51 protein-coding genes and 1 riboswitch are annotated in these 57671 nt (G+C 56.6%); of the genes, 45 read left to right on the top strand and 6 right to left on the bottom strand.

Going from position 1 to position 57671, the window contains the following annotated elements:
- Together ACN080_RS05110 and thiE are read right to left on the bottom strand one after the other, a co-directional pair.
- On the bottom strand, positions 1 to 757 hold a 757-nt coding region (locus ACN080_RS05110), incomplete at its 3' end, for a hypothetical protein (protein ID WP_419113213.1).
- Between the two features lie 47 nt (positions 758 to 804).
- Positions 805 to 1503, bottom strand: a complete 699-nt coding sequence (gene thiE / locus ACN080_RS05115) for a thiamine phosphate synthase (protein WP_419113214.1) — start codon at positions 1501 to 1503, stop codon at positions 805 to 807.
- 58 nt (positions 1504 to 1561) lie between these two features.
- Positions 1562 to 1676, top strand: a riboswitch (TPP riboswitch).
- On the opposite strand from thiE, the gene thiO reads away from it, so the two are divergent.
- The 14 genes from thiO (at position 1669) to ACN080_RS05185 (ending at position 16587) form a co-directional block, all read left to right on the top strand.
- Entirely contained in the window at positions 1669 to 2913 is a 1245-nt protein-coding gene (thiO, locus tag ACN080_RS05120) for a glycine oxidase ThiO (RefSeq protein WP_419113215.1), read from the top strand. Its footprint overlaps the riboswitch before it by 8 nt.
- A 51-nt stretch (positions 2914 to 2964) precedes the next feature.
- A complete protein-coding gene (gene thiS, locus ACN080_RS05125; RefSeq protein ID WP_419104547.1) occupies positions 2965 to 3186 on the top strand; it encodes a sulfur carrier protein ThiS in 222 nt (73 codons plus the stop codon).
- A gap of 4 nt (positions 3187 to 3190) precedes the next feature.
- Positions 3191 to 4006, top strand: a complete 816-nt coding sequence (locus ACN080_RS05130; protein ID WP_419113216.1) for a thiazole synthase — start codon at positions 3191 to 3193, stop codon at positions 4004 to 4006.
- Between the two features lie 9 nt (positions 4007 to 4015).
- Complete coding sequence (locus ACN080_RS05135; protein WP_419113217.1) at positions 4016 to 5197, top strand: ThiF family adenylyltransferase; 1182 nt, start codon at positions 4016 to 4018, stop codon at positions 5195 to 5197.
- A gap of 60 nt (positions 5198 to 5257) precedes the next feature.
- On the top strand, positions 5258 to 6559 hold the full coding sequence (locus ACN080_RS05140) for a MurT ligase domain-containing protein (protein ID WP_419113248.1): 1302 nt from the start codon (positions 5258 to 5260) through the stop codon (positions 6557 to 6559).
- Entirely contained in the window at positions 6556 to 7326 is a 771-nt protein-coding gene (locus ACN080_RS05145) for a type 1 glutamine amidotransferase (protein WP_419113218.1), read from the top strand. The genes ACN080_RS05140 and ACN080_RS05145 overlap by 4 nt, the downstream gene beginning before the upstream one ends.
- 135 nt (positions 7327 to 7461) lie before the next feature.
- A complete protein-coding gene (locus ACN080_RS05150) occupies positions 7462 to 8220 on the top strand; it encodes a YebC/PmpR family DNA-binding transcriptional regulator (RefSeq protein ID WP_419099628.1) in 759 nt (252 codons plus the stop codon).
- Positions 8221 to 8229: 9 nt separating this feature from the next.
- A complete protein-coding gene (gene ruvC / locus ACN080_RS05155) occupies positions 8230 to 8931 on the top strand; it encodes a crossover junction endodeoxyribonuclease RuvC (protein ID WP_419110387.1) in 702 nt (233 codons plus the stop codon).
- A gap of 42 nt (positions 8932 to 8973) precedes the next feature.
- Positions 8974 to 9591, top strand: a complete 618-nt coding sequence (gene ruvA / locus ACN080_RS05160) for a Holliday junction branch migration protein RuvA (RefSeq protein WP_419099630.1) — start codon at positions 8974 to 8976, stop codon at positions 9589 to 9591.
- Between the two features lie 45 nt (positions 9592 to 9636).
- On the top strand, positions 9637 to 10674 hold the full coding sequence (gene ruvB, locus ACN080_RS05165) for a Holliday junction branch migration DNA helicase RuvB (protein ID WP_419099631.1): 1038 nt from the start codon (positions 9637 to 9639) through the stop codon (positions 10672 to 10674).
- 107 nt (positions 10675 to 10781) lie between these two features.
- Positions 10782 to 11132, top strand: coding sequence for a preprotein translocase subunit YajC (locus ACN080_RS05170; protein WP_419099632.1), 351 nt, complete (start codon positions 10782 to 10784; stop codon positions 11130 to 11132).
- 89 nt (positions 11133 to 11221) lie between these two features.
- On the top strand, positions 11222 to 12943 hold the full coding sequence (gene secD, locus ACN080_RS05175) for a protein translocase subunit SecD (RefSeq protein WP_419113219.1): 1722 nt from the start codon (positions 11222 to 11224) through the stop codon (positions 12941 to 12943).
- Complete coding sequence (secF, locus tag ACN080_RS05180) at positions 12936 to 14003, top strand: protein translocase subunit SecF (protein WP_419113220.1); 1068 nt, start codon at positions 12936 to 12938, stop codon at positions 14001 to 14003. The genes secD and secF overlap by 8 nt, the downstream gene beginning before the upstream one ends.
- Before the next feature lie 196 nt (positions 14004 to 14199).
- Complete coding sequence (locus ACN080_RS05185; RefSeq protein ID WP_419113221.1) at positions 14200 to 16587, top strand: RelA/SpoT family protein; 2388 nt, start codon at positions 14200 to 14202, stop codon at positions 16585 to 16587.
- Positions 16588 to 16612: 25 nt separating this feature from the next.
- Here ACN080_RS05185 and ACN080_RS05190 read toward each other — a convergent pair whose 3' ends face one another.
- Together ACN080_RS05190 and ACN080_RS05195 are read right to left on the bottom strand one after the other, a co-directional pair.
- Positions 16613 to 17419, bottom strand: coding sequence for a type IV toxin-antitoxin system AbiEi family antitoxin (locus ACN080_RS05190; RefSeq protein WP_419113222.1), 807 nt, complete (start codon positions 17417 to 17419; stop codon positions 16613 to 16615).
- Between the two features lie 153 nt (positions 17420 to 17572).
- Entirely contained in the window at positions 17573 to 18862 is a 1290-nt protein-coding gene (locus tag ACN080_RS05195; protein WP_419104538.1) for a DUF349 domain-containing protein, read from the bottom strand.
- Positions 18863 to 19201: 339 nt separating this feature from the next.
- Between ACN080_RS05195 and hisS the strand changes: the two genes are divergently transcribed.
- The 29 genes from hisS (at position 19202) to ACN080_RS05340 (ending at position 51942) form a co-directional block, all read left to right on the top strand.
- Positions 19202 to 20560, top strand: a complete 1359-nt coding sequence (gene hisS, locus ACN080_RS05200; protein ID WP_419113223.1) for a histidine--tRNA ligase — start codon at positions 19202 to 19204, stop codon at positions 20558 to 20560.
- Between the two features lie 145 nt (positions 20561 to 20705).
- Positions 20706 to 22478, top strand: a complete 1773-nt coding sequence (gene aspS, locus ACN080_RS05205; protein ID WP_419113224.1) for an aspartate--tRNA ligase — start codon at positions 20706 to 20708, stop codon at positions 22476 to 22478.
- 631 nt (positions 22479 to 23109) lie between these two features.
- A complete protein-coding gene (dtd, locus tag ACN080_RS05210; RefSeq protein WP_419110395.1) occupies positions 23110 to 23544 on the top strand; it encodes a D-aminoacyl-tRNA deacylase in 435 nt (144 codons plus the stop codon).
- A gap of 9 nt (positions 23545 to 23553) precedes the next feature.
- The gene (locus ACN080_RS05215; RefSeq protein WP_419113225.1) at positions 23554 to 24972 is read left to right on the top strand and encodes a replication-associated recombination protein A; all 1419 of its coding nucleotides are present in this window, start codon (positions 23554 to 23556) and stop codon (positions 24970 to 24972) included.
- A 327-nt stretch (positions 24973 to 25299) separates the two neighbouring features.
- Entirely contained in the window at positions 25300 to 25932 is a 633-nt protein-coding gene (gene rpsD, locus ACN080_RS05220) for a 30S ribosomal protein S4 (RefSeq protein WP_419099642.1), read from the top strand.
- A 246-nt stretch (positions 25933 to 26178) separates the two neighbouring features.
- A complete protein-coding gene (locus tag ACN080_RS05225; RefSeq protein WP_419104534.1) occupies positions 26179 to 26586 on the top strand; it encodes a DUF948 domain-containing protein in 408 nt (135 codons plus the stop codon).
- Positions 26583 to 27032 (top strand): peptide chain release factor 4, encoded by a 450-nt coding sequence (locus ACN080_RS05230; RefSeq protein WP_419113226.1) that lies wholly within the window; start codon positions 26583 to 26585, stop codon positions 27030 to 27032. The genes ACN080_RS05225 and ACN080_RS05230 overlap by 4 nt, the downstream gene beginning before the upstream one ends.
- Positions 27033 to 27068: 36 nt before the next feature.
- Entirely contained in the window at positions 27069 to 29756 is a 2688-nt protein-coding gene (gene alaS, locus ACN080_RS05235; RefSeq protein ID WP_419113227.1) for an alanine--tRNA ligase, read from the top strand.
- A gap of 28 nt (positions 29757 to 29784) precedes the next feature.
- The gene (ruvX, locus tag ACN080_RS05240; RefSeq protein ID WP_419112055.1) at positions 29785 to 30303 is read left to right on the top strand and encodes a Holliday junction resolvase RuvX; all 519 of its coding nucleotides are present in this window, start codon (positions 29785 to 29787) and stop codon (positions 30301 to 30303) included.
- Positions 30296 to 31495 (top strand): endolytic transglycosylase MltG, encoded by a 1200-nt coding sequence (gene mltG, locus ACN080_RS05245; RefSeq protein WP_419099646.1) that lies wholly within the window; start codon positions 30296 to 30298, stop codon positions 31493 to 31495. Before ruvX ends, mltG begins: the two co-directional genes overlap by 8 nt.
- Positions 31496 to 32422, top strand: a complete 927-nt coding sequence (locus ACN080_RS05250) for a shikimate dehydrogenase (protein ID WP_419113228.1) — start codon at positions 31496 to 31498, stop codon at positions 32420 to 32422. It abuts the gene before it with no gap.
- Between the two features lie 94 nt (positions 32423 to 32516).
- Complete coding sequence (gene aroC / locus ACN080_RS05255) at positions 32517 to 33731, top strand: chorismate synthase (protein WP_419113229.1); 1215 nt, start codon at positions 32517 to 32519, stop codon at positions 33729 to 33731.
- Positions 33719 to 34354 carry a shikimate kinase gene (locus ACN080_RS05260; protein ID WP_419113230.1) on the top strand — a complete coding sequence of 212 codons (636 nt, stop codon included), beginning with the start codon at positions 33719 to 33721 and terminating at the stop codon, positions 34352 to 34354. The genes aroC and ACN080_RS05260 overlap by 13 nt, the downstream gene beginning before the upstream one ends.
- Positions 34351 to 35445 (top strand): 3-dehydroquinate synthase, encoded by a 1095-nt coding sequence (aroB, locus tag ACN080_RS05265; RefSeq protein ID WP_419113231.1) that lies wholly within the window; start codon positions 34351 to 34353, stop codon positions 35443 to 35445. Before ACN080_RS05260 ends, aroB begins: the two co-directional genes overlap by 4 nt.
- A 131-nt stretch (positions 35446 to 35576) precedes the next feature.
- On the top strand, positions 35577 to 36140 hold the full coding sequence (efp, locus tag ACN080_RS05270; protein ID WP_419099651.1) for an elongation factor P: 564 nt from the start codon (positions 35577 to 35579) through the stop codon (positions 36138 to 36140).
- Positions 36141 to 36145: 5 nt separating this feature from the next.
- Positions 36146 to 36556 (top strand): transcription antitermination factor NusB, encoded by a 411-nt coding sequence (gene nusB, locus ACN080_RS05275; RefSeq protein WP_419099652.1) that lies wholly within the window; start codon positions 36146 to 36148, stop codon positions 36554 to 36556.
- Between the two features lie 197 nt (positions 36557 to 36753).
- Positions 36754 to 37359, top strand: coding sequence for a bifunctional pyr operon transcriptional regulator/uracil phosphoribosyltransferase PyrR (gene pyrR, locus ACN080_RS05280; protein ID WP_419099653.1), 606 nt, complete (start codon positions 36754 to 36756; stop codon positions 37357 to 37359).
- Entirely contained in the window at positions 37356 to 38339 is a 984-nt protein-coding gene (locus tag ACN080_RS05285) for an aspartate carbamoyltransferase catalytic subunit (protein ID WP_419113232.1), read from the top strand. Before pyrR ends, ACN080_RS05285 begins: the two co-directional genes overlap by 4 nt.
- Before the next feature lie 23 nt (positions 38340 to 38362).
- A complete protein-coding gene (locus tag ACN080_RS05290; protein WP_419099655.1) occupies positions 38363 to 39673 on the top strand; it encodes a dihydroorotase in 1311 nt (436 codons plus the stop codon).
- A gap of 31 nt (positions 39674 to 39704) precedes the next feature.
- Positions 39705 to 40247, top strand: a complete 543-nt coding sequence (locus ACN080_RS05295; RefSeq protein ID WP_419113233.1) for a hypothetical protein — start codon at positions 39705 to 39707, stop codon at positions 40245 to 40247.
- Between the two features lie 33 nt (positions 40248 to 40280).
- Positions 40281 to 41450: a glutamine-hydrolyzing carbamoyl-phosphate synthase small subunit gene (carA, locus tag ACN080_RS05300; protein ID WP_419113234.1), complete on the top strand. Its 1170-nt coding sequence runs from the start codon at positions 40281 to 40283 to the stop codon at positions 41448 to 41450.
- A gap of 11 nt (positions 41451 to 41461) precedes the next feature.
- A complete protein-coding gene (gene carB / locus ACN080_RS05305) occupies positions 41462 to 44767 on the top strand; it encodes a carbamoyl-phosphate synthase large subunit (RefSeq protein WP_419113235.1) in 3306 nt (1101 codons plus the stop codon).
- Positions 44764 to 45624, top strand: coding sequence for an orotidine-5'-phosphate decarboxylase (gene pyrF / locus ACN080_RS05310; protein ID WP_419104524.1), 861 nt, complete (start codon positions 44764 to 44766; stop codon positions 45622 to 45624). The genes carB and pyrF overlap by 4 nt, the downstream gene beginning before the upstream one ends.
- 231 nt (positions 45625 to 45855) lie before the next feature.
- Positions 45856 to 46170, top strand: a complete 315-nt coding sequence (gene mihF / locus ACN080_RS05315) for an integration host factor, actinobacterial type (protein WP_419099660.1) — start codon at positions 45856 to 45858, stop codon at positions 46168 to 46170.
- A gap of 10 nt (positions 46171 to 46180) precedes the next feature.
- Positions 46181 to 46753, top strand: a complete 573-nt coding sequence (gene gmk / locus ACN080_RS05320; protein WP_419099661.1) for a guanylate kinase — start codon at positions 46181 to 46183, stop codon at positions 46751 to 46753.
- Positions 46754 to 46905: 152 nt separating this feature from the next.
- The gene (rpoZ, locus tag ACN080_RS05325) at positions 46906 to 47292 is read left to right on the top strand and encodes a DNA-directed RNA polymerase subunit omega (protein WP_419099662.1); all 387 of its coding nucleotides are present in this window, start codon (positions 46906 to 46908) and stop codon (positions 47290 to 47292) included.
- Between the two features lie 13 nt (positions 47293 to 47305).
- Positions 47306 to 48556, top strand: a complete 1251-nt coding sequence (gene coaBC, locus ACN080_RS05330; protein WP_419110691.1) for a bifunctional phosphopantothenoylcysteine decarboxylase/phosphopantothenate--cysteine ligase CoaBC — start codon at positions 47306 to 47308, stop codon at positions 48554 to 48556.
- Between the two features lie 44 nt (positions 48557 to 48600).
- Positions 48601 to 49806, top strand: a complete 1206-nt coding sequence (gene metK, locus ACN080_RS05335) for a methionine adenosyltransferase (protein WP_419099664.1) — start codon at positions 48601 to 48603, stop codon at positions 49804 to 49806.
- A gap of 12 nt (positions 49807 to 49818) precedes the next feature.
- Positions 49819 to 51942, top strand: a complete 2124-nt coding sequence (locus ACN080_RS05340) for a primosomal protein N' (RefSeq protein WP_419113236.1) — start codon at positions 49819 to 49821, stop codon at positions 51940 to 51942.
- On the opposite strand, the gene ACN080_RS05345 is transcribed toward ACN080_RS05340, so the two are convergent.
- Both ACN080_RS05345 and ACN080_RS05350 read right to left on the bottom strand, forming a co-directional pair.
- Positions 51939 to 53063: a glycosyltransferase family 4 protein gene (locus ACN080_RS05345; protein WP_419104520.1), complete on the bottom strand. Its 1125-nt coding sequence runs from the start codon at positions 53061 to 53063 to the stop codon at positions 51939 to 51941. The two genes, ACN080_RS05340 and ACN080_RS05345, sit on opposite strands and share 4 nt — an antisense overlap.
- The gene (locus ACN080_RS05350) at positions 53060 to 53977 is read right to left on the bottom strand and encodes an alpha/beta fold hydrolase (protein ID WP_419113237.1); all 918 of its coding nucleotides are present in this window, start codon (positions 53975 to 53977) and stop codon (positions 53060 to 53062) included. The genes ACN080_RS05345 and ACN080_RS05350 overlap by 4 nt, the downstream gene beginning before the upstream one ends.
- Before the next feature lie 237 nt (positions 53978 to 54214).
- On the opposite strand from ACN080_RS05350, the gene leuS reads away from it, so the two are divergent.
- On the top strand, positions 54215 to 56653 hold the full coding sequence (leuS, locus tag ACN080_RS05355; protein ID WP_419113249.1) for a leucine--tRNA ligase: 2439 nt from the start codon (positions 54215 to 54217) through the stop codon (positions 56651 to 56653).
- Between the two features lie 100 nt (positions 56654 to 56753).
- Positions 56754 to 57662: a DegV family protein gene (locus ACN080_RS05360; protein ID WP_419113238.1), complete on the top strand. Its 909-nt coding sequence runs from the start codon at positions 56754 to 56756 to the stop codon at positions 57660 to 57662.
- The last annotated feature ends 9 nt before the right edge of the window (positions 57663 to 57671 follow it).

Here is a 57671-nt window from a genome sequence, read left to right on the forward strand (position 1 = left end):
GCCCCATAGCCAGTGAAGGCACCCAAGGCTCAGCCAGTGGCTGGAACCCGCTGATAGTGTCAGCGGCATCTTCAAGTGCCCAGGTGGCGGCCTCGACTGCCATATAGTGGGCTGACTTAATCTCTGCGGGGGTCAGCGGGTTCACCCAGGAACGGTACTTGGTGGAGGCGTGTTTAAACTGGCTCAGGTTAGCGTCCCGGGACACGAAATCTTCTAGCTGGCGCACAATGATGCCGGTCTGCGCGCGGGCAATAATCGTGGCTGTAGCGACCGCTTGATCGTCCAGACGGCGCGGATTGGAGTGGAGCGAAGCGGTCCCGACCTTTGAGGTGGCATCGGGAAAGGTCGCAATATAGAGAAAATGCTCTAGGTTAACGTAATCTAACGCTGCCGGGGTCATCTGCGCCCCTAAATGCACCCGGTGAATGGGAGCAAACTCGTCGCGGGCCAGGCAAGTGGGGCACTGCTTACCTTTTGGCACCAGGGCGGAGCTGGGGCAGGGCAGGTGAGTAAAACCGGGTCCATCAGTCTTGGCTTGGGCATAACCGGTGCAGTAGGTTCCCGCAGATTCTTCCCCGGGCTGTAGAACCCGAACCCCTAGGAAGGCACCCGGGGTGATAGGTAGGGTATGAACCTGCCCCGCTGGCTTACCGGCTTGGAGAGGTTCAACTGTCAGAACCGGGGCGCGCTCCCGCCAGGTGATATCTCGCCACACAAAATCGTGCCCCATAAGAACATCATCGAGAAGACCGTACACCGAAAAGCCCCTTTTCCCTTGCCTGCTTGGTGAGTTACCAGGTTATCTTATGCCCCGAGTAGTGGAGGCAGGCCCTGGCGGAGCTGGTGAGCGGCCTTGGAAACATCGGAACTCTGGGTGAGGGCGCGAACCACGACGATCCGGCTGGCTCCTGCCTGTACTACCTGCGGCAGGCTTTCCTGGTTGATAGAGCCAATAGCAAACCAGGGTTTGCGCGGTTGCTGGGCGGCGATGTAGCTGATGTAGTCTAGGCCAGCGGCCGGACGGCCGGGCTTGGTGGGAGTTTCCCAGACCGGGCCGCAGGCGAAGTAGTCAACCTCGGGGTGACTCAAAGCTGCTAGACCCTGGGCCGGTGTGTGCGTTGATAGGCCCAAGAGCACATCGGGGCCTAGCAAACTACGGGCCTGATTGGGTGTCAGATCGGTCTGGCCCATATGGAAAATATCTGCCCCTACCAGTGCGGCAATATCGGCCCGGTCATTGACTGCAAAAAGTTTGCCCGCCCGGTGGGCAATCTCTTTTAGTAGTGCGAGTGCTTCAAGTTCTTCATTGACCGGCAGGGTCTTATCGCGCAGCTGGATAATATCCACGCCCCCGTCAAAAGCCTTGGTCAAAAATTCTGTGAGGTCCCCCTGCTCGGTGCGCGCATCAGTGCACAGGTAGAGCTGAGCCGCGGCCAGTAATTCAAGGCCTTGAGCGCGCGTATATGACGGCTCTGTGACGTTAACAAAATTCTTTTGGGGCATTTTTACCTCCCGAGTCACGTATCTATTTTTTTCAGACACTGTTACTTCCTATACTAGGGGCAGAACATACGGGAGCGCGCGGCACCTGTGCCCAAAGCGCGCTGAGAGGGCGAAAGCCGACCGTCAACTTGATGCGGGTCATGCCGCCGGAAGGATCTGTTCACCATGTCCAGTACCCTGCTCAACTGCCAGAAGGAACCAAGGATAGGTTCTTCGGGGCAAGACCCTGAAGCGACACCACCCAAGCAGGCCGACATCGTCCTTATCGGTGGGGGAGTCATCGGGCTCAGTACAGCCTGGCATTTGCTCCAGGCCGGACGGCAACCCATTGTGTTAGACCCGCACCCGGGTAGCGGTGCCTCCTTTGCCGCCGCCGGAATGCTGGCCTCTATCTCAGAAGTGCAGTACCGCCAAGAGGCCCTGCTCCCGCTGATGCGTACCTCCGCCCAGCTCTACCCCGAATTTGTCGCAAGGTTAGAGGCCACTAGCGGCCAGAGCGTCGGGTGGAGGCCCACCGAAACCCTTGTGCTGGCCTTTGACCGGGCCGATGCCCAGCACCTGACTGAACTTGCCACCTACCAGCAAGAACTGGGGCTCACACCAGAGCCCATCGGAGCCCGAGCTGCTCGCCGCCGCGAACCCGTCCTCAGCCCCTCGCTAGCCGGAGCCGTTGCCATAGCCCAAGACCACCAGATAGACCCACGCCGCCTGATGCGCGCCCTTGACCAAGAGCTTGCGGGAAGGGTTATTCGTGCAAGTGCGCAGGGCATCACCCTAGAAGACGGCACGGTTACCGGTGTGAGCTGGGTTGATGCCGATGGGAACCAAGGGAGCATGGCCAGCACCCAAGTGGTAGTTGCCAACGGGCTTGCCGCAACCCAACTGCACGGCCCGGACTCGCTAGAAAGTCTGCCGCTGAGGCCCGTCCACGGCGATATTCTGCGCCTAACGGTCCCGCCCCACCAACGGCCCTTCCTCACCCGGACCATCCGAGGGGTTGTCCGGGGCAACCCCGTCTACCTGGTTCCGCGCAAGGACAACACCCTGGTCCTAGGAGCCACCATGCGAGAAGACCAGCAAACCGGACTGAGCGCAGGCGGAATCTACCAGCTCCTGCGCGACGCCCACGAACTCGTGCCCGCCCTGAGCGAACTCGAAATACACGAGGCCACAGCGCGCGCCCGACCGGGAACCCCCGATGACATCCCCCTCATCGGCCAGCTCACCCACCGGGGCCAGCCAATCACCGGCGCTCTGCTAGCCACCGGCTTCTTCCGCCACGGAATCCTCCTGGCCCCCTGGGCCGCCCAACTCATCACCCGCCAGCTCACCGGCCAGACCACAGAACAAGACCTGGCAGACCTAGCTACCTGCAACCCCTACAGGTTCGCTCAACCCGATACCCTCTAACCCTGACACTCTGCTAAACCCGCCCCTGCCCTCAAACCGAAAGGCACACCCATGAACATCCTGCTCAACGGCCAACCCACCACCCTCCCCGAAACAGCAACCGTGCTCACCGCCGTCGAACACCTCCACGGCAGCTCACTAGCCCAAGAAGACACCCGCCGAGGAATCGCCATAGCCCGCAACCAAACCGTCATACCCCGAAGCACCTGGCAAGACACACCGCTAGCCGAGGGCGACACACTCGAAGTCATCACCGCAGTCCAAGGAGGCTAGTACCATGACCGGCATCAAGGACCAGCTCATCATCGACGGAGTAAGACTCAACTCCCGGCTCATCATGGGAACAGGCGGAATCACCTCCCTGACCAACCTAGAAGAAGCCCTCACCGCATCGGGCACCGAACTCACCACCGTAGCCCTACGCCGCTACACACCCACCACCAGCGAATCACTCTTCTCCATCATCCAACGCAAGGGCATCAAAATCCTGCCCAACACAGCCGGCTGCTACACCGCCAGAGACGCCACCCTCACCGCAGAACTCGGCAGAGAAGCACTCGAAACCCACTGGGTCAAACTCGAAGTCATAGCCGACGAAACCACCCTGCTCCCTGACACCCTCGAACTACTCGAGGCCACCGAACAGCTCGCCTCACGCGGCTTCACCGTCTTCGCCTACACCAACGATGACCCCATCGTGGCACGCCAACTCGAACGCGCCGGCGCAAGCGCCATCATGCCCCTAGGCGCACCCATCGGCACCGGCCTAGGAATCCTCAACCCCCACAACATCCAAATGATCGCAGAGCAGACCGAGCTACCCGTCATCCTCGATGCCGGAATCGGCACAGCCTCAGAAGCCGCGCTCGCCATGGAACTCGGATGCAGCGCCGTCCTGCTGGCCTCAGCAGTCACCCGCGCCCAAGACCCAGTCGCCATGGCACAGGCCATGCGCCACGCCGTCCAAGCCGGCTACCTGGCCCGGCAGGCCGGCCGCATCCCCAAACGACACCACGCCCAAGCCTCATCACCCATGCAAGGGCGCATCTTACAGGGCACCCCCACCGCCCAGGACCTCACCCACCAGAGCTAAAGGCAGAGCATGAGTCAAGAACTACCACCCCTAGCACCGCTGGTTGAACCCCTCCCGCACCTGAGCGAACTCCAAGCCCGCATCGGTGCACGGCACACCAGCCTGCCCGGCATCGGAGAAACCGGCCAAGGCCGCCTCGCCGCCGCCCGCGTCCTGATCATCGGAGCAGGAGGGCTCGGCTCACCACTGGCCCTCTACCTCGCCGCCGCAGGAATAGGCCACCTGGACATCATCGACGGAGACACCATCGAAGAATCCAACCTCCAACGCCAAATCATCCACCGCTGGCAAAACGCCGGAAAAAACAAAGCCATATCCGCCGTCGAACAAGTCCAAGCCCTCAACCCCTCCATCAAGGCCACAGCCCACCCCTTCTACCTCACACCCCACAACATCGAAAACCTGCTCGCCTCCTACGACCTCATCATCGACGGCTCAGACAACTTCGCCACCCGCTACCTGGTAGCTGACACCTGCGAAATACTCGGCAAACCCCTCATCTGGGGCACCCTCTCCCAATACACAGCCCAAGCCACCGTCTTCTGGTCCGCACCCCGCTACCTCAACAGCCACCCAAGACAAGGCTGGAGCCTGCGCGACCTCTACCCCGACATGCCCCACCCCCAATCCGTCCCCACCTGCGCCGTAGGCGGAGTACTCGGATCCCTCTGCGGAACAGTCGGCTCCATCATGGCCACCGAAGCCATCAAACTCATCACCGGCCTACCCCAACCACTACTGGGCACACTCTGGCTCTTCGACGCACGAACAGCAACCACCAGAACCCTGACCATCACCCCCGACCCCAACCGCCAACCCACCCGAAACCTCAAGACGGCGCTCGCAGAGATTCAGCGCTATTCGAGTGAGCAGGATAGCCAGCAGGTACCCTCCATCAGCTACGAGGACCTGCGGCTGAACCGGGAGCGTTACCAGCTACTTGATGTTCGCAGTCCGGACGAACGCCGGGGCGGCCACTACGAACACGATCAGCATCTGCCTCTTGACCAGCTTCTAGCAGAGCTGAGCAAGGGCAGAACACTGGGCGAACTTATGGAGAACCCCTCAGAGTTGCCGCTTGTGGTTTACTGTGCCGCCGGTAGCCGGTCAGCTCGTGCGGTCCAAGCTATTCTCGCTAGCACCCCGAACCAAAAGATCTACTCACTGACCGGGGGCTGGAAACCTTTCTAAAACCAGCAGGAAAGGCGGTGGGCGTGGGCTTGGCTGGCTAGCGTGGAGCAAACCAGTAAGATAGAGAGCATGTCACGACCTGTAGTACGCCTTGTTGGCCAAGGCATTCGTTATGCAACTAAGTTACGCGGGGGCGGTTCAGCTTTCCCCGGCCTGGTCATGGAAAAGCTCCACCCAAATTTTGTGGCCCAAGAACTCGCTAAACTTCCGCACGGCGTCGTTGTTGTCTCGGGCACCAACGGCAAAACCACCACCACCAAGATGGTGGTCCAACTGCTGGAGTCTCAGGGTCTAAAAGTTTTCACCAACCGGACCGGGTCTAACTTTGTGCGCGGTGTTGCTGCGGCCCTGCTAGGTGAGATGAGCCTGACCGGCAAGCTTGATGCCGACATCGCTGTTCTTGAACTTGATGAGGCTCACGCCGTTCACTTTGTGCGCATGGTCAAGCCCCGCTACTCGCTCTTGCTGAATGTTCTGCGCGACCAGCTTGACCGCTTTGGTGAAATCGATACCACCTGCCGCATGCTGGCCAGCGTTGCGGGCGCTACCACCGGCACTGTAGTTCTCAACCGCGAAGACCCGCGCATCCTCTCCCTAGCAGAGAACCTGCTTGAAGGCACCAAGACCAGCTACTTCGGTCTTTCCGATAAGCTCCGTGTGCTCTTCCCCTCAGATGATCAGATGCGTCTTGGCCCGGACGGTAAGGCTCAGGTGGTTAGCCGGCCTCAAAGGCCCGCAGCCGCGGTCACTCTCAAAGACTTTAAGGGTACCCAGGCAACCTTTGACCTTGACGGTCAGGAAGTGCAGGGCACCATCAACCTCTACGGTGTCTACAACATCTTTAACGCTGCCGCCGCTATAGCGCTGACCCGCGCAGTGATGGGGGAGAAGCTCAAGACCGATCAGCTACTGGCTGAGCTTGAACATATCACCCCTGCCTTTGGTCGCGGTGAAACCCTGACCGTTAAGGGCCAAACCCTCCAGCTTCTACTGGTCAAGAACCCCAGCGGCTTCCGCCTATCACTGGCCTCGGCCGACGCCCGGGACTACTCAACCATGATCACCATTAACGATGCCTACGCCGATGGGCGCGATGTGTCCTGGCTCTGGGACGTCGACTTCCACTCATTGATAAATGGTGGGGTCAGCATGGTTTCAGGCGTGCGAGCCTACGATATGGCCCTGCGCCTTGAACATGATGAGGTTCCTGTAGAAGCTGTTAACGAAGACCTGGAGCAGGCACTGGCTACCTTCATTACTCGGTCCCAGGGCCGCCCCATGCGCATCTTCTGCACTTACACCGCCATGCTTGCGATCCGAAAAGAACTAGCCAAGATTACCGATGTGGAGGCCATTTCATGAGCCAGCTCCAGAACCAGCCCGGCCACGAAGCCTCTGCTGATCTAGCAAGTGAAAAACACCTGAAGATTGTTCAGCTCTACCCGCGTGACATGAACATCTACGGTGACTGGGGTAATACTCTGTCTCTGTCTCGGCGTGCCAAGGCCCACGGTTTCTCCGTTGAAGTTGTGGACTACAATCCCGGTGACCCGTTCCCTAAGGACGGCGACATCTTCCTAGGTGGCGGCGGGCAGGACTCAGGCCAGTCCCGTATCCAGGACGATTTGCTGGCCCGCGCTGAGACTCTGCGCCAGCTCGCGGCTGATGGCACCCCCATGCTGGTCATTTGTGGGCTCTATCAGCTTTTCGGTCAAGACTTTAAAACTGTCAGCGGTCAGAGGCTACAGGGTATCGGTGTCTTCGATGCTCACACCGTGGGCAGTGAGGAACGCCTGATCGGAAATATTGTCGAGGAATCAGCTGAGTTCGGAATCCTTGTTGGCTTTGAGAATCACTCGGGTCTGACCTACCTGAACGGTGATACCAAACCACTGGCTACCGTTACCAAGGGAGACGGCAACAACAAGTCCGATACAGGGGAGGGCGCTCGTGTCCACAACGTAGTGGGAACCTATCTGCACGGCTCCCTCCTGCCTAAGAACCCCGCTATCTCGGATTTCTTAATCAAGCAGGCCGCGCTCAAAAAATACGGTGAATTCGTACCGGTAGACATTGACGACAGCCTGATTGAGCAGGCTCGAGCCTCCGCGATTGCTCGCCCTCGTTAAGGGCTCGGGGGCTAAACCGGGACCCGAAGACAGGGCCCATGCTGAGGGTTCTGCGAAGCAGAGCCGAAATCGCTAGAATAGAACGCGTCAAAAGGTGCCCGCATAGCCGGGAACTTCAAAAGCACAAGGAGAATCATGTCAGGTCATTCCAAATGGGCCACAACCAAGCACAAGAAAGCCGCTATTGACGCCAAGCGCGCCAAGGCCTTTGCCAAGTACATCAAGGCAATTGAAGTTGCTGCGCGCATGGGTGGCCCCGATCCGGCCGGTAACCCCGCCCTTGATCTGGCTGTTTCAAAGGCTAAGAAGAACTCTGTTCCCAACGATAACGTCGAGCGCGCAATCAAGCGCGGTGCCGGCCTGACCGGTGAAGCCATTGACTACACCGAAATCATGTACGAGGCTCGCGGCCCCCAGGGCACCGCTCTCTACATTGAGTGTCTGACCGATAACCGCAACCGCGCCGCGGCAGAAGTTCGTACAGCTGTTACCCGCAACGGAGGCACCATGGCAGACTCCGGCTCTGTAGCCTTCCTCTTTGAGCGCAAGGGCGTTGTTGAGGTCGCCAAGACTGACGGCCTGACCGAGGACGACGTGCTGATGGCTGTTCTCGATGCCGGTGCTGAGGAAGTTATCGACGAGGGCGACGTTTTCACCGTTGTCTCCGAGGCAACTGACCTGCCTGCTATCCGTAAGGCTCTGGTTGATGCTGAGCTGGAATACAACAATGATGACCCCGTCTTCCGCCCCACCATGAATGTGGATCTGGACGCCGAGGGCGCCAAGAAGTTCCTTAAGCTGGCCGATGCCGTTGAAGAACTTGATGACGTTCAGAACGTCTACTCCAACGCCGATATCAACGAGGCTGTTATGGCCGAGCTGGAAGCTGAGTAAAACCTAGCAATGGTCAAGGGTGTACCAACCGGCAGGCTTGTACCTGCCAGCACCTCAACCCGGCGCCCGGAAACCGCTGTGCAGCGGGTTCCGGGCGCTGCCCGTATTTTAGGTGTGGATCCGGGCTTGACCCGGTGCGGTTTTGGCCTGATTGATATGACGGCCAACCGGCAGGCTCACTTTGTCAAGGTGGGGGTGTCCGGAACGGCCGCGGCCGAAAGTCTTGACCAGCGCATTCTTAAGATTTTTCGGGCAGCGGAAGAATGGCTCGATACCTACCAGCCCGACGCTCTGGCCATTGAACGTGTGTTTGCGCAGGAGCAAGTGAATACCGTTATCGGTACCGCTCATGCCTCTGGTGTGGTGATAGTGGCGGCTGCGGCGCGCGGGGTACCGGTGCATTTCCATACGCCCTCCGAGGTTAAGGCCGCTGTGACAGGTTCAGGCCGGGCCGACAAGGCCTCTGTGGGCAGAATGGTCACAAGAATTTTGGGCCTTGACACCATGCCCAAACCTGCCGATGCCGCCGATGCTCTAGCCCTCGCGATTTGTCACGGCTGGCGTGGGGGTAGCATTGGTTCGGGCATTAATATGGCCGCCAAAACCCAAACCCACCAGGGATCCCAGCCTGCTGCATCCCGGCTTTCTGGGCAGCTAACGCCTGCCCAAAAGGCATGGTTAGAAGCTGAGTCGCGTGCTCGGCGCTCATAAACCCACCTTGTTTTAGTACATATATTCGAATAGACTGTTTCTATGATTAGCTCTCTCACCGGTACGGTAACCCACCTGGGCCTCGATACTGCCGTTATTGATGTCAATGGCTTTGGCATGCTTGTGCACTTAACCGCCCGAACTGCCTCCCATCTACGGCTGGGGGAGCAGGCTACCGTGCTTACCACCATGATTGTGCGCGAAGATTCTATGACTCTCTACGGTTTTGCTGAGGCCGCTGAGCGTGAGGTCTTTGACATGATGCTCTCGGTTTCGGGTATTGGCCCCCGTATTGCCTTGGCCGTGTTGGGTGTACACACTCCTGCCGAGGTTGAACGGGCTGTTGCTACCGGTGACGATAAGGCCTTTACCAGGGTGCCCGGTATCGGCCCCAAGGGGGCGCGACGTGTTGTGCTAGAGCTGGCAGGTAAGCTAATCCTCGCCGATGGTGCCAGCGATCAGCTACCCATCAACCAGGGCGTTAGCTGGAAACCCCAGGTACAAGATGCCCTGACCAGCCTGGGCTGGAATGAAAAGGATGCCGCAGCTGCTATCGAGTCCTTTATCGAACATAACCCTAAGGCCGAGACTATGGGCCTTGCCCAAGCCCTCCGCTCCGTGCTTGCTTCCCTGGGCAACCAGAGCACAACCGGCCGCTAGAATTTCTTGTTGCCTTCCCCTCGAATTTAAGAAGCCAGAAAAAGCATGAGTCAATTTCCCAACGCAGACGGGCCTGCCCCCGGAGGCCGCCTGGTCTCTATGGACGAAGAGCCAGAAGAGAAGATGATTGAGGCCGCCCTGCGCCCCAAATCACTTGATGATTTTGTGGGTCAGCACCGGGTGCGTCAACAGCTTTCGCTCGTTCTGGAAGCCTCAAAATTGCGTGGCCGCTCAGCAGACCATGTCTTGCTCTCTGGCCCACCCGGATTGGGTAAGACAACACTGGCTATGATTATTGCAGCCGAGATGGATGCCCCGCTCAGAATTACCAGCGGCCCGGCTATACAACATTCGGGTGATCTGGCTGCTATTCTTTCGTCCCTGACTCCCGGTGAAGTTCTCTTCTTGGATGAAATTCACCGTATGAGTAGGCCCGCTGAGGAAATGCTCTATATGGCTATGGAAGATTTTAGGGTCGATATTGTGGTGGGCAAGGGCGCTGGCGCTACCTCTATCCCGCTTGAGTTGCCGCCCTTTACCCTGGTGGGGGCTACCACGCGCGCTGGTCTGCTACCCGGTCCGCTCCGTGACCGTTTTGGGTTCACCGGTCACCTTGAGTTCTACTCTGTTGCTGAGCTGGAAAGCGTTATCCGACGGTCAGCAGGGCTCATGGAGCTCAATATTTCTTCCGAGGGCTTTGCCGAAATTGCTGGCCGTTCACGCGGTACACCCCGTATCGCTAACCGTCTCTTGCGTCGAGTGCGGGACTGGGCTCTGGTTCACGGCATCCAGCGCATAGACGCTGCCGCAGCAGCTACCGCCCTCAATATGTATGAGGTCGATGAGCGTGGCCTTGACCGGCTCGATCGGGCTGTTCTGACAGCGCTGATAACCAAATTCGGTGGTGGCCCGGTGGGGCTTTCCACCCTGGCAATTGCAGTAGGTGAAGAAACCGAAACCGTGGAAACCGTTGCTGAACCCTATCTTGTGCGAGAAGGCCTCATAGGTCGGACCCCCAGGGGGCGTGTGGCACTACCGCTTGCTTGGGAACACCTGGGCCTGGAGCCTCCTGAACTTCCCTAGTGACGAAAATAGGGAATGCTGGCCCTGTCGTTGGGTCCTAGCTCAGCTTTCTGGCATAGAATAGGAATTTAGTTTCTTGACCCTATCCCAAAGATAAGAGGACACCAGTGGAAAGCGGTTCACCCCTGTTTATGTTCCTGCTCCTTGGCCTGATGATGATTATTCTTATCGTGCTTCCGGCCCGCCGAGCTAAAAAGGCTCAGCAACAGCTTAAAGAGCGGCAGGAAACCATGGTTCCCGGCACTAAGGTAATGACCAATTTCGGTCTTTTTGGCACCCTTGATTCCCTGGATCGTGAGCAAAACGTTGCTTACCTGGAAATCGCTCCCGGCACCGTCGTTAAAGTTCACCTGATGACTGTAACGACCATTGAGGAGAGCAACAAGCCCACCGAGGAATCAGCAGCGCAAACCAAACCCACACTTGAGGGTCAGGTTGCCGATGACCCGGCCAACTAACTAATCACACTTCAAAGGTGCGCCATCTGTCCACGGTGGTGCGCCTTTTCACCTTCCAGTCACCATTTTGTAGAAAAGAAGAGGCATTCATGGCTAAGACAGCCACCGTAGCCAAGGCTAGGGGAGCACTTGCTTCCATGGCGCTTGTCTTGCTTATCGTTGCCGGTGGTATTTTCAGCACCACATCATCGGGCGGTAGCTGGTTACCTAAACTTGCACTTGATCTGTCCGGCGGCACCCAGCTTATTTTGGCACCCCAGGTTAATGACGCTGAGGGCGGTACCATTACGGCGGAACAGCTTGATCAGGCCGTTGAGATTATCCGCCAGCGTGTGGATGGTTCAGGTGTTGCTGAAGCCGAGATTACCACCCAGTCAGGGCAGAATGTTGTGGTATCCGTTCCCGGAACCCTGAGCTCGGAGACACGCAACCTGATACAGACATCAGCCCAGATGAGCTTCCGTGCGGTCATCAGCGCAGGACCAGCTGAAGCTGTTGCCGCTGATAAGGCTCTTGCAGAAGATGCCCTGCCCAAGCCCACTGCTGAACCTGCTGATGGCTCGGATACTAATTGGGTAACTTCTGAACTTTGGCGGCAGTATGAGGCTCTGGACTGCGCCCTCCCGGCTCATGTTGATACTTCCGCTCAGGATCCCCGGGCGGCTATTGTTGCCTGTTCTACCGATGGGACAGAGAAATATATTCTGGGTCCCATCGAAATTAACGGTACCGATATTGAGACCGCTAGCTATTCGCCGGTCACAAACTCCACCGGAATCTCGACCGGTCAATGGGGGGTAAACATTGTCTTTGACCCCGCTGCTACCGAAACTTTTAAGAACGTCACCACCCGTCTGAATGCTATTCGTGGTGCCAACCCTTCTGATGCACGGGCACGGTTCGCAATTATGCTTGACGGGCAGGTTCTGTCCTCACCTGTAACCCAGGCCGTGATCTCTGATGGTAAGCCGCAGATTACCGGTAACTTCACTGAGGAAACTGCAAAGAACCTTGCTGAACAGCTTAAATATGGGGCGCTGCCCATCAGCTTCACCATTCAGTCGGAGCAGCAGATTTCGGCTACCCTGGGTGCTGAACAACTCAAGATGGGTCTGATCGCCGGCCTGATCGGCCTGCTCTTGGTTTTTGTCTATTCGCTTTTCCAGTACCGTCTGGTTGGCCTAGTCAATATCACCTCAATCTTGGTGGCGGGTTTACTGTCCTACGGTGTTATCGTTCTGCTGGGTTACGTGATGAATTACCGCCTCTCCTTGGCAGGTGTAGCCGGTCTGATCGTATCTATTGGCCTGATGGCTGACTCTTTCATCGTTTACTTTGAGCGTATCCGCGATGAGATTCGGACGGGTCGAACGATCCCAGCGGCCATTGATCATGGCTGGCACAGGGCGAAACGGACGATTATGGCTTCTAAGGCGGTCAACCTCCTTGCCGCTGTGGTTCTCTACTTCGCGTCAGTGGGTAACGTACGAGGCTTTGCCTTTACCCTCGGTCTTACCGCCGTTTCGGACCTGATCATCACTTTCCTCTTTATCCACCCGGTGATGGTTCTGCTGGGGCGTAAGGACTACTTTGCTAGGGGCGGGCGTTTCTCGGGCATGGACCCTGTGGCTCTGGGCTCAACTCCGCTTTACCGTGGTGCCGGACGCGTCCGTACCGTCCAGGAAAACCAAGAACGTCTCAGCCTAGCTGAGCGCAAGCGACTCGAACGCTTGGCCGCTGAAAAGCAGGAACAGGAAAACACTTCGGAAGAAGCAGAGTCACCCAAGAACGAGGAGGCCAATCGTGGCTAATGTACTGGCTCAGTTTGGCAATGATCTTCACTCAGGTCGCCGGTCGTTCGGCTTCGTAGCTCTGCGTAAGCGCTTACTGACCATAGCTCTTTTGATGACTGTAGCGGCCGCTCTCGTCCCGTTTATCCGTGGCGGTTTTAACCTGGGTATCGAGTTCCGGGGCGGTTCTGAATTTACTGTCTCCCAAACCCAGAACACCGATATTGCTGTAGGTGAGCAGGCTATCGCCCAGGCCGCCCCCGAAGCTAGTGATGTGCGCGTTACCAACATTGCCGATGGCACTATTCGCGCTCAGATGGGTGAGCTCACCGACGACGAAACTTTAGCAGTTGGCCAGGCTCTGCAAAAAGCCTACGGTGTAGGTAGTGACAAGGTGACCTCATCGTTTGTGGGCCCCACCTGGGGTGAGGGCGTTACCAGGCAGGCCCTTGTGGGTCTGGCATGGTTCATTGGACTGGTCATGGTAGGTATGGCTCTCTATTTCCGTACTTGGAAGATGTCCCTATCGGCTATTGCGGGTTTGCTCTTCACCATCATTACCTCTGTTGGCCTCTACGCTTTGATTGGGTTCGAGATCACTCCGAGTGCAATCATTGGCTTCTTGACCGTTTTGAGCTACTCGCTGTATGACACGGTAGTGGTTTTCGACAAGATTCGTGAGAATACCGCTAACCTTGATCAAGGCCAGGACACAACCTTTGGCGAGCAGCTCAACCTTGCTGTCAACCAAACTCTGGTTCGTTCTATCAATACCTCCATCGTGGGTATCCTGCCGGTGGGCTCGATTCTCTTTATCGGTGCGCTCCTTCTAGGCGCTGGTACCCTGAAGGATTTGTCCTTGGCGCTCTTTATCGGCATTATCGTCGGTACCGCCGGAACGCTCTTTGTGGCAGCCCCAGCCTACGCCGCTCTGCGGTTGCGCGAGAAGTCAGTCAAGGAGCACGATGCCTTGGTTGCCAAGGTAGGCGCTGGTGAGATTACGCAGGAAGAGGAGAATGCCCAGGCTGCAGAAGAAGTGGACCCTGTACTGATCTCTGTTCAGCACATTAATCTCAAGTAGCTCAGGGGGCAGAGCAGTAAACTTGGCTAGGGGTCGGGTAGATGTATTTCTGCCCGACCCCACTGTCTTAACAGATAAAATAGTTTGACCGACTACCTACCTGCGGAACATGAGCGTCCTTGACCACATTAGGCCCAGCTTTTCAACTAAAATAGACCCACACACGCAGAATAAAGTTTTAAGGGGAGTGTTCCATATGAGCCGGTCTGAAGAAGGTAGCCAAAAGGTACCCGCAGGGCACGCTAAGAAACCTGTTCGCGGCTCCCATCGTGTGATGTCTGCCTCGGGTCGCGTTCCCACCCGTCTTGTCTTTGGGAGCGATAGAGTTCACGGCCCCGAGAATGCCCCGCGTTTCTCGCCGGTGCTTGCACCTGTAATTCGTACCGTTAAGAAAAATCACCCGGAGGAGGACCTTGAGGTACTCCAACGGGCTTTTCAGGTCGCTAACCATTACCATCGCGGGCAGAAACGTAAGAGCGGCGATCCCTATATCACTCACCCCGTTGCCGTCACCACCATTCTGGCTGAGATCGGTGCAACCGGGCCGGTACTCGTAGCAGGCTTGCTACACGATACTGTTGAGGACACCGAATATACGCACCAACAACTGACAGAGGACTTTGGCGAAGAGGTAGCCTACCTGGTTGACGGTGTCACGAAACTCGATAAGGTTTCCTACGGTGAGAACGCCCCGATTGAAACAATCCGCAAATTGGTGCTTTCCATGAGCAAGGATATTCGCGTCCTGCTCATCAAGCTGGCAGACCGGCTGCACAACGCCAGAACCTGGCGCTTTGTCTCTAGCGCATCAGCCGCCAAAAAAGCTGAAGAGACATTGCAAATCTACGCTCCCTTGGCCCATCGGCTCGGCCTGAACACCATCAAATGGGAGCTCGAAGACCTGTCTTTTGCGGCCATGAGCCCGGATATTTACAGCGAAATTGTTCGTATGGTGGGGGAGCGAACCCCCAAGCTCGAAAAATATCTGGTCCAAGCCCGTATCACTATCGAAGACCGGCTCAAGCAGGTTGGCATTGAGGCTACCGTCACAGGCCGGCCCAAGCACTACTACTCCATTCATCAGAAGATGAAGACCAAGGGCAAGAGCTTCGACGAGATTAACGATATCTTGGCCGTTCGCGTGATGGTTGAGTCTGTGGACGAGTGCTACACGGCGCTGGGGCACGTTATGTCGCTGTGGACAGCTGTGCCGGGCCGTTTCAAGGATTACATTAAGCAGCCCAAGCACAACCACTACCAGTCTCTGCATATGACGGTAAACGGTCCTGGTGATCTGCCTCTTGAAATCCAGATCCGTACCTTTAAGATGCACGAGGAGGCCGAGTACGGTGTAGCGGCCCACTGGCGTTATAAGGCCGCATCACGCGGTGAGATGATTGACGCACAGTCCTACCCCAAGGAAGCCGGGAGCAACACCGCGGCTTTCAGCATCGGTATTCTTCAAAGCATCTCCGAGATCTCTAGCTCCAACCCGGAATCTGCACAGTTCTATGAACAGCTAGCCGAGACTCTGGAAACTGACGAGATTGTTGTTCTGACTCCGAAGGGCAAGCCAATTAGCTTACCCTCAGGTTCCACCCCCGTTGATTTTGCCTATGCCATCCACACTGAGGTGGGCGACCGTACCATTGGCGCTAAGGTCAACGGTAAGCTGGTACCCTTGCACACCCAGCTTGAGACGGCATCATCGGTGGAAATTATGACCACCAAGGACGAGAATCACCAGCCCAGTGAAGACTGGCTCAAGTTCGTCCGTACCAGCAAGGCCCGCACCAAAATCCGCCAGCACTACGCTAAGGGCCGCCGTCTGGAGGCGGTGAACCGGGGCCGGGAGCGCCTTATCCGCGCCATGCGTCAGCATGAGCTACCGCTGACGAAGATGATGACCCCGGAGCTGATGCTGCAGGTAGCCCAGGACCTACACAAGCATGACCTTGCAACCCTCTACCACTCAGTGGGCGAGGGAGAAGTCGAAACCCAGGCTGTTATTACCTCGCTGGTTGGCCTCTACTACGGTGAAGAGGAAACCCACCAGGCGGTTGAGCCGGGCAGTTTTGATACTTCACTGGTCACTGAACGTAGATCGGTTGGTGACGACAATGGTGTAGTGGTACCGGGTGCTGAGGGCATTTTGACCAAAATTGCCCGCTGTTGCACACCGGTTCCGCCCGATGAAATCATCGGTATCGTGACCCGACTCCACGGTATTTCTGTTCACCGGGTAGACTGCCCGAATGTCCTGAGCCAGCAGGATGATCCCCGACAAACGGCGGTTGAGTGGGCGGCTAATGGTAACTCGGTGTACCGCGTATCTATTCAGGTTGAGGGCATTGACCGTAAGGCTCTACTGTCTGACACTATCCGAGTTATCTCCGAGGCCGGGTGCAACATTGTAGACGCCAAGGTTCACACCAGTGACGACCGCTTTGTGGTTAACCGCTACACGGTGGAACTGGCTGATCGTTTTATGCTTGAGCATCTGCTTAACCAGATTCGTAATGTTCACGGCATTTTCAGGGCCTATCGTCTTACCGGCTCCCGCCCCGTTCAAGAGGGAAACTAGGGTTCCTGCACGGGGGCTACCTGCTCTAGGTTTGCCAGCTGGACTTGCCTGCTACTCGGGGGTAAGAGCGATTAGGCTCATCCTGCCTGCTTGTACCTCCCTTGAGGCACTGCTGGGCCAGGTGTTGGGCTCTTAGATAGCTACTGCGGCGCAGGTTTGGCTTGTCGGCCAAGGCCTTAAGGAAAAGCTGAGGGCTTACGGTGTTCTGCGGGTCCCGAAGAATAGCCATTACCGCGTCCAGGTGCTCCACTTGGTCGTGGTAGCTCACCAGGTCTACCGCTGTGCGCAGTGGGCTAGTAACACGGATAGGCCCGATCGTTATGCAGTCATAGGGGATGACGGTGGTCTGGTGGGCAGCAAAACGGGCTCGGTAGGCCCGGGGCAGATTGCACCGGTTATCTCTGCTGTAGTCAATGTCTATGCGCCCTGACGGAAACTGGGGTGTGTAGCCCAGCACCCAGGCCGCACTTAACCGTGAAAAACGGATTCGGTACAGGTAGTCTGCTGGTGCCACGGCGGCCAGGCTTTCAGCCCGGAACGCCCGAGTGACCGGTTGGTCAGGGCTAACCCAGATATCATGATGCAGGTTGATGAGGCCTTGTTCTTGCCGATATTTCTGCCATTCCGGTGTACTTAGCCTGAGACTTTCGGCAGTGATCAGGTAGCCGCTCTCGTCCACCGAGATCTTTGTGCTGGGTAGGCCAGGGCTAGAGCCCCGTGTGGGTAAAAACTCAGCACTGTGCGCTAAACAGTCAATCGCCGATTGGGGGCGGTTCTTACCCGGAGCCACTGGGAGGGGCAGTTCATCAAGAATGTTGAGCCGATGTGTCATGGCACAGTTTTATCAGCTGGGAGCTGGCCCCAACAGGGGTCTACATAATTCTGTGGATAAAACAGGCAAAATCCACAGAAAAGTCCCCGTCTACAGGTGGGTAGACGGGGACCTCACGTCACATGATGCAAGGTAAAACAACCTATGCGCTTTTTAGGCACCGAACTCAGCAGATGAAGCCCTCAGAGTTTCTAGCCACTGCTTGCGAGCATCCAAAGCGGCCTGCGCCTTTTTAATATTCTGGGTGTTACCGGTTGCTTCAGCCTTGGCCAGGTCGGCTTCAAGGCCGGCAATGGTATCTTCGAGCTGGGTCAGCATGGAGTTGGCACGGGCCTGCTTCTCGGGGTCAGTCTTCTGCCACTTAGCGTTCTCAGCACGGTGAATTTCGTCCTGGATCTTACGCAGTTCCTGCTCAACACGGCGAACCGAGTTGCGGGGGACACGGCCAATCTGCTCCCAGCGGTCAAGAATTCCTTGGAGGGCTTTCTTGGCAGAAGGCAGGTCGGTGACAGGAAGAATGGTGCCTGCCTCTTCCAGCAATGCTTCCTTGGCCTGCAGGTTAGCTTCAAACTCCTTATCAAGCTCAGCGTTAACCGCTGTGCGTGCATCGAAGAAGATATCCTGAGCCGCACGGAAACGGGCCCAGAGAGCATCATCTTCCTTGCGGGTACCGCGGGGAGCTGCCTTCCACTGGTCCATGAGGTCACGGTACTTAGCAGCAGTAGCGGCCCAGTCGGTGGAGGTTGAAAGTGCCTCAGCTTGAGCGATGAGAGCTTCCTTAACCCGCTTGGCCTTGGCATTGACCTCATCGAGCTGGGAGAAGTGGGCGCGGCGGCGACGGTCAAAGGTGGTGCGGGCGGCGCGGAAACGCTTCCACAGCTCATCTTCAACGCTTTTTGCCAGGTGGTGTTCACGCTGGGTCTGCTTCCAGGCATCGAACAACTCGTTCATACGGGCGTGGGAGTTCTTCCAGTGAATCTTGGAATCGTCCTGGTCAGCGATAGCTTCGGCTTCTGACACGATAGCTTCACGGGCAGCTAGAGCGGCTTCGCGGGCTTCAGCGGCTTCTACTTTTTCGGCTTCTTCGCGCTCATTAATTCTGCCAACGAGAAGGACAAGGCGTTCCTGCAGGGCGGCGTAGTCACCTACCATGTTGCGGGCAGCAACCTGCTGGCCCAGGTGGGCAGCAGCCTTCTGCAAATCAGCGGCCTTAGCTTTGCGCTCAACGCGGTCTTCAAGCAGAGCAACCTGTGCTTCAAAGTTTTCAAATTTGCGAGCAAAGTAGGCGAGTGCCTCGTCGGCTGAAGCGCCGGGTACCTGGCCAACAGCAAATTCTTCGCCATCTACGATGACGAAAACGTGACCGTCTTCATCTACGCGGCCAAACTGGCGGGCCTTTTCAAGGTCAACAGGGAGGTTAGTGTCGTCGGATTGTGTAGTCACCGCTATAACTCTTTTCGCGTCAATAGTGTGGGCTCAGCGCCCGTCAGGTAATGAAAAGCGCACCAAAGCCGGGGCGAATCGATAGGGCCGGTTGTCGCGCAGGTAAACCTGCCAAAGACAATAATCTATCGGGCACAGCTGGTGCATAGACAAGCATAGCGTGTTTAAGCGGGTTTGTGGTGATGCCTGACCCCTGACCTTGCTTCTGATCACCATTAGGCACGAGCTAGCGGTGATCCACTCTGTGATTAGCTGTCCGGCGGTAGCGGCAGTTAGTATGGAATGGATTGTGCTTTTATGAGCACCTAAAGAACTAATGTACCGATATGAGGGGAGCGCATGGCTCGCAAACAATCACTTTCTGGATTCCCGGAGCACCTACCCGAGGAACGTCTAGTAGAGAACTATGTTCTCGATACCCTACGCGAGACTTTTGAGCTTCACGGTTTTTCGTCGATTGAGACCCGCTCTGTAGAGACTATCGAACAGCTCCTGCGCAAGGGAGATATCGATAAGGAGGTCTATGCCGTTTCACGTCTCTTAGACGATGAGGACCAGACCCGCTCCGGCACAAAAGAAAAGCTTGCCCTACACTTCGACCTGACCGTTCCCTTTGCTCGCTACGTGGTGGAGAACGCTGGTTACCTGAACTTCCCCTTTATGCGCTACCAGATTCAGAAAGTCTGGCGTGGTGAGCGCCCCCAGGAGGGCCGCGCGCGTGAGTTCACTCAAGCCGACGTCGACGTTGTGGGCGATGGTGCTCTACCTTTCCGCTATGACGTTGAGCTGGCTCTCGTCATTGTTGATGCGCTTTCTAAGCTCCCTATCCCAGAGTTCAAACTACGGGTCAACAACCGTAAGCTCTCCGAGGGGTTCTACCGTGGAATCGGCCTGACCGATACCGCTGGTGTTCTGCGCAATATCGACAAGCTCGAAAAGATTGGTGCCGAGGCTGTTGCCCAGCTCCTGAAAGACGAGTTGGGAGCTAGCCATGAGCAGGCCCAGGCCGCCCTCGCTCTGGCCTCTATCCGCGCCGCAGATACCGGCTTTGTGGAGCAGGTCCGTGCTCTGGGTGTAACCGATCCTCTCATGGAGGAAGGCCTTGCTGAGCTCACAGAGGTCATTGGCGAAGCGGCAAAGCGTGCCCCCGGTCGTGTTGTCGCTGACCTCTCTATTGCGCGCGGTTTGGACTACTACACCGGTACCGTCTACGAAACCGTGCTGGTAGGCCACGAACAGCTCGGATCCATCTGCTCCGGCGGGCGCTACGAGTCCTTAGCTTCAAACGGTAAGAAGACCTACCCCGGTGTGGGCCTGTCAATCGGTGTAACCCGCCTGGTTGCCCGCATTCTTTCACAGGGGTTCGCTGCCCCTAGCCGCAAGGTACCTTCGGCTGTGCTTATTTCCCTGACCAACGATCAGATGTGGTCAGATGCCCAGGACCTTGCAGATGCTCTCCGCGGACGCGGAATTGCCTGCGAGGTTTCAGCTACCGCCGCCAAATTCGGTAAGCAGATCAAATACGCTCAAAAGCGGGGAATCCCCTTTGTTTGGTTCACCTCACAGGGTGAGAACGGCCAGCTCAAGCACGAGGTCAAAGACATCCGCTCCGGTGAGCAGGTAACCGCTGATCCCGCTCTGTGGACTCCCTCCCAAGAGGATCTGCGGGTGCGCATTCTGCCCTCAGGCCAAGAGTAAAACCCGGGTCTGCTGTCTCTGCCACCGGCTCCCCTTAACCAGGGGAGCACCCCTAAGTCACATCAAGCTACCGGTGCCCACCGCACCAAAAAACGGTAAAATCGGTTTCAAACCGGCCTTACCGTGCCCCATCGAAAGGAAATCAGTGCTACGCACTCACACCCTTGGCGAACTGACCGCTAAGAACATCGGAGAAACCGTTACCCTCACAGGTTGGGTGGCCCGCCGCCGCGACCACGGCGGGGTAGCTTTCGTTGACCTGCGCGACCGCGAGGGCCTTACCCAGGTGGTCTTCCACAACGAAGCTGACTTTGAACACCTGCGCAACGAATACGTCCTGCAGGTTATGGGAGAGGTTACCCGCCGCCCCGAGGGCAACGAGAACCCCAACCTGACCAGCGGTGAAATCGAGGTCATGGTCAAGGAAACCAAGGTTCTGAACACCTCAGCGCCTTTGCCTTTCCAGATTGATGAGCATGTTGAGGTCGGTGAAGAAGCCCGCCTCAAGTACCGCTACCTTGACCTGCGCCGCCCAGAGCCTGCCCGCCTGATGCGGCTGCGCTCTGAGGCTAACCGTGCCGCTCGCGAAGTTTTGCAGGAGCAGAAGTTCACCGAGGTCGAGACCCCCACCCTGACCCGTTCAACCCCCGAAGGTGCCCGCGATTTCCTGGTTCCTGCTCGCCTTGCACCCGGCTCCTGGTATGCCCTGCCCCAGTCACCCCAGCTCTTCAAACAGCTCCTACAGGTCGGTGGTATCGAGAAGTACTACCAGCTTGCTCGTTGCTACCGCGACGAAGACTTCCGTGCTGACCGCCAGCCCGAGTTCACTCAGCTGGATATCGAGGCCTCCTTCGTTGACCAGGAAGACATCATCGACCTGGGTGAGCGCATCGTAGAAGCTGTCTGGAACCTAATTGACGTTAAGGTGCCCCGCCCCATCGAGCGCATCACCTACAAAGACGCTATGGAGAAGTACGGTTCAGATAAGCCCGACCTGCGTTTTGGCCTTGAACTGACCGAACTGACCGACTACTTCAAGGACACCACTTTCCGCGTCTTCAAGGCACCCTATGTTGGTGCTGTTGTCATGCCTGGTGGCGCCTCCCAGGCACGCCGCACCCTCGATGCCTGGCAGGAATGGGCTAAGCAGCGCGGCGCCAAGGGCCTGGCCTACGTCCTGATTCAGGAAGACGGCGAACTGACCGGCCCCGTTGCCAAGAACATCACCGAGGCTGAGCGTGCAGGCCTGGCCGAAGCTACCGGTGCCAAGCCCGGTGACTGTATCTTCTTTGCTGCTGGTGAAGCCAAGGCTTCCCGCGCCCTACTGGGTGCCGCCCGTGTAGAAATCGGCCACCGTACCGGCCTGATTAAGGACGGCGACTGGTCTTTCGTCTGGGTTGTTGACGCACCCCTGTTTGAGTCAGCAGCGGATGCAACCGCTTCCGGTGACGTTGCCCTGGGCAACTCAGCATGGACCGCTGTGCACCACGCTTTTACCTCCCCTAAGCCTGAGTTCATCGATACCTTCGACGAGAACCCCGGTGATGCTCTGGCCTACGCCTACGACATCGTCTGCAACGGCAACGAAATTGGTGGCGGTTCAATCCGCATCCACCAGCGTGACGTGCAGGAACGTGTCTTCAAGGTCATGGGTATCTCCGAAGAAGAGGCCCAGGAGAAGTTTGGCTTCCTACTCGAGGCTTTCAGCTTTGGGGCACCCCCTATGGGCGGTATCGCTTTTGGCTGGGACCGTGTTCTCCAGTTGGTTGGTGGCACCGACTCAATCCGCGACGTTATCGCCTTCCCCAAGACCGGTGGCGGCTACGACCCCCTGACTGCGGCTCCCGCTCCCATCACTGCCCAGCAGCGCAAGGAAGCCGGCGTTGACTTCAAGCCCAAGAAAGACGACGAGAAGTAGTCTTAGCCAAAAACTCACGAACGGCCCTTGTACCTGGATAGGTATAAGGGCCGGTTCTCTTTAAAGATTAAGTTTGGCCTGTATTTTGCTGGCTGTTAGGGTGAGGCCTATAAACCGTTCCATACTGCTTGCTGTTTGTGCTCTCCTTGTAGCACTCGTAGCCTGCTTTTTGCTCTTAAGCTTGCCGCCTGGAGGAGGCATCGGAGAGTCTTGGTCATTCTTGAAGCCTACGAAGAGGAACTAACCTCAGAGCACAGAGAACTAGATGCTGAGGACCGAGAACCAAGCTCAGCAGCATAAGAACCTTCAGAGCAGAACAACCCGCCAATAGTTGGCGAAAGATTGCCAACCATGGATAATAGGGACAAAGAGAGGGGAAGCTGATGACAACTATCCAGGCTCTTGTTGCACCTTAGCCCAACAGGAAGATATCAAGCGGCGGAAAGTCCATAATGACCGGGTGCTTAAAATTATTAAAGAAATCGAAGCTAACCTTAAAGAAACCAGTTCTTCACCCAAAAACGCTTTTGGGATAAATAGATTTTTTATTGGGAGCTGAGGGCAAGTAATTCTGGCCAGGTTAGCTAAAACAAGATAGGTGTGCGGGCCACTAAATCTACAAGGAGAAACCATGCGCGTAGTCCTCCAAAGGGTGAGCTCCGCATCAGTTACTGTCGAGGAGCAGACGGTAGGCGCTATCCGTCAGACTGGCCTGCTAGCCCTTGTAGGTATAACGCACAGTGACGGCCCGGGGCAGGTTCAAAAACTTGCAGAAAAAACGGCCAACCTGCGCCTGCTGGAGGGCCAACAATCGGTGCTCGATGCCGGCGCACCGGTACTCGCAGTCAGCCAATTTACTCTCTACGGCGATGCTAAGAAGGGCCGCCGCCCCTCCTGGTCGCAGGCCGCCCCACGCCCCGTGAGCCAGCCGCTATTTGATGCCTATGTCCAGGCGCTCCGCGATATGGGGCTGACCGTAGAAACCGGAACATTCGGTGCTCAGATGCAGGTCGAGCTGACCAATGACGGGCCAGTGACCCTTATTCTCGATAGCGACCACCTTTAAGACAGCACCATGGATCCATCACTCTTTTACCTTGACGATACGCAGGACAACGGCGATGACCGGTCGGTTAAACGCACCCGTGAACGTGCCCCGCTGGCTGTTCGTATGCGACCGCGAACTCTTGACGAGGTCGTGGGCCAGAAACACCTATTGAAGCCTGGCTCGCCTCTGCGGCTCCTTGCGGGTGATCAGGGTGGCCCCGCTGGCCCGTCCTCTCTCATTCTGTGGGGACCACCCGGGACAGGCAAAACAACACTTGCTAACGTAATTGCGGGCAGTGCAGGCCGGAAGTTTGTTGAGCTTTCGGCTATTACAGCAGGGGTTAAAGACGTCCGTTCGGTCATGGAGCAGGCGCTCGAAGACCGTGATTTTCGGGGGCTGACCACGGTACTCTTCCTGGATGAGATTCACCGCTTTAGCAAGGCCCAGCAGGATGCGCTGCTACCCGGTGTAGAAAACCGCTGGGTAGTTCTGGTAGCGGCAACAACCGAAAACCCATCATTTTCGGTGATCGCACCGCTTCTTTCCCGCTCGATTCTGCTCACCCTCCAAGGGCTGACAGACCACGACATTGCCCAACTTCTCAGTCGCGCCCTGACTGATCCGCGCGGCTTTGCCGGGGCTGTTTCCCTCCAAGAAGAAGCCGCCGACCACCTGGTGAAGCTAGCCGCCGGTGATGCTCGCAGAGCGCTCACCGCACTTGAGGCCGCAGCAGCTGTTGCTTTTGGGCAAGCCCATGCTGAGGGGCAGAACTACTCGGTCAATCAACCCCTGCCTATTACCCTGGAGCATGCCCAAGAAGCCCTCAACCAGTCGCTGGTACGCTACGACAAAAACGGTGACCAGCACTATGACGTCACCAGTGCCTTTATCAAGTCCATCCGAGGCTCCGATGTTGATGCTGCCCTTCACTACCTTGCCCGCATGATTGATGCTGGGGAGGACCCGCGATTTATCGCCCGCCGCCTCATTGTCCACGCCAGCGAAGATATCGGCATGGCCGACCCCACTGCCTTAACCAGTGCCGTCAATGCTGCCCAGGCAGTCCAACTGGTGGGCTTGCCCGAAGCCCGTATTAACCTAGCGCAGGCAACAATCCATCTTGCCACAGCTCCCAAATCAAACGCAGTCTACCGGGCTATTGACGATGCCCTGGCCGATGTCCGTTCCGGCAAAGCCGGACTTGTCCCTCTGCACCTACGCGATGGCCATTACCAGGGAGCTGCCGCGCTGGGGCACGGTAAAGGCTATATCTACCCACACGACCAGAAAAATGCTGTAGCCCGCCAGCAATACTCACCGGATACACTCCATGGGGCGGTCTACTACCGGCCAACTGTTTTCGGGAATGAACAAGCCATGGGCGACCGGCTCAAAAGGCTCAAAGCCTTACGGACACCGCTACCCCGTAACAGTGCCAGAGACTGAGTTGCCCGATAGAGATCTGCCGATAGCCATCGGTAAGCCCGGAAGCTATCTGTGTCAAAGAGCACTGCTTCATCTGCCGCAGGGGGCTGACAAGCTGCCGTAGCCAGCGGTAGGCTAATATATTGGCTGGCAGACTATCCAAAACGCAGTAAGGTGCCGCTTATACGGTAGCCACTGATCACCGGATAGCTCGTAGTGATTAGAGTGCGGCTGCTCTACACTCTCCACCGCCCAAACCGTGGGCGGGTACTTGGAGGCCAGGCCACCAGAACAATGGTGGAGTGCCCCACGCAGGGTTCCGCCAACCGCTAATGAAAAGGAAAAGCTGTGGCAAACCACAACCGTACCCGCCGTACCGTGCGCCAGTCCCGTGCCCTCGGCATTGCACTGACCCCCAAGGCAGAAAAGTACCTCGAGCGTCGTCCTTACGGCCCCGGCCAGCACGGCCGTAGCCGCAAGAAGGCTGACTCAAACTACGCTGTCCAGCTTCGTGAGAAGCAGCGTCTTCGCGCACAGTACAACATCCGTGAAGCTCAGATGCGTCGCGCCTACCTCGAAGCCAAGCGCATCGAAGGTCAGACCGGTAAGAACATGGTCGAGATTCTCGAAACCCGCCTGGACGCTCTCGTCCTGCGCTCAGGTTTCGCTCGCACCATCGCTCAGGCACGTCAGCTCGTTGTCCACCGCCACATCATGGTAGATGGCATCCGCGTTGACCGCCCCTCCTTCCGCGTCAAGCCCGGCCAGCTCATCCACGTTCACCCCAAGAGCGAGAAGATGGCACCTTTCCAGGTTGCAGCCACCGGCGCACACCAGGACGTTCTGCCCGACACTCCTGCTTACCTGAACGTTGAGATTGAGAAGCTCCACGCAAAGCTTGAGCGCGCCCCCAAGCGTGAAGAAATTCCCGTCACCTGCGAAGAGCAGCTGGTTGTTGAATACTACTCACGCCTGGCCTAAACCGCCTAGCTTGAACCGGCCCGCTTACCTGGCGCTATCTGGCGCTGGTGAGGCGGGCCGGCCTCATTTAATAACTAGACCGGAGTAGACCCATAGGCTCTTGATCTATCCCTCTGACAAGGTGTGATGCTCCCGACCGGCGAAACAGGGTAACTAAAATAGGTCAAGTCTTACTCTGTAAAGTAAGATTGTTACCAAATCGTGTTCTTTGACGCCGGCCCCTAGCCGGCAGAAAGCAGGTAATCCGTGAGTGGAGCCGACATTGCAGGCCTTATTGCCGCAGGCGTATTCGCCATCCTGGTTGCCCTGCTTGCTGTTCCTATCATTAAGCTCGGTAAGGTGTTTGACGAACTAACACGCACCATTCGCTCACTGAACGATGAGACAACCCCGCTGATTGGGGAAGTAACCAAAACCGTTGCCAGTACCAATGCACAGATTGAAAAAGTCGATGGTATTACCAGCAATGTTTCCGATGCCTCAGCCAATGTCTCGGCACTGTCATCATTGGTCACCTCAACGGTCGGACAGCCCCTCATTAAGGTCGCTGCTTTCTCCCACGGCGTCCGTAAAGCATTCAAGGGCGATGAAAACGCTCCTCAGGGCCGCCACCGTGCACCAGATAGCCCATCAGCAGGTGAGGACCTCTCATGAGTTTCCTCAAGAAACTTGTTCTGATTGCCGGGGGAGTAGCTACTGGCTACTTTGCCTCACGGGCTACTACAACCTCCCCAACAGGGAGCGAGGTAGAACTTAAGCAGTCGGCTCACTTGCAAAAGGCTCTCTCCGAAGGTAGCACTATGGCCCAGTTCTTTGATTCCAAGTACGGCGCACCCTTTAAGCACACGGCGCTCAAGGCGCTTAACTTTGCGGCCTCAGTCAAAGCCGGTATGAATGAAAAAGAAGCCGAGCTCAAAGAACGCTTTGACCGCCAGGCTCAGGATCCCCGACCAGGCTCATTGGATAACTGGCACACCGGAGATCAGGACAGGAAGCGCGGCGAGATTATTGATTCAGAGGCACTCCCAGAGCTTGAAACCGAAGATAGGCTCCGCCGCGATGCCGCTCTGGGCAAAGATTTTTTCGAGTCAACGAACTAAAAAGTTTTAACATACACAAGAAGGAAGATAGCCTCGATGCTCTCACAGGAAATCTCAAAGCGCTGGATCGACTTTTTCGAAAAGCGCGGGCATACCGTAGTACCGTCTGCGTCGCTGGTATCCCATGAACCCGGTGCCATGTTCACTATTGCTGGCATGGTGCCCTTTATCCCTTACTTTCTGGGCCGTGAAGCCGCTCCCTACTCACGCGCGGTAAGCGTCCAGAAATGCATCCGCACCCTGGATATCGACGAGGTCGGCAAGACCGCCCGCCACGGTACCTTCTTCCAGATGGCCGGCAACTTCTCCTTCGGCGACTACTTCAAAAAAGAAGTTATCCCCTGGGCCTACGAGCTGCTGACTTCGTCCCCTGAAGACGGGGGCTACGGCCTTGACCCTGAACGCCTGTGGGTTACTGTCTATGAGGGCGACGATGAAGCTTACGACATTTGGGTAAACGATGTTAAGTTCCCCGCTGAACGTATCCAGAAGATGGGTATGGCCGAGAACTACTGGTCAACCGGCCAGCCCGGCCCGGCAGGCCCCGACTCAGAGATTTTCTACGATCGTGGACCCGAGTACGGTAAAGATGGTGGGCCCGCGGCCGATGATGACCGCTACATCGAAATCTGGAACCTGGTCTTCATGCAGTACCAGCGTGGTGAAGGCACCGGCAAGGACAGCTTCGAGATTCTCGGTGACCTCCCCAAGAAGAACATTGACACCGGTTTGGGTGTTGAGCGTCTTGCAATGCTCCTGCAGGGTGCAGAAAACTTCTACGAGACTGACCAGGTTCGCCCTGTTCTCGATGCCGCTTCAAAGCTCTCAGGTAAGAAGTACCACGGTTCAGAGAACGCCCAGGATGAAGGCTACGACGATGACGTGCGTATGCGTGTTGTAGCAGACCATATTCGTTCTTCGCTCATGCTGATTGCAGACGGGGTTACCCCCTCCAACGAGGGTCGCGGCTACATCTTGCGTCGCCTGATGCGCCGCGCTATTCGCGCTATGCGTCTGCTGGGCGTTACTGAGCCCTGCCTACCCGTCCTCTTCCCCGCTTCACGCGATGCAATGGCCGGTGCTTACCCCTACGTCGCTGATGATTTCGAACGCATCTCTCGTATTGCCTACGCCGAAGAGCGTGCCTTCTTGAAAACCATCGAAAGCGGTACTGAGCGTCTGGAAGGTGCCGTTAAGGCTGCTCAGGCTGCGGGGCAGAACCTTGTTTCCGGTGCCGAGGCTTTTGCCCTGCATGATACTTACGGTTTCCCCATTGACCTGACTCTGGAGATGGCAGCGGAAGCCGGCCTGACCGTTGATGAAAAAGAGTTCCGTGCCCTGATGGAAGAACAGCGTCACCGTGCACAGGCCGATGCTAAGGCTAAGAAGGGTGGCATGGCCGATCTTTCTGTTTTCCGTGAGCTCGCTGATGAACGCGGCTCGGTCTTCACCGGCTACAATCAGCTCCGCACCGAGACTACCTTGCGCGCTCTACTGGTAGACGGCGTGAGCGTTCCTGCCGCTTCTGCTGGCCAGAAGGTTGAAGTTGTCCTTGACGAGACCCCCTTCTACGCTGAGGCCGGTGGCCAGGCTGCCGATACCGGTGTCATCACCGGTAACGGGTTCGTCATTGATGTTTCGGACGTTCAACAGCCCGTTAAGGGTCTTTCTGTCCATCGTGCTGTGGTTCGTGAGGGCGAAGCGGTGAGCGGTTCAGCTGTTGTGGCTCAGGTCGATGTTCAGCGCCGCCAGGATGGCGAGAAAGCCCACTCCGGTACCCACATCATCCACGCTGCACTGCACCAGGTTCTGGGCAAAGAGGCAACCCAGCGGGGCTCTTTCAACAAGGAAGGCTACCTGCGCTTTGACTTCGCCTGGGGCGAGGGGCTTTCTGATGCCGCTAAGCAAGAAGTTGAAGAAGTCGCTAACATTGCGATTCGCGATAACTTTGAAACTGTGACCCGCCAGATGCCTCTCGATGAAGCTAAGAAGCTGGGTGCTATGAGCCTCTTCGGTGAGAAGTACGGCGAGACTGTTCGTGTTGTCGAGATGGGCGGGGACTTCTCCCGCGAGCTCTGCGGGGGTACTCACGTTGCTTCAACCGCCCAGATTGGTTCGCTGACCCTGCTGACTGAGCAGTCTGTAGGCTCGGGTAACCGCCGTGTTGAGGCGCTGGTTGGTCTTGACTCCTTCAATCACCTTGCAACCGAGCGTACCCTGGTTAGCCAGCTCACAGGTCTGCTCAAGGTTCAGTCTTCGGCCGATCTGCCCGATAAGATTACCCAGACTCTGGCCAAGCTTAAGGAAGCTGAAAAGGAGCTCGCTAAGCTCCGCAAGGAAAAGCTCCAGGCCGAGGCAGGCCGCTTAACCGAATCCGCCGAGATGGTGGGGACTGTTCGTACTCTGCTCCACAATGCCGGTGAGCTCGATGCCGGTGCCGTTCGTGAGCTGGCTCTTGACCTGCGTTCACGTCTGGGCGAAGATGCCGCAACTGTTGTTGTTGCAGGTGTAAACAACGGCCGTCCGGTAATCCTTGTAGCTACCAACCAGGCTGCTCGCGATGCCGGTGTTAAGGCCGGTGCGCTAGTTCGTACCGCTACTTCCGTTCTGGGTGGTGGTGGCGGTGGCAAGGACGACCTTGCCCAAGGCGGTGGCCAGGACGCCACCAAGATTGATGAGGCATTCGCATCAATCCGTCAAGCTATTTCGCAGCTGGGGGCCTAAACCGGTGACATTCACAAGAGGCCGCCGCATGGGAGTCGATGTGGGTAATGCCCGCGTCGGCTTGGCCCTGTGCGACCCCGATGGCATACTCGCAACCCCGCTCAAAACCCTACGTCGCGATCTGAAGAAGAACTCAGACAGACGTGTGCTTCGTAAACTCATCGAGGTCAATGAAGTCAGGGAGGTTTTTGTGGGACTACCTAAAACGATGAGCGGGGGAGAGAGCTCCTCCACAGTCATGGCTCGTGAGTACGCCGAGGCCCTTGTGAATGAGCTGGCCGCTGAGTCACAGCAAGTACCTGTGTGGTTGGTGGATGAACGGCTCACTACTGTAAGCGCACACCGTTCTCTTCATGAGGCTGGTGTCTCCAGCAAAGAATTCAAAACAATGGTCGATCAGGTGGCCGCAGTCAACATTTTGCAACATGCGGTCGATACCCTTAAGGTGGGTCAGCATTTACCTGGTTATCAGGTGGAGCTGACAGAACCCTCCACCTTATCTGCCCCAAGCACCTTCAACCATGAAACGGAGAACCCGAATGTCTGAAAACTCGAGTTCTAGCCGCCCTCCGCGTCGACGCACCCTGCGGACCCGGAACCAGCAAACTGATCTTGAGGGCCTGCTTGGTGGTGCCGTTGTTGCTGATCAAGAAGAATTCAGCAGCGATGAGCGTGAACGCGCGAAACGTCGAAGCCGTAATTTCGTGATTTCAGCCGGTCTTGTCTTTGCCGTTGCGCTTGTTCTGGTTATCTCGATTATCAGCCCGCAGATGGGATGGTTCCAGCGTAAAGATTTTGCTGGAAGCGGTAACGGTACTGAAGTGACCTTCACGATTCCCGAAGGTGCCTCGGTCATTGGCATCGCTAATTCCCTTGAAGAACAAGGAGTTATTGCTAACGCCGATCGTTTTCTTCAGGTCTACTCCGATAAGGCTTCCGACCAGTTCTTCCAGCCAGGGGACTACACCCTGCAAAAGGAAATGAGTAGTTCTGCCGCTCTCGATGAGTTGCTTCGCGTTGATGAAGCCAATACCAACTATGTTGCAATTGCCCGGACCTGGCGCATGGATGAAACACTCGATGCTCTTGCTAAAGGCACGGGTATCAGTCAGCAAGATTTTAAGAACCTGGCTGAAAAACCCACCAGCTTTGGTATCCCGTCTAAGTTCCCTACAATCGAAGGTTTCTTGTACCCGGGTGAATACCGTTTCCCCAAGGAAGCATCTGCTCAAGAAATCCTACAGATTATGGTTGACAACACCTTGAACCAGCTTAAAGAGGACGGGGTGAGCGGTGACGACCGGATCTTCCATGTCATCACGGTAGCTTCGATTCTGGAGTTTGAGGGCCGCGAAAAGGACTACTTGCCGATCGCAGGTGCAATTGAAAATCGACTGAACAACCCCGATGGCGAAACAAACGGTTACCTGCAGTCGGATGCTACGGTAGCCTACGGGCTGGGCATTAAGAGTTATCACATCTCCGATGCCCAGAAACAGGACTCCAGCAATAAGTACAACACCTTCTACTACCAGGGTTTGCCTCTCGGTCCTATTGGCTCACCGGGTGCTGCGGCCATCAAGGCGGCAGCTAACCCCGAGAAGAATGACTATTACTTCTGGGTCACAGTGGACCTGAGCACCGGTGAGACCCTGTTTGCTAAGACCTACAGCCAGCACCTTAAGAACGTAGAAGTCTATAACAAGTACTGTTCTGCTCACCCGGATGAGTGCCAGTAGATGAGTGACAGCTTGACCTCGTGCCCCAAGGCTTTTGTCTTGGGGCACCCCATTAGGCACAGTAAGTCGCCAGCGCTACACCAGGCCGCCTACCGGGTTCTGGGGGAGCAGATCGTTTATGAGTGTCTCGATACAGTAGAGGACCAACTAGCCTCTGTATTCGAGTGTTTTGCCCCCCACAGCTCAACCTGCGGTTTTTCGGTCACTATGCCCCTTAAATCCGCTGTTATCGCCTACCTGGATGAACTGACCCCATTCGCTCGTGCGGTAGGGGTGGTCAACACTGTTTACTGGAGAGAGATAGAGGGCCTGTGGCGGTCTTTTGGTCACAACACCGATGTCTCTGGAATTGTGAATGCCCTGAGACAGGAAGGTTTGTTGGGTCTACCTGCCCGTGCCGCTGTTTTGGGCGGAGGCGGTACCGCAACCGCAGCATTGGCGGCCCTACGTTTTATGGGCTCTACCGGGGCAGATGTCTTTGTGCGGGACCCACGTCGCGCAGAGGGAGCCCAGCAGGCCGCGCAGCGGTTGGGTATGGACCTAACTTTTATCCCGCTTGCTGAGTTCTGGTCTAGGCTCGAGGACTATGAGCTGACAATCAGTACGCTACCTGCGGGGGCAGCCGACAAGGTGGTCGAAACAGGGCCCCGCGCACACCGAGCGGGCTACCTTCTTGACGTGTCCTATGACCCCTGGCCGTCCAAGCTAGCCTTGGCTTACCAAGAATCTGGCGGGAGGGTAACCAGCGGCCTTGAAATGCTCATGTACCAGGCAGTGGACCAGGTCAGGCTCTTCACGGGCCGGTCGCTTGAAGATTATCTACCTTACGAGCAGCAGGTCCTGGAAGCTATGCGAAAGGCTGTGGACCTACCGCTGACGGGGTACCTACCCCAGCAGGTCAGTGATCCGAGCGCACTGGGCATGTAGGTTAGCCCGAATGGTGGTGCAAGAGTTGCTATCACCGGGCTTTTTTGGAAATCTTAGACAGTAGACCCACAGGTAATGATAAAGAAGGTTAGAGATGTTGCGTTGGCTAACAGCCGGTGAATCACACGGCCAAGCATTGGTCGGAATTATCGAAGGTGTCCCTGCCGGTCTTGAGCTGACCAGCCAGATGGTGCGCGACGCTCTGGCCCGTCGCAGGCTCGGTTACGGTCGTGGCGCACGAATGAAGTTTGAGGAAGATGCTGTGCGTATCCTGGGCGGTGTTCGCCACGGCAAGACCCAGGGCGGACCCGTAGCGCTTGAGATAGCCAATACCGAGTGGCCTAAGTGGGTCGATGTCATGTCTTCTGACCCGGTAGACCCCGCACTGCTTGAAGGCCGTGCTCGCAACGCGGCTCTGACCCGCCCCCGCCCCGGCCACGCAGATTTTGCCGGTATGCAAAAGTATGGCTTCGATGAGGCTCGCCCGGTGCTTGAACGCGCTAGTGCCCGCGAGACCGCAACCCGCGTTGCCCTTGGAGTAGTTGCCTCTCAGATTTTGAAGGCTCTTGATGTTGAGCTAGTCAGTCACACTACAGCGATAGCTGGGGTAGAGGCCCCCGCAGATGCTGCTCGCCCCACCCCGCGCGATGTGCAGGCCTTGGACGCTGATCCGCTTCGCTGTTTCGATGCCGCAACCTCTGAGGCTATGGTGGCATGTATTGATAAGGCCCACAAAGATGGTGAGACCCTGGGCGGGGTTGTTGAGGTACTGGCCTACGGCTTGCCCCCTGGACTGGGTTCTTACGTGCACTGGGACCGTCGTCTGGATGCACGTCTAGCCGCAGCTCTGATGGGGATTCAGGCTATCAAGGGTGTTGAAGTCGGTGACGGTTTTGAAACTGCCCGCAGGCCTGGCACTCAGGCGCACGATGAAATCCTTCCGGGTGATGCAGGAGTCCAGCGTGCTTCTAACAAGGCCGGCGGTATTGAAGGCGGCATGACCATTGGCGACCTCTTGCGCGTTCGTGCGGCTATGAAACCAATTGCAACCGTGCCCAAGGCTCTGGCGACTATTGATACCTCAACCGGCCAAGTAGCAAAGGCGCACCATCAGCGTTCTGACGTGTGTGCTGTTCCCGCCGCAGGCGTGGTTGCCGAAGCTATGGTAGCGCTGGTGCTTGCCGATGCCGCTCTCGAGAAGTTTGGGGGCGATAACATTACCGAGACCAGGCGCAACCTGGATGCCTACCTGACGGCTATTCCTAAGTCGCTGGCTTGGGAATCTAAGGTAGCAGGGTGGAGCAAGTAACCATGCCCTCCCGGTCCCGTACCCACGCGATCGATATGACTGAGGTTCTGGCTCCTAACCAGGTACGAGAGGTTCAAGAAACCTATATCGAAAAGTCCCGCCCCGTTGTCTTGATTGGCCCCATGGCTGCTGGTAAGTCCTATATTGGCACCCACTTGTCTCGCTTTTACGGTTACGAGTTCCTTGATTCAGACCATCTGATTGTCGAGAAGTACGGAAAGATTTCACAGATTTTCGGAGACTACGGCGAAACTGAATTCCGTAAAATTGAAGCCGCTGTCATTGAAGAAGTCCTGGCTTCCCCTGCCCGACGAAACACCATTTTTTCTCTGGGCGGGGGAGCACCTATGACTGACGCCGTCGCTGAGATTCTAAAGAACCAGACTGTGGTGTATATCAAGGTCGATGCAGAAACTGTGGCACCGCGTATCCAAAACAGCAAGACCAGGCCCCTCTTGCAACCTAATCCTGTGGAAAAATGGTCGGAAATTTTCGAGTCGCGGAGGGAACGCTATGAGTCTCTAGCCAGTTATACGCTCGATGCCAGAGGCGGCAGAAGTATCACCGCTATGACCGCCGAGATACAGAACTTCATCATCACAACCCGAAAAGGTGGAGCATGACTACAAGAGAGACAACCGTCATTCCGGTAACAGGTTCACAGCCGAGCGAAAACTACCGGGTATTGGTTGGCCATGATCTGCTCGGACAAATCCCCGAGATTCTAGGACAACGTACGCGGCGGATTTTGGTGATTCATCCCAGAGCACTCCGCTCGACCGGTGAGCTTGTCATGGATCAGATGCGTAGAGCCAGCTTTGAAGCTTTTTCGGCTGAAATTCCCGATGCTGAAGAGGGCAAACACATTCAGGTTGCGGCTTTCTGCTGGCAGGTATTGGGGCAGAACGACTTTACCCGCAGCGACGCGGTGATTGCAGTCGGTGGTGGGGCGGTCACGGACCTGGCTGGCTTTGTTGCTGCCACCTGGTTGCGTGGAGTACGCGTTATCCACATCCCAACAACTCTACTGGGCATGGTGGATGCTGCCGTCGGGGGGAAAACCGGCATTAACACTGCCGAGGGAAAAAACCTGGTGGGTGCTTTCCACCCGCCGGCAGCTGTGCTCTGCGAGCTGGGTGTCTTACGAACTTTGCCGGAGCATGAGCTATTGACCGGTATGGCGGAGGTCGTCAAGTGTGGTTTTATTGCCGACCCGGTTATTCTCGATCTGATTGAGCAGAACCCCTCCAAGGTCCGTGATTCTCAGTCCCATGTGGTACGTGAACTTATTGAGCGGTCAATTAGGGTCAAGGCCGAGATTGTCTCTGAAGACCTGAAAGAAAGTGGCCGCCGTGAGTTCCTCAACTACGGGCACACTCTGGGCCACGCTATTGAACATGCTGAACGCTACCAGTGGCGTCACGGTGCTGCGGTAGCAGTTGGCATGGTCTTTGCTGCTGAGCTGTCACTGGCTGCCGGCTACTTGGACGAGGCAACGGTGGAGCGTACACGCGCGATCTGTCAGTCTCTCAATCTGCCGATCACTTACCCGGCCGATCGCTGGACAAAGCTACTAGAAACTATGCGCCGAGATAAAAAGGCTCGCGGTAGTCTTCTGCGGTTTGTGGTGCTTGAAGGGCTGGCTAGGCCCCGTATCTACGAAGTTCCCGATGACTCAATTCTCTTCATGACCTACCAAGAGGTCGCGGCATAGCCGCTATAGCAGAAGCCCAGACGGTGTGAAACTCGCCAAGTAATCGCACAATCACCCGGGGGAAGCGGTAGACTGGTCTACGGTTTAACCCGCAACGCTTATTGAAAAATTATTTATTAGAGGAGAGTCTGTTGGCTACTACCGCAGATATCAAGAACGGTGTCGTTCTGAAAATTGATGGCAATCTCTGGTCCGTTATCGAGTTCCAGCACGTAAAGCCCGGCAAGGGTGGTGCCTTCGTCCGTACCAAGCTACGCAACGTCACCAGCGGCAAGGTAGTTGATAAGACTTTCAACGCAGGTGCCAAGGTTGAGACTGCAACCGTTGACCGTTCAGACTACCAGTACCTTTACCAGGACGGTACTGACTATGTCTTCATGGACCTCAAGACCTACGATCAGATCAATGTTTCTGAGATTACCGTGGGCGATGCCGCTAAGTTCATGCTGGAAAACCAGACAGCTACTATTGCCATGTACGAGGGTTCACCTCTGTACATTGAACTGCCCGCATCTGTAGTCCTCGAAATTACCTACACCGAACCCGGCCTGCAGGGTGACCGTTCAACCGGTGGCACCAAGCCTGCAACCGTTGAAACCGGCGCTGAGATTCAGGTTCCTCTCTTCCTTGAGACCGGTACAAAGGTCAAGGTTGACACCCGTACTGGTGAATACCTGGGTCGCGTCAACGACTAAGTACCGTGAATTCAAGAACCAAAGCTAGACTTCGTGCCCTCGAAGTCCTGTTTGAAGCTGACCAGCGTGGCGATGACATCCTTGATGTTCTTACCCGTCGACGTATGCATACCTCAGCACAGATTTCCCTGTACTCCGAGCAGGTGGTTCGCGGTGTCCGTGACCACGCCGAAGAAATTCGGGAGTACATTGAAACCTATTCGCAGGACTGGACTATGGACCGCATGCCCAGTGTTGACCGTGTTGCCCTACAACTTGGTGCCTGGGAGCTTCTCTACAATGATGAGATTCCCGATGCGGTAGCTATCTCAGAGGCCACCGGCCTGGTAAGGCTCCTCTCAACCGATGACTCACCCAAATTTGTCAACGGTTTGTTGGATCGTTTGCGCCAGGTTAAGCCGACCCTTCTGGCATAGTTCCTACTTTTTATCCCCACCCGCTCATTGAGCAGGTGGGGATTTTGCCTTCGGGCCTTGGGACTGCACAGCGATAAGGTGCGTCCAGTACGTAATATTTTTGTGGCCCTCATACCACCGGGTAACCTGACATGGTAAATTGAAGTGCGACAGCAACCTTTAAGTCCGTCCTGTGAGGCGGGGAAGGAGGCCGGCACATGATGGATACCACCGGTGTATCTTCAGACCCAGAACACCAGAGAGTGATTCTGGAGCAAGCCGACATAGAGCGTGCGCTCACGCGCATTGCACACGAAATTTTGGAAGCCAACAAGGGCAGTGAAAATCTGGTTCTGCTGGGTATTCCACGCCGAGGATATCCTCTTGCCGAAAGGATCGCCGCTAAGATAGCGCAGACTGATTCCGGCTTTAATCCAGCCCTTTCGCTCGGCCAACTCGATATCACCATGTACCGTGATGATCTCAGGTCTATGCCCGGGCGAACCCCACAGCCAACGCGCCTACCGGCTGCCGGGATTGACGGCAAGAATGTGGTATTGGTCGACGATGTCCTCTACTCAGGGCGGACCATTCGGTCCGCTCTCGATGCCCTCAAAGATTACGGTCGCCCAGCGGTAGTTCGGTTAGCCGTTCTCGTGGACCGGGGCCACAGGCAACTACCTATCCGGGCTGACCATGTGGGAAAGAACCTGCCCACCAGCTCCGGCGAATCCGTCAAAGTCCTCTTGGAGAGCATAGACGCTATCAGCGACCGAGTAGTGATTATTCAGAAGGCATCAACCAAACAGGGGGCTGGTGCATGAAACACCTACTGGATACCCAAGACCTGAGCCTGCCAGAAGCTCTCGATATTCTCGACACCGCCGATTACATGGGTGAAATCGGCCAGCGCGAGGTCAAAAAACTGCCCGTCCTTCAAGGCAGAACCGTTGTTAATCTTTTCTTCGAGGACTCCACCCGCACCCGCCTCTCATTTGAGGCAGCAGAGAAGCGGCTCTCTGCAGATATCATCAATTTTTCCGCCAAAGGGTCTTCTGTTTCCAAGGGCGAATCTCTTAAAGACACTGCTCAGACCTTAGCGGCTATCAAGGCTGATGCAGTTGTTATCCGGCACAGTGCCTCCGGGGCACCCCAGCGTTTAGCCCAAGCCGGTTGGATTGATGTGCCTGTTCTCAACGCCGGTGATGGAACCCACGCCCACCCCACTCAGGCTCTGCTCGATGCTATGACTCTCCGGCAGTTCAAGGCCCGTGTTGAGGGGCGCGAGACCCGAGGACTCACCCTTGAGGGCATGCGGATCGCCATTGTGGGCGATATCCTGCACTCCCGTGTAGCCCGCTCCAACCTCTGGCTACTTCACACCTTAGGTGCAACCGTTAAGTTTGTCGCACCACCGACCCTGCTACCGGTGGAAATCAAACATTGGCCAGCAGAAGTTTACTACGACCTTGACGATGCGATTGAGTCAGGCCTTGATGCCATCATGATGTTGCGCATCCAAAAAGAGCGTATGAACGACGCTTTCTTCCCCTCCAGCCAAGAATATTCCCGCCGCTGGGGGCTTACCCCTGAACGCTTTATCAGGCTTGATAGCGCTAGCCATGAAACCGCAATTCTGCACCCCGGCCCCATGAACCGAGGTCTAGAGATTTGTGCCCAAGCAGCTGATTCACCCCGCTCCTGGGTGCTGCGCCAAGTCACTAACGGCGTATCGGTCCGTATGGCCGTGCTCTATCTACTCATGACCGGTGGCTCATCCGCTGACTTCTACTCGGGTTCCTAACCCCGCAAGGAAAAGAGAACACTATGACCTCTCATCTTTATCTCATCAAGGGAGCATCACTGCTCGGTGAAAAGACCGCCGACATTCTCATTCGCGGCGGGAAGATTGCTGAAGTGGGGGAGAACCTTCAAGCCGCTGAAGCTCAAATCATTGAGGCTAAGGGGCTCATCGCTCTGCCCGGCCTGGTCGATTTACACACCCACCTTCGTGAACCCGGCCAAGAGGACGCAGAAACCGTAGAAACCGGCAGCCGTGCGGCAGCTCTGGGCGGTTACACCTCAGTCTTTGCAATGGCTAACTCTAAGCCTGTAGCCGATACCGCTGGTGTTGTCGAGCAGGTCTATGAGCTGGGCCGCGAATCGGGTTGGGTTCACGTTCAACCTATCGGTGCCGTCACCGTAGGCCTGGCAGGAGAGCGGCTCTCAGAAATTGGTGCTATGGCAGATTCACGTGCTCAGGTACGCGTCTTCTCGGATGATGGCATGTGCGTATGGGACCCGGCCTTGATGCGCCGCGCCCTGGAATACGTCAAGACATTCAACGGTGTCATTGCCCAGCACGCCCAGGAGCCGCGCCTGACCCAAGGCGCCCAGATGAACGAGGGCAAGGTATCAGCTGAGCTAGGCTTGGCTGGCTGGCCCGCGGTAGCTGAGGAATCTATCATTGCCCGCGATGTACTACTTGCAGATCACGTTGGTTCGCGTCTGCATATCTGCCATCTCTCCACCAAGGGCTCGGTAGAAATCATCCGCTGGGCCAAAGAACGGGGAATTAACGTCACCGCAGAGGCAACCCCCCACCACCTACTGCTAACCGATGAGCTGGTGAGAACCTACGACCCCGTCTATAAGGTCAACCCACCCTTACGGACCGAAGAGGACGTTCTGGCCCTGCGCCAGGCAGTTGCCGATGGGATTATTGACATCATCGGTACTGACCATGCCCCGCACCCGGCAGAAAGCAAGGACTGTGAGTGGGCATGTGCAGCTAACGGGATGACCGGGCTTGAACAAGCTCTCTCCATCGTGCAGAAAACCCTGGTCGACACCGGGTACATCAGGTGGGCTGATGTCGCCCGAATCATGAGCACCAAGCCTGCTGAAATTGGTCTAGCCAACCAGCAGGGACGCCCCCTAGAAGCCGGAGAACCAGCAAACCTAGTTCTGGTTGACCCCGCAGCGACCCGCCTGATTGACCCGCAGGCTCAGGCAACCAAGGGTAAAAATAACCCCTACCGCGGTCTCGAAGTCCCCGGCATGGTTGTTGCCACTTTCTACAGCGGCCACCCCACCGTGCTTGATGGCAAACTCAATTCCCCCGTTCCCGCTGCCTAATTTGGGCACCAACCACAGATTAGAGAACCCCGTGCAGGAAAAGCTCATCCCCACCCTCATTCTGGCCCTCCTCTGCCTCCTTATTTTCTGGGCAATGCGGGCAGGCTGGAAAAGTCGTCAAAAGCGGCAGGTACAGGTGGGGGAGTTGCCCCCCGTACCAGCCCACTACGACGATGCCGAATCCGTCCTGGCCGTCCCCGGTGTTTACATTGCCACCACGATCATGGGGGACTGGCTCGATAGAATCGCTACCCAAACCCTGGGAGTCAAGGCAGCAGGAACTTTCTTTGTCTTTGACGATGCACTGATTATTGCACGTGATGGTGCCGAAGATATCTGGATTCCCGCGACCGACATTATTGCCGTGAGAACAGAGTCAGGTATGAGCGGCAAGTTCGTTGAAAAGGACGGCCTGGTCATGGTGTCCTGGTCCTTGAACGGAAACGCAGTCGATACCGGCTTCCGCACTCAGTTTGCCATCGATAAGCAATCTTTGCTCTCCGCTATCCGGGCTATCGCGCCGCAGGCATCCACAACCCTGCCCGATTGCCCTGTCTCAACTCTTAGCCGCTAACTGCGGCCTAACCGACCAAGATCAAGAGGAAGTGTGAATTTGTCTCAGCAAGCCAGTACCCCCCAAACCGCCGTTCTCGTCCTTGAAGACGGCACCGTCTACCGTGGTGAAAGCTACGGAGCTATAGGTTCTACTCTGGGCGAGGCAGTTTTCTCTACCGGCATGACCGGCTACCAGGAAACCCTCACCGACCCCTCCTACGCAGGGCAGATCGTTATCCAGACCGCCCCCCACATCGGTAATACGGGTGTCAACAGGCAAGACGCTGAATCTCGACGTATCTGGGTTGCCGGCTACGCGGTTCGTGATGCGGCTCGTCGCCCTTCCAACTGGCGTTCCGAGCGTTCTCTGGATGAAGAACTGATTGAGCAGGGCATCGTGGGTATTCAGGGCATCGACACCCGCGCTCTGACCCGTCACCTGCGCAGCGCCGGTGCCATGCGGGCCGGTATCTTTACCGGTAGCCATGCAGAACAGCCTGTTTCTGAACTGCTTGAAAAGGTCAAAGAAGCCGCGCCCATGAAGGGGCAGAAGCTGGCAGATTGCGTCTCCGTTGAGGCCGCCTACACTGTTGAACCGGCTGACTGGGGCTGGGACGGCCCTGTGCGGGCCACTCTGCTTGCTCTTGACCTTGGGATTAAGGCCATGACTCCTCAGCGCTTCGCAGAGCGCGGTGTGCGTGTTCATGTCCTTCCTGCATCCGCAACACTTGAAGAAATCAAGGGCTTGAGACCTGACGGTGTCTTTTTCTCCAACGGCCCAGGTGATCCCTCGACAGCCGACCAGCAGGTTGAACTGCTCCAGGACATCCTGCGAACCGGCACTCCCTTCTTCGGAATCTGCTTCGGCAACCAGTTGCTGGGCCGTGCCCTGGGCTTTGGCACCTACAAGCTACCTTTTGGCCACCGTGGCATTAACCAGCCCGTGCTTGACCGCACCACGGGCAAGGTAGAGATTACTGCCCAGAACCACGGTTTCGCTGTTGATGCACCGCTTGATGGCCCTGTGACCGCCCCCAACTCAGAGTTTGGTCGTGTAGAGGTCTCTCATATCGGCCTCAACGATCAGGTCGTAGAAGGTCTGCGTTGCCTCGACATCCCGGCCTTCTCGGTTCAATACCACCCAGAAGCCGCGGCTGGCCCGCACGATTCGGCCTACCTTTTTGACCGTTTCATTGATCTCATGCTCGAAAAGAAGAACTAAGGAAAAGAACCATGCCCAAGCGTCACGATCTCACATCAATTCTGGTCATCGGTTCAGGCCCCATCGTTATCGGTCAGGCCGCCGAATTCGACTACTCAGGTACACAGGCCCTCCGCGTGCTCAAAGATGAAGGTGTACGCGTCATTTTGGTCAACTCCAACCCGGCCACCATCATGACCGACCCCGAGTTCGCCGATGCCACCTACATAGAACCGATTACCCCAGAAGTCATTGAAAAAATCATTGCCAAGGAAAAGCCCGACGCAATCCTGCCTACCCTGGGTGGCCAGACCGCCTTGAACGCGGCTATCTCTCTCGATGAACAGGGAATCCTGGATAAGTATGGTGTTGAGCTTATCGGTGCAAACATCGAGGCCATCAACCTGGGTGAAGACCGAGAAGCCTTCAAGGGGGTCGTCGAACGTGCTGGTGGCGAATCTGCCCGGTCAGTCATTGTTCACACCATGGAGGAAGCCCTTGAAGCGGCCAAAGAACTGGGCTATCCCATGGTGGTTCGCCCGTCTTTCACCATGGGTGGTCTTGGCTCCGGCATGGCCTACAATGAGGCCGACTTGCACCGCATTGCCGGTGCCGGTATCCAATACAGCCCCACCAGCGAAGTCCTGCTCGAAGAGTCAATCCTGGGCTGGAAAGAATACGAGCTGGAAATGATGCGGGACAAGAACGATAACGTGGTTGTCGTCTGTTCCATCGAAAACTTTGATCCGGTCGGTGTTCATACCGGTGACTCCATCACGGTTGCCCCGGCCCTCACTCTGACCGACCGTGAGTACCAGCGCCTGCGTGATATCGCTATCAAGGTGATTCGTGAGGTGGGCGTTGATACCGGTGGCTGCAACATCCAGTTCGCCATTGACCCGGCTACCGGCCGTATCATCGTCATTGAGATGAATCCCCGTGTGTCGCGCTCTTCAGCTCTGGCCTCCAAGGCAACCGGTTTCCCCATCGCAAAGATCGCAACCATGCTCTCGCTGGGCTACACCCTAGACGAAATTCCCAACGATATTACCCAGAAGACTCCGGCTAGCTTTGAACCTACCCTTGACTACGTTGTGGTTAAGGTTCCCCGATTTGCCTTTGAGAAGTTCCCTGCGGCTGACCCCACTCTGACTACCACCATGAAGAGTGTGGGAGAAGCTATGGCTCTGGGCCGTAACTTTACTGAAGCTCTGCAAAAGGCTATGCGCTCCATGGAGCAAAAGGGCTCGACCTTCCGTTTTGACCAGCCCCAGCTCAGTTCTGCTGAGCTGTCAGAGCTGATTGAAAGTAGCAAGGTGGCAACCACCGAGCGTATCTTCCAGGTCCAGCGAGCTCTGCTTGCAGGTGCCACCGTTGAACAGATCTACCAAGCAACGGCCATCGACCCCTGGTTCCTGGACCAGCTGGTTCTGCTGAACGAGGTGGCTGCTGAAATCGCCCAGTCCAAGACACTCAGCGAGCGGACCCTGCGCCTCGCTAAGCGACATGGCTTCTCCGACGCGCAAATCGGTGAGATTCTGGGCATGAACGAGGCAGTGGTTCGGGGTATCCGCCATGCTCTCAACATCCGCCCAGTCTTCAAGACTGTAGATACCTGCGCCGCTGAGTTTGAGGCTTTTACCCCCTATCACTACTCTTCCTACGATCTTGAAGATGAGGTAGCGCACCACGAGAAGCCCTCCATCATGATTCTTGGTTCAGGGCCAAACCGCATCGGCCAGGGTATCGAGTTCGACTACTCCTGCGTGCATGCCTCCTTGGTCCTGCGTGAGGCCGGCTATGAGACCGTCATGGTTAACTGCAACCCCGAGACTGTCTCCACTGACTACGATGTCTCCACTCGCCTCTACTTTGAGCCCCTCACCCTAGAGGACGTCCTGGAGATTGTTGAGGCAGAGCGCCGAACTGGAGGCCTGATGGGTGTCTTTGTTCAGCTCGGTGGGCAGACCCCGCTCAAGCTGGCTCAGGAGCTTAAGGCTGCTGGTATTCCGATTCTGGGTACCTCGCCCGAGGCAATTGACCTAGCCGAAGACCGCGGTGAGTTCTCACGCGTCTTGGAAGAAGCCGGCCTGATTTCACCCAAGAACGGCATGGCTTTCACCTTTGAGAACGCCAAGAAGGTTGCTGACGAGATCGGTTACCCGGTCCTGGTTCGCCCATCCTACGTCTTGGGTGGCCGTGGCATGGAGATTGTCTACAGTGAAGAACAGCTGGCCCGTTACCTGGAAAATGCAACCGAGATTTCGCCCTCTCAGCCTGCCCTCATCGACAAGTTCCTCGAGGACGCTGTCGAGATTGACGTTGATGCTCTCTATGACGGAAGGGAGCTCTACTTAGGTGGGGTCATGGAGCATATTGAAGAAGCCGGTATTCACTCCGGTGACTCGGCCTGTGCCCTGCCGCCTATCACGCTCGGCCCCGATCTTGTTGAGCAGGTCAAAGAGGCAACCCTCAAAATCGCTCAGGGTGTTGGTGTACGGGGTCTGATTAACATTCAGTTCGCTGTCGCTTCTGAGATTCTTTATGTCATTGAAGCTAATCCCCGCGCTTCGCGCACTGTTCCTTTCGTCTCAAAGGCAACGGGTGTACAGCTCGCTAAGGCCGCAGCTCTGATTGGTGCAGGTAAGACCATTGCCGACTTGAAGGCCGAGGGCTACCTGCCCGCTAGCATGGACGGAGCTTCACTGCCCGCTGGTACCGCGATTGCTGTCAAGGAAGCGGTGCTCCCCTTCAGTCGCTTCCGCACCCCCGAAGGTATCGTTGTTGATTCCCTGCTGGGCCCGGAGATGCGCTCTACCGGTGAGGTTATGGGCCTGGACCGCTTCTTTGACACCGCTTTCGCTAAGGCTGAGAAGGCAGCCGGTTCCAGCCTACCGACTGAGGGTAAGGTCTTCGTATCGGTGGCTAACCGCGACAAGCGCAACTCGATTATTTACGTCAAGATGCTTCAGCAGCTTGGCTTTGAGATTGTTTCAACAGGCGGTACCGCAGAGGTGCTCCGACGAAACGGTGTTGAATCGCAAGTTGTTGCAAAGATCGCTGATACACCTGAGGGGGAGCGTTCCATCGTTGATTTGATTCGTGATGGCGAAATCAACCTGATTTTCAATACTCCCTCCGGTGGCCAGGCCCGTGGCGACGGCTACGAGATTCGTGCGGCTGCTACCTCGGTTGGTTGCCCGGTCATGACCACGGTTTCAGAATTCGGTGCTGCTGTTCAGGGTATCAACGCTCTGCGTGAGTATAGCTGGGGCGTCATGAGCCTACAGGAACACGGCGCTTCCATTGCTGCCGCGCTGACTCAGGAGCAGGCATGAGTGCCCGGGTAGGTTTCGGTGATCGCCTTGCAGCGGCTATGGAGTCGCGCGGGCCTCTGTGCGTAGGGATTGATCCCCACCCGGGTTTGCTTTCTGCCTGGGACCTGCCTGATACCCCGGAGTCCTTAGAGGCCTTTGCTTTGACAGTGCTTGAAGCTTGCGGGCCCGTTTCAGCAGCGCTCAAGCCTCAGGTTGCCCTATTTGAGCGCCACGGATCTGCTGGCTTGGCCGTACTTGAAAAACTGCACCGGGTGGCAGCTGATGCCGATGTGCTGATTATTGCTGATGCCAAACGCGGCGATATTGGCTCCACTATGGCCGCTTATTCCGATGCCTGGCTGGGGGAGCGTTCACCTCTGGCAACAGACTCTGTAACTCTGAGCCCCTACCTGGGCTTTGAATCGCTTCGGCCAGCTCTTGATCAGGCAGCGCAGACCTCGCGCGGCGTCTTTGTTCTTGCTTTGACATCTAACCCTGAGGGCAAGACTGTTCAGCATATCGGTGGGGAGCACTCTGTTGCTAAGGGAATTGTCGATGCCGCTTACCAGGAGAACGCTCAAGGCCACTGGTCTGTTATGGGGCCGTGCGGTTTGGTGGTCGGGGCAACAGTGGGTCCAGCTCTTCAGGAGCTTGGTATAGACCTAGCCAGCTTCAACGGGCCAATCCTTGCTCCTGGGTATGGTGCACAGGGCGCAAGTGCGTTAGATCTTTATAAAGTGTTTACCGGGGTTAAACAACAAGTGCTTGTTAATTCGAGCCGCGGTGTACTTGTGTCGGGACCTGATGCTATATCTTTGAGAAACGCCGCCGAACGTTCGCGAGACGAATTGATCAAAGCGCTTCTCAAGGCAGAGTAATCATACAAATGGTGGGGAATTATTCAATTTCCCACCATTTTTTATATTGTTTCGTGTTACTCATGGGTAACATCTTCCATAATCGCCTCTGACATGCTAATTTGTAAATGTTGGTTCGCAGTAGGCGTGTATCACCCCCAAAAAAAATGAGCATCTGCTCAGATTCACCCTACCCAACACCTTATGAACCCCCGTTGCCGGTAACGGCACCTCGCACAGAAGGATACGATTATGCCTCTACAACCTCTGACCGAAGAACAGCGCGCAGCCGCCCGCGAAAAGGCCAAGAAAGCTCGCGTTACCCGCGCAGAAATTAAGAATGCTGTCAAGACCAAGCAAATCACCATTGCAGAGGTCCTTAAGCGCGCTGAAACCGATGAAGCAGTCGCTAGACTTAAGGTGACCGATTTGCTCACCTCCCTACCGGGCGTGGGTGAGGTTCGGACCGAAAACATTTTGAACGACCTGAATATCGCCGCCTCCCGTCGCTTGCGTGGCCTTGGCATCCACCAGCGTAAGGCGCTTATTAACCTTCTCGATCGATAGGGAACACCGCATGACAGAACAGACAGCCACACCTCAGCTCACCGTACTTGCTGGCCCTACCGCCGTCGGCAAAGGGACGGTTTCTGCTTACATCCGTGAGCATTACCCGGAGGTCTGGTTCTCTGTCTCTGCCACGACCCGTGATCCCCGCCCCGGCGAAGAAGACGGTGTCCACTACTACTTTGTCTCCGACGAAGAGTTCAGCTCCATGGTTGAAAACCGGCAGATGCTGGAGTGGGCTACCGTTCACAATAGCTACAAGTACGGCACGATTCGTTCTATGGTGCAGAAGCAGCTCGATGCGGGTAAGCATGTATTGCTAGAAATTGATTTGCAGGGGGCACGTCAGGTCCGCAATGCCATGCCCGAAGCTCAGCTCATCTTTCTTGCTCCCCCCAGTTGGGATGAGCTTGTTGCCCGCCTGATTGGTCGCGGAACGGAATCAGCGCAGGAGCAAGAGAGTCGCCTGGAAACAGCCAAAATTGAATTAGCAGCTGAACCCGAGTTTGACCACACTGTCATTAACGAGACAGTAGCCGAAGCGGCTGAAGAGATTATCAAGCTCATGGGTATTGGGCGTTAGGTTTTACGGCACGGGGCGGCAGACTAGGGGAACATCACCCTAAGACGCCGCCCTTTTGCGTGACAAAAAAACCGTTGACCGATAGTATAGGTAGAGTTTTATGCCGTCGTTATTTTCGATGGCCAGCAAGCATAGTCAAGATGGAGTCTTAAGTGGCAAACGCACACAACGATGAAGGTATCATCAATCCCAGCGCAGACGCTCTGATCCAAAAAGCTGAGTCGAAGTACGGTCTGGTGATTTTTGGTGCTCGCCGTGCACGCCAGATTAACGCCTACTACTCTCAGCTTCACGAGAACCTCTACGATCATGTTGGTCCTCTGGTTGATTCTGAGCCCAACGAAAAGTCACTTTCCGTGGCTATGCGTGAAATCAACGAAGGCCTGATTGAGTCACGACACATCAAGGACGGCCAGTTCGACGAAAACGGTACCCTGATTCACGAAGATGAGCCCAGCGCTTTCCTTCCCGGCAATGACTTCTACATCGACGAACCTTTTGTAGAGTACGTCGATGCAGATGGCACTCAGCAGGCCTAGCAGCTCATCACCGATGCGAGTCGTTATAGGCATTGGAGGGGGCATTGCTGCATATAAAGCAGCAATGCTCCTTCGTCTTTTTGGTAAAGCGGGCCATGAGGTTATCGCTATCCCCACCCAAGCCGCGCTCAAGTTCATTGGGCAGCCCACACTCGAGGCTCTCAGCGGTAACCCTGTCTCTGTAGACGTATTTGAGCGAGTGCCCGAGGTCAACCATGTGCGCCAGGCTGAGCAGGCCGATGCAGTGATTATTGCACCGGCTACAGCAGATTTGATGGCCCGCCTTGCAGCGGGTCGGGCAAACGATTTGCTGTCGGCAACAGTTCTGACCACCCATGCCCCAGTTATTCTGGCACCCGCTATGCACACCCAGATGTGGGAGCACCCTGCCACCCAGGCCAATGTAGCCACGCTTCGGTCCTATGGCTACCGGCTTATTGAGCCTGCTGTTGGCCGGCTCACCGGCCCAGATTCCGGGGTTGGCAGACTACCTGAGCCTGAAGAAATTTACGCTCAAGCCCTAGCTGTCCTTGGTTGGGGCCGGGAACAGGGCTCCTGCGCTGAGACTGTCTCGAAGCCACTTGCAGGGCAGAGGCTGCTGATTACTGCAGGTGGCACAAGGGAGGCCCTAGACCCGGTCAGGTTCTTGGGCAACCGCTCATCGGGTAAGCAAGGGGTTGCTCTTGCCCAAGTAGCAACCGACCTAGGGGCAAGGGTTCATCTGATTGGAGCCAACCTAGAAGTCAGGCCACCGTCAGATCTAGATAAACTGACCCTTGTCACCAGCGCCGAGCAGATGCGCAGGGCTGTATTCGACGCCTTATCTGAGTCGGATATGGTAATCATGGCGGCAGCAGTTGCTGATTTCAGGCCTGCAGACTACACCGACTCCAAGATTAAAAAGACCGATGATCCGCTGGCCGATCCGGTTATTCGTCTAGTGCGTAATCCCGATATCCTGCGTGAAATCGTCCTGCACCGCCAGAACAATCCTGAGGGGGGACCAAGGACTATCGTGGGGTTTGCGGCCGAGACCGGCGATGACACGGCTACCCCGCTGGAGTACGGTCAAGCAAAGCTGACACGAAAAGGGTGCGACTATCTGGCCGTAAACACCGTCAGCCCTACGCTAGGTTTCGGAGCAGATAATAACACAGTTACGCTTTTGCCCAAAGATGGGGGAGAGCACTTGGTCGCCCAAGGCACTAAAGAAGACGTGGCTCGTGCGCTTCTGCTTCATATCGCGCAACAAACCCAACAGTAGTTAACTTTATAGCCCGCTTTCATTGAGAGAAGTACAGTAGAACCGTGACTGAAAATAACCATCTCCGTTTGTTTACCAGTGAGTCCGTCACTGAAGGACACCCCGACAAAATTTGCGACCAGATTTCAGACTCCATTCTGGATGCTCTGCTGACCGTTGACCCGCTCTCTAACGTCGCTGTAGAAACCTTGGTCACCACCGGCCAGGTTCACGTTGCAGGTGAAGTGACCACCAACGGTTACGTCGATATTCCCCAGATTGTCCGTCAGACCATTCTTAAAATTGGTTACAATTCCTCAACCCACGGGTTTGACGGTGAGTTCTGTGGCGTATCAGTTTCCATCGGCGAGCAGTCACCCGATATCAATTCGGGTGTCTACAACTCTCTTGAGGCCCGCCAGGGAACCGCAACCGATGACCTTGATCTACAGGGCGCAGGAGACCAGGGCATCATGTTCGGCTACGCGACCAAGGAGACCGATGTTCTCATGCCCGCTCCTATCTACCTGGCCCACCGTCTAGCCGAACGACTGACACAGGTACGCAAAGAGGGAACTCTGCCTAATCTACGCCCCGATGGTAAGACCCAGGTAACGCTCGGTTACGACGATAACTTCAAACCCGTCACTGTCGATACCGTGGTGGTTTCTACCCAGCACACGGCAGACTACGATTTGGCTCAGCTCGATGCCGATATTCGTGAGCACGTCATTGAACCCGTTCTGGCCTCTTTTGACTGTGATTCCTCAAACGCAAAGTTCATTATCAACCCGGCTGGCCGTTTCGTTCAGGGTGGCCCCGTGGGCGATGCCGGTCTAACCGGCCGCAAAATTATTGTCGATACCTATGGTGGTATGGCACGCCACGGAGGCGGTGCCTTCTCAGGCAAGGACCCGTCCAAGGTTGACCGCTCCGCTGCCTACGCTATGCGCTGGGTTGCCAAGAACATCGTGGCAGCCGGTCTTGCGGACCGCGCCGAGGTCCAGGTAGCCTACGCTATCGGCCAGGCCGCTCCGGTGGGTATCTACGTCGAAACTTTCGGTACCGAGAAGGTATCGGTAGCAACCATCGAACACGCTATCCGCGAGGTCTTTGACCTGCGCCCCCTAGCTATTATTCGTGACCTGGAACTGCGCCGGCCAATCTACGCAAGGACCGCAGCCAACGGCCACTTCGGCCGCGAAGAACGTGAGTTTACCTGGGAGCGGACCAACCGCGTCAGCGAGCTTAAGGCTGCAGCGGGCATCTAATATAATGTCCTCATGACTCAGGTGCCTTCTTACGAATCCCCGCAACTTGATTTGTTGCGGGGATTCGACCTTGCTTCGCCCCAGCAGGCTGATGCTGTACCAGCCGAAGCGCAGGCCGGGCATCTACCCGTAGCAAGGGTTCACATTGATAGTCCGCTACCGCACCTGGACAGGCTCTTCGATTACAGCATTCCTGTCTCGCTTGATGCCCAAGCACAGCCCGGTGTGCGGGTGCGCGTGAAATTCAACAACCGGACCGTCTCAGGCTGGATTCGTGAAAGGGCAGCAACAAGCAGTGTCGCGGGACGCTTGCTACCCCTCCAAGAAGTAATCTCACCGGTTTCCGTTGTTTCACCCCAGGTTTTTCAGCTTGCTGATGCGCTAGCTGATAGGTATGCGGGGCTGATTCCCGATATCCTGCGCCTTGCGATTCCACCGCGTGTTGCCAGCGTTGAAAAACCCTATCTACCGCGAAAGGGCGATAGCGGCCCCGGCCAGCACGGCCTGACCCACACCTATCGTGCTGAACCGCTGGAAATAGCACCGGTGGATTTGGAAGGCTTTGCTGACTATACCAACGGTCCCGAGTTCTGCGATGACCTTTTAGCAGGTGCAGAGGCGCGGGCAGTTATGGCCGTCCTACCCTCGCACCCCGAACGGAGCTGGGAGGACCTACTTGCCTCAGCTCTGGTGGCTACCGCCAGCACCGGCAGGGGAGCCTTAGCTCTCGTTCCTGACCGCAAAAGCCTGGACCGCCTTGCCCAGGCTCTGAATAAGCTGGTTCCGGCATCAGCATTCGTCCAGCTAACAGCACACGACCAGCCCACCATAAGGTACCGTAACTTTCTGTTGACCAGATGCGGGGCCGTGCGCATTGTGATTGGAACGCGCTCAGCAGCCTACGCCCCGGTTGCTAATTTAGGACTGGTAGCCTGCTGGGACGATGGGGACTCTTCACTCATTGAACAGCGGTCGCCCTACTGCCACGCACGCGACGTCCTTTTGCTGAGGGCTAGCCAAGAAAACACGGCGGCTCTCTTCATGGGCTACGCAGTTTCCAGCGAGGCAGCGCGCTTGGTACGCACCCGCTGGGCCAGTTTTATCGGGGCCGAACGAGAACTGGTCCGCTCCTTTACACCCAGGGTTATGACAACGGGTGATGACTACGCACTGGCTAGGGACCCGCTGGCTGCTATAGCCCGTATCCCGCACCAGGCTTTCGCTGTAGCCAAAGACGCCCTCGAAACGGGGCCCGTTCTTATACAGGTAGCTCGGGCTGGCTACATTCCTGCGCTCAGCTGTCAGCGGTGTCGTATGCCAGCACGTTGCGCAGACTGCCGCGGACCTATGATTGTACCTGGCGGAGGTAGCGCCCCCCAGTGCGGTTGGTGCGGTCATCTGGCCCAGGGCTGGCATTGTATCGAATGCGGCTATGACCGCTGGCGTACCGGCGCAGCCGGTGCCTTACGCACCGCCGAAGAACTGGGCCGGGCTTTCCCTGGTGTACCGGTGATCACCTCCAGTGGCGAGAATATCCGCCCCGCTATCGGCCCCGAACCGGCCCTGGTCATTGCCACTCCTGGCGGGGAGCCGGTAGCCCAAGGTGGCTACTCTGCGGCGCTCTTGCTTGATGCTGATCGCATGCTCCAGTTTGATTCGCTGCGGGCACCGGAGACCGCTTTGCGTCGCTGGTTCAACGCCGCAGCGCTGGTGCGTTCTTTTGCGGTGGGTGGCCGCGTGGTCACGACAGCTAGCCCTTCACCCACGCTTGAAGCCCTTATCCGTTGGGATCCCATGGGCTTTGCCCTGTGGGAGATGGATGAGCGCAACGAGATTGGCCTACCACCGGCTGTTCGTACCGCTGCTATTACGGGCAGTGAAAAAGCTGTCCAGACCTTCTTGGACGCTATTGAACTACCTGACCAAGTGCGGGTGAGCGGGCCAGTAGCTTTAGCTGACCCTACAGGGTTTTACGACGGTGAACCCGAGGGAGATCTCTACCGCGCCATTATCTTCTTTACCTATGCGCAGGGGCCTAGTCTCACCCATCACCTCAGAGCAAGGAAGGCATCCCTAGCTGCCCTGCATAAGAGCGAGCCAGTCCAGATTAGGTGTGACGGCCTAGATATCCTCTAGGCTTCCGCCTGCCCTTGGTAGAGCTTCATTGCTGTCTCAACTAGTGTGAGTGCGCTGGCCTGCCAGCTGTAGCGTTGAGAATCCTTTAATCCTGCTCTGACCGCCTGCTGGGCAACAGCCGGGGCGGACAGACCTCGTATTGCCTGCGCAAATTCCCAGGCGTTATGGGTGCTGGCAAAGTGGGCGTTCGGAGCTATCTCACGGAAGATAGGGATATCGCTGAGTACAACGGGGCAACCGGCGGCCTGTGCTTCAGCAACCGGCAGACCGTAGCCCTCATCCTTTGAGGCGGTGAGCAGGGCGTGGGCGCGCCCCAGCCAATTGCGGTATTCCTCATCGCTCACACCGTTGTGGAAGGTGACGTTGGAACCGGCAAGTGGCAGTAATTCAGCCTTCCGGTGGGGACTGATTTTAGAGAGCAGGTGCAGGCGATAGTCGGGCAGGAACTTCATGGCCCGCAGTAGGGTCTCCACATTCTTGTAGGGCATGAAGGAACCCATATAGATCAGGTCTTTGGTACGGGTCGAAAGCGCTGCAAGCGCCTGAGCTTCGGTCACAATACTCCCTGGCTGGGGGGCATTAGGGATCTCGACAAGACAGCGGTGTGTCAGGCTGTGTTGTCTTATGAGATCTGCCGTTGTCGCCGATACCGTTGCAACAGCATCTGCGCTGTTGAGCAGGTATTGCTGGGGAGCGTAGGTTGAATGGAAGACCCTCCAGCCCAGGCGTACGGGCAGGGGCAGGAAGGAGGGCGGAGTAGGGTAGCTGTAGTAGATCAGGTCGTGAAGGGTCAGAATTAGCTTGAATTTGCGTCCTAAACCGCCCAAACCAAGGGTCTGCATGGGAGAAAAAACTACGTCAGGGTTGTGACGATTCAGCTGGAGGGCCGCGAGAGGCTCAAGGGCAGATGTTGGTGAGCAGATTGTGATGTAAGGCAGAGGCGGAAGCATCTCAAGCTGGCGAAGGTCGTGGATAGCCATGACTAGCTGGAAGTCCCGTGGCAGGTGGCTATCTTGGCTCTCTATCAGCTCATGTAGAGCTGTCAGGAGTGATGCTGTATAGCGGCTAATTCCATCGTGGAAGCCAATGCGGGTGTAGCGTGCATCAACGATTAGCTTCACAGTTCTAGCCCTTCACGGTTGAATTCTTTAATGAGAGCGGCTGCTCGTAAGGGTGTTTCGTAGTGAATAAGGTGGCCCACCTCGGGGATCAGATCAAAACGTCCCTGCTGCAGAGAAGCGGCCATCTGCTCTTGAAGTTCCAGGGTACCCAGGTCGTCTTTTTCGGCAACAACCATCTGAACGGGCAGGGGGACTGAGGGGGCAAAATCAGCGGCAGTGGCCGATATGGAGGCCCGGTAGGCTTGCAGGACGGCATCGCGGGAGGCAAATGAGCCGAAATAGGCGTCGTGCTGGCTGTTGATAAAGGCGCGAAGCTCTGGGTCCTGGGTCTTCATCATATACTCGCTACTGAGCCTGGTCACCAGCCGGGAACGGAGCAGAGCAAATCCCAGACCCGAGGGGAGACAGGCGCCCGCCCCATAGTAAAGCTCGGCCAGACGGGTCATAATCTTCTGCTCGCCTTCCAGGGCAGGCTGGCAGATGGGGTTGATGAGGGTGAGCCGGGTGAAAAGCTGGGGGCGGACTAGCGCCGTGTAGCTAGTGATAATAGACCCAAAAGAGTGGCCGACCAGGTGGACGGGGCTAGGGCTTGTCAGTTCAATGAAGTCAACCAGCCAGGCCGCATAGCTAGATATCGTGTGCTCAGCACCGGGGATCGCCTCGCTTCTGCCAAACCCAGGTAGGTCGGGGATATAGACACAGTAGTCCTCTAGGCCCTGGGCTATGAGCTCCAACCCGTGGTGGTCACCCCGAAAACCGTGAATTAGAACCAGGGGAGGGGCATCTTCCTTGCCGTAGACCCACCAGCGGCAGCGGGCACCGGCAATTACACCCTCGTGAAGGTGCCCGCGCATCTTGATGGTGGGTACCGGTTCAAAGACCGAGGGCTGCTGTTCTGAGGTATCCAACGGCATCATCAACTCCTTTACCAAAACACTGTACCCGTTTTCACCCAAGGTATGCTTTCTCACCCAGCAGACGGGCGGGGTAAACCCTGCCGAGGCGCGGTACACTAGGTAACAAATGATTGACAGCTTTGGCTTTGGTGTGCCCAAAAATGGTGCTCCAGAATCGAATGACAGACAGGAAACACCGTGACTGGCCAGGTAGAACCTACCGAACAGAACGAAACCACCTGGGACTTCCGTGCCATGGAAGCCAAGTGGCAGCCCTACTGGGAAGAGACTAAGGTCTTTGAACCCACCGATGATGAAAGTCTAGAAACTCGTTATGTAGCGGATATGTTCCCCTACCCCTCCGGCGACCTACACATGGGTCATGCCGAGGCCTTCGCTATTGGCGATGTGACTGCCCGTTTCTGGAAGCAGAAGGGCTACAATGTTTTGCACCCTATCGGTTGGGACTCCTTTGGTCTGCCCGCTGAAAACGCGGCTATCAAAAATAACACCCACCCTCAAGAGTGGACCTACAAGAACATTGAGACCCAGGCAGGTTCTTTCAAACGGTACGGCATTATGGCCGACTGGTCGCGCCGCCTGCACACCTCAGATCCCGAATACTACCGGTGGACCCAGTGGCTCTTCCAGCAGTTCTACAAGAAGGGCCTAGCCTACCGTAAGTTCTCGCAGGTCAACTGGTGCCCCAAGGACCAGACCGTACTCGCTAACGAGCAGGTTGTTAACGGGGAGTGCGAGCGCTGCCATACCCAGGTCACTAAGAAGTCTCTGAACCAGTGGTACTTCAAGATTACCGAGTACGCCCAAGAACTCCTGGACGATATGAAGGAGCTTGAAGGGCACTGGCCTGACCGTGTTCTGGCCATGCAACGGAACTGGATTGGCCGTTCTGAGGGTGCGCAGGTTACCTTCGCCCTTGAGGCAGCTGAGGGTAAGCCCGCTAGCAGTGTGGATGTCTTTACAACCCGCCCCGATACCCTATACGGTGCTACTTTCTTCATCGTGGCTGCCGATGCCGATCTGGCCCTCGAACTGGTCACCGATGATCAGCGCGCGGCTCTGGAGGCCTACCGCGAGAAGATCAAGGTTCTATCGGACATTGACCGCCAGGCCACTGACCGAGAGAAGACCGGTGTCTTCCTAGGCCGTTACGCAATCAACCCGCTCACCGGCGATAAGCTACCGCTGTGGGCTTCTGATTACGCCCTAGCTGACTACGGTACAGGTGCGCTCATGGCCGTGCCCGCCCACGACCAGCGCGACCTGGACTTTGCCCGCAAGTTTGATATTCCCGTCATTACCGTTCTTGAGACTGGCGAGGAAGACCCTGCGGTTTCAGGTCTTGCAACCACCGGTGACGGTGTCCATATCAACTCTGGCCCCCTGGACGGCCTCAACAAGGCTGAGGCAATCTCCAAGGTAATTGAGATGCTGGAAGAGAAGGGCCTAGGTAGCGGCAAAGTCAATTTCCGCCTGCGTGACTGGTTGCTCTCCCGTCAGCGTTTCTGGGGTTGCCCGATTCCTGTAGTCCACTGTGAAGAGCACGGTGAGCAGCTGGTGCCCGAGGACCAGCTACCTGTTCTCCTGCCCGATAACCTCTCGGGCGAAGACCTGGCCCCTAAGGGCCAGTCACCTCTTGCTGCGGCCACCGAGTGGAATACCGCTCCCTGCCCCGTATGTGGCAAGGATGCCAAGCGTGACTCCGACACCATGGACACTTTTGTGGATTCCTCCTGGTACTTCCTGCGCTATGTTTCCCCCAACTTCGATGCTGGCATCTTTGATCCCGAGCAGATGAAGAAGTGGAACCAGGTTGACATGTATGTTGGCGGTGTTGAGCACGCTATCTTGCATCTGCTCTACGCACGCTTCTTCACCAAGGTCATTCGTGACCTGGGCCTGATTGACCATTCAGAGCCTTTCAAGGCTCTGATGAATCAGGGCCAGGTTCTCAACCAGGGTAAGGCTATGTCCAAGTCCCTGGGCAACGGCGTTGACTTGGGTGAGCAGCTGGATAAGTTCGGTGTCGATGCTATCCGAACCGTCATGGTTTTTGCTTCCCCGCCCGAAGACGATGTGGACTGGGCCGATGTATCACCCGCAGGTATGCAGAAGTTCTTGGCACGCGCCTGGCGTGTAGCCAACGATGTCAGCAGCCAACCCGGTGTTGACGGCGCCACCGGCGATAAGACCCTGCACCAGCTGGTTCACCGCACCATCTTTGAAGCCGGAAATCTGGTAGAAAACGGCAAGTTCAATGTTGCTGTTGCTAAAACCATGGAGCTGGTGAACGCCACCCGCAAGGTGATCGACTCTGGCGCTGGTGCGGCTGACCCCGCGGTCCGCGAGGCGGCTGAGGCTATTGCGATCCTGCTTTCACTCTATGCCCCCTACACCGCTGAGGACGCCTGGCACCTGCTGGGCCACGATACCCCGGTTCTGACCGCCGGTTGGCCTGCCGTTGACGAGAGCCAGCTGGTTGATGAGACAGTCACCGCTATCGTCCAGGTCAAGGGCAAGCTCAAGGACCGTCTGGAGGTTGCCAAGGACATTTCCGAGGCAGACCTTGAGAAGCTAGCTCTAGCGTCTGAAGCCGTTCAGCGTGCTCTGGCTGGGGCTGAAATCCGCAAGGTAATTATTCGTGCCCCTAAGCTCGTGAATATCGTCATCTAATATTTCTTGGCTGTTTTCAGGCGGGGTGCCACCAATCTGGGTGGCATCCCGCCTGCTTTCTGTTAAGGGTGCTAGACAGCAGAAGGGGTAGAGTAGGAGGGTGCGTTCACTTGCTCTCGTTACCGATTCTTCTTCCGCTCTGCCTACAGAGCTGCTGGCAGCTCTGCTCAGTGCGGGCGGCTTTGCCATTGCGGATTTACCGGTTTCAATCGACAATCAGCCGGTTGATAGCCTGGACTCCATGACCGTTGATGAGGCTATTGCTATGGCCCATGTTCAGGGCCAGCAGGTTACCACTTCCGGGGTGGCTCCCGGGGCCCTGGCTGATATTTACGAGGACTTCGCCCAGCAAGGGTTTGAGGGCGTTGTTTCGGTACACCTGTCGGGTGAGCTTTCTGGCACCTGCGATGCAGCAGGCTTGGCCGCGTCCATGGTTGATATCCCGGTTGCGGTGGTGGACTCTCTCAACCTTGCAATGGGTCTGGGGGAGCCGGTTGCCCGCCTGCACCGGTTGTTGGCCGAGGAGGGCGACCTAGAGAGAGCAAGCCTTCTGGCTGAAGAGCTGTGTTCAAGCACCGAGCTCTTCTTTTTTATTCCAACCCTAGACGCTCTCAAACGGGGCGGTCGGGTCAGCCCAGCCCTTGCAATGGTTGGGCAGATGTTCCAAATTCGACCTGTGGCAACCGTTCTGGACGGCAAGCTAAGCTACCTTGAACGCCCACGCACCACGGCAAAGGCTATTGAATGCCTCGTAGCCCTCACTCATGATGCTTGTAGTAAACGCTCCGGTGAGTTGCCTTTAGACATCACTTTAGAAACCTCTGAAGCCAGATCACTGATACAGAGGGCTGGCAGGGTCGTTGCTATCCACTACAGCGGGAATGTGGAGCAGGCAAAAGAACTTAAAACTAGGCTCGGTCAAGTAGCTGAGCAAGCTCAGCTTAGCCCGCTACCGCCGGTTCTAGCCGCCCACGCAGGCCTGGGTGCTCTTGCAACCGTTGTGCTCTAGGCTTTGGTA

This window comes from Rothia sp. CCM 9416 (genome assembly GCF_048513535.1).
Taxonomy (GTDB): domain Bacteria; phylum Actinomycetota; class Actinomycetes; order Actinomycetales; family Micrococcaceae; genus Rothia.

Excerpts from the sequence above, each read along its gene's own strand:
- ACN080_RS05250 (WP_419113228.1), top strand. The coding sequence starts at position 31,496 with ATGAGTGACAGCTTGACCTCGTGCCCCAAGGCTTTTGTCTTGGGGCAC.
- thiO (WP_419113215.1), top strand. The coding sequence starts at position 1,669 with ATGTCCAGTACCCTGCTCAACTGCCAGAAGGAACCAAGGATAGGTTCT.
- ACN080_RS05185 (WP_419113221.1), top strand. The coding sequence starts at position 14,200 with ATGAGCCGGTCTGAAGAAGGTAGCCAAAAGGTACCCGCAGGGCACGCT.
- ACN080_RS05130 (WP_419113216.1), top strand. The coding sequence starts at position 3,191 with ATGACCGGCATCAAGGACCAGCTCATCATCGACGGAGTAAGACTCAAC.
- leuS (WP_419113249.1), top strand. The coding sequence starts at position 54,215 with ATGGAAGCCAAGTGGCAGCCCTACTGGGAAGAGACTAAGGTCTTTGAA.
- pyrR (WP_419099653.1), top strand. The coding sequence starts at position 36,754 with ATGATGGATACCACCGGTGTATCTTCAGACCCAGAACACCAGAGAGTG.
- alaS (WP_419113227.1), top strand. The coding sequence starts at position 27,069 with ATGCTCTCACAGGAAATCTCAAAGCGCTGGATCGACTTTTTCGAAAAG.
- ruvA (WP_419099630.1), top strand. The coding sequence starts at position 8,974 with ATGATTAGCTCTCTCACCGGTACGGTAACCCACCTGGGCCTCGATACT.
- ACN080_RS05150 (WP_419099628.1), top strand. The coding sequence starts at position 7,462 with ATGTCAGGTCATTCCAAATGGGCCACAACCAAGCACAAGAAAGCCGCT.
- mihF (WP_419099660.1), top strand. The coding sequence starts at position 45,856 with ATGCCTCTACAACCTCTGACCGAAGAACAGCGCGCAGCCGCCCGCGAA.
- secD (WP_419113219.1), top strand. The coding sequence starts at position 11,222 with ATGGCTAAGACAGCCACCGTAGCCAAGGCTAGGGGAGCACTTGCTTCC.
- thiE (WP_419113214.1), bottom strand. The coding sequence starts at position 1,503 with ATGCCCCAAAAGAATTTTGTTAACGTCACAGAGCCGTCATATACGCGC.
- hisS (WP_419113223.1), top strand. The coding sequence starts at position 19,202 with ATGGCTCGCAAACAATCACTTTCTGGATTCCCGGAGCACCTACCCGAG.
- ruvB (WP_419099631.1), top strand. The coding sequence starts at position 9,637 with ATGAGTCAATTTCCCAACGCAGACGGGCCTGCCCCCGGAGGCCGCCTG.
- carB (WP_419113235.1), top strand. The coding sequence starts at position 41,462 with ATGCCCAAGCGTCACGATCTCACATCAATTCTGGTCATCGGTTCAGGC.
- ACN080_RS05290 (WP_419099655.1), top strand. The coding sequence starts at position 38,363 with ATGACCTCTCATCTTTATCTCATCAAGGGAGCATCACTGCTCGGTGAA.
- ACN080_RS05145 (WP_419113218.1), top strand. The coding sequence starts at position 6,556 with ATGAGCCAGCTCCAGAACCAGCCCGGCCACGAAGCCTCTGCTGATCTA.
- ACN080_RS05285 (WP_419113232.1), top strand. The coding sequence starts at position 37,356 with ATGAAACACCTACTGGATACCCAAGACCTGAGCCTGCCAGAAGCTCTC.
- ruvX (WP_419112055.1), top strand. The coding sequence starts at position 29,785 with ATGGGAGTCGATGTGGGTAATGCCCGCGTCGGCTTGGCCCTGTGCGAC.
- pyrF (WP_419104524.1), top strand. The coding sequence starts at position 44,764 with ATGAGTGCCCGGGTAGGTTTCGGTGATCGCCTTGCAGCGGCTATGGAG.
- ACN080_RS05350 (WP_419113237.1), bottom strand. The coding sequence starts at position 53,977 with ATGCCGTTGGATACCTCAGAACAGCAGCCCTCGGTCTTTGAACCGGTA.
- ruvC (WP_419110387.1), top strand. The coding sequence starts at position 8,230 with ATGGTCAAGGGTGTACCAACCGGCAGGCTTGTACCTGCCAGCACCTCA.
- ACN080_RS05135 (WP_419113217.1), top strand. The coding sequence starts at position 4,016 with ATGAGTCAAGAACTACCACCCCTAGCACCGCTGGTTGAACCCCTCCCG.
- ACN080_RS05230 (WP_419113226.1), top strand. The coding sequence starts at position 26,583 with ATGAGTTTCCTCAAGAAACTTGTTCTGATTGCCGGGGGAGTAGCTACT.
- aroB (WP_419113231.1), top strand. The coding sequence starts at position 34,351 with ATGACTACAAGAGAGACAACCGTCATTCCGGTAACAGGTTCACAGCCG.
- gmk (WP_419099661.1), top strand. The coding sequence starts at position 46,181 with ATGACAGAACAGACAGCCACACCTCAGCTCACCGTACTTGCTGGCCCT.
- coaBC (WP_419110691.1), top strand. The coding sequence starts at position 47,306 with ATGCGAGTCGTTATAGGCATTGGAGGGGGCATTGCTGCATATAAAGCA.
- thiS (WP_419104547.1), top strand. The coding sequence starts at position 2,965 with ATGAACATCCTGCTCAACGGCCAACCCACCACCCTCCCCGAAACAGCA.
- ACN080_RS05215 (WP_419113225.1), top strand. The coding sequence starts at position 23,554 with ATGGATCCATCACTCTTTTACCTTGACGATACGCAGGACAACGGCGAT.
- aroC (WP_419113229.1), top strand. The coding sequence starts at position 32,517 with ATGTTGCGTTGGCTAACAGCCGGTGAATCACACGGCCAAGCATTGGTC.
- dtd (WP_419110395.1), top strand. The coding sequence starts at position 23,110 with ATGCGCGTAGTCCTCCAAAGGGTGAGCTCCGCATCAGTTACTGTCGAG.
- ACN080_RS05340 (WP_419113236.1), top strand. The coding sequence starts at position 49,819 with ATGACTCAGGTGCCTTCTTACGAATCCCCGCAACTTGATTTGTTGCGG.
- ACN080_RS05190 (WP_419113222.1), bottom strand. The coding sequence starts at position 17,419 with ATGACACATCGGCTCAACATTCTTGATGAACTGCCCCTCCCAGTGGCT.
- mltG (WP_419099646.1), top strand. The coding sequence starts at position 30,296 with ATGTCTGAAAACTCGAGTTCTAGCCGCCCTCCGCGTCGACGCACCCTG.